This is a genomic window from Agromyces sp. Leaf222 (assembly GCF_001421565.1).
Taxonomy (GTDB): domain Bacteria; phylum Actinomycetota; class Actinomycetes; order Actinomycetales; family Microbacteriaceae; genus Agromyces.
Genome location: NZ_LMKQ01000004.1, coordinates 115,344 through 171,529, shown reverse-complemented (window position 1 = coordinate 171,529; position 56,186 = coordinate 115,344). Strand labels below are relative to the sequence as shown.

Genomic DNA, 56,186 nt, shown 5'->3' with positions numbered 1-56,186 from the left:
ACGACGCGGAGCTCGACGCGGCCGAGAAGTTCCTCGTCGACGAGCTCGCCCCGCACATCTCGGCGTTCGACCCGTACCCGGGCGGCGGCGCGATCCCGCAGGCGACGCAGATGCTCATGCAGTCCTACAACGGCGATGCGCGCCTCGGGATCCTCGAGAGCCCCGACCCCGACCGTTGGAGGTTCGTGCTCGGCTCGCCGGCCACCGAGCTCTGGATGGACAACTGGGCGATCCCCTCCGGCGCCCCGCACCCCGAAGCCGCGCACGCGTTCATCAACTACGTGCTCACCCCCGAGAACGCCCTCGACGAACTCGACTACATCGGCTACCACACGGGTGCGAAGGACGCCGAGCAGGCCGCGGCGGAAGCCGGGCTGCCGATGCTCGACCTCGTGTTCTTCACGCGCGAGCAGCTCGCCACGATGCACGAGGGCGAGCTCACCGAGGCGCAGGAACGGATCGTGCAGATCTGGAACAAGATGAAGGCGGCCGCCGGTGCGTAGACGATCCCCCGGATTCCTGCTGGCCCTGCCCGCGTGGGCGTGGCTGCTGGTCTTCTTCATCGCCCCCGTGGGCATGGTCGTGTGGTTCAGCTTCGGGTACAAGCCGAGCATCTTCGCGACGCAGGCCACCGACCGGCTCTCGTTCGACCGGTACGCCGAGGTGCTCGACCCGGCCTTCTTCGCCACGTTCCTGAACACGCTCTGGGTCGGCGTGGCGGGCACCGTGCTGTGCTTCCTCATCGGCCTGCCGGTCGCCTACTGGATGGCGGTCAAGGCGCCGCCGTCGCGTCGCGGCCTGCTGGTCGCGCTCGTCATGGTGCCGTTCTGGACCAACTTCCTGGTGCGCACCATCGGCTGGCAGGTGATCCTCTCGCCCGACGGCTGGCTGTCGTCCGCACTGCAGGTGATCGGGTTCGAGCCGCTCGCGATCCTGAACACCCGCGGCGCGGTGCTGCTCGGCGTGGTCTACAACTACCTGCCGCTCATGATCCTGCCGCTGTTCGTGGCATTCGACCGGGTCAACGGCCCGCTTCGCGAGGCATCGAAGGACCTGGGTGCCGGCAAGTGGGCGACCTTCTTCCGCGTCACGCTGCCGCTCGCGCAACCCGGCGTGATCGCAGGCGTCCTGCTCGTGTTCATCCCGCTCATGGGCGACTACATCACGGCGACCGTGTTGGGCGGCGCCAAGGGCAACATGGTCGGGCAGCTGGTCGCGAGCCAGTTCCAGACCGCGCAGAACTGGGCGCTCGGCTCGGCGATGGCGGTCGTGCTGATCTTCGTGATCCTGCTGAGCGCGGCGGTCGGCGCCGGCATCGTGTGGCTCGTCTCGTGGCCGTTCCGGGCCCGAAACCGCTTGGTGATCGGGCCGGCTGCGACCGCGACGACGGCGCCCGCGGCATCCGCTTCGATTCGTGAGGAGGTCGGCGCATGACCGATCGAACGGTCCAGCGGGCCCGCAAGGCGTGGTCGGATGTCGCGTTCAACGTGTGGGGCGTGCTCGTGCTCGTCTTCCTGTTCGCGCCGATCCTCGTGATCATCGTCTCGTCGTTCAACGTGGGGCGCCTGCTCGTCTCGTGGGACCACTTCGGGTTCGACTCGTTCGTCGCACTGCTCGCGAAGCCCGCGATCCGCGACGCCGTGTGGATCTCGGTGCAGACGGGCTTCATCGCCGCCCTCGTGGCCACGCTGCTCGGCACGCTCGCGGGCATCGCGATGGCGCGGCATCCGGGCAAGTGGGTGTGGTGGTTCCTGGGCCTGCTGCTGCTCGTCTCGGTGACGCCCGAGATCGTCGACGCGGTGGCCCTGCTGCCGTGGATGGTGTTCCTCGGCCAGGACCTCGGGATGTCGATCTTCAACGACGGCATCGTGCGGCTCGTGATCGGCCATTCGCTGTTCTCGGTCGCGGTCGTGTCGTACCTGGTGCGGGCGCGGCTGGTGGGCCAGGAGGCGAATCTCGAGGAGGCGTCGGCCGACCTGTACGCGACGCCGGTGCGCACGTTCGCCAAGGTCACGCTGCCGCTCGCCATGCCGGCCGTGCTGTCGGGCTTCCTGCTGTCGTTCACGCTCAGCCTCGACAACACCGTCATCGCGGCGTTCGTCTCGGTGTCCGGCTCCACGCCGTGGCCCGTGTACGTGCTGAGCGCGTTGCGCAGCGGCCTGCGCCCCGAGATCGCGGCGGTGTCGACGATCATGCTCGTGCTCACGCTGATCGCCCTCGGCCTCGTTGCCGTCGTGCTCCGGCGGGCCGGCGATTCGGCCGCCGACATCGCGCGCACGATGGGCGGCGGCTGAGGCATCCGCCGACGTACCGACCGAACACGACGCCCGCGCGCAGCGGGCTCACCACGCGGCATCCGGATGTCGCATGCGCGCGTGCTGCGCGCCGTGAAAGGAGCACCATGACCCACGCCGACCTCGTCTTCTCCGGCGGCCCCGTCTTCACCGCGACCACGCAGCGAACGCGCGCGAGCGCCGTCGCGGTGACCGGCGGACGCATCGTCGCCGTCGGGCACGACGAGGTGCGCGAGCTCATCGGGCCACGCACCGAGCACGTCGACCTCGCGGGGCGCATGCTCGTGCCCGGCTTCCAGGATGCGCACGTGCACCCGGTGTGGGGCGGGCTCGACCTCATGCGCTGCAACCTCGCCGAGCTCGAGTCGCGCGACGCGTACCTCGCGCAGATTGCCGCGTACGCGGCGGCGAACCCGGAAGCCGAGTGGATCCTCGGCGGCGGCTGGTCGATGTCGGCGTTCCCGGGCGGCACCCCCACGGCGGCCGACCTCGACCTGGTCGTGCCCGACCGCCCGGCGTTCCTGCCGAACCGCGACGGGCACGGCGCCTGGGTGAACTCGACCGCCTTGAGGCTCGCGGGCATCGACCGGGACACGCCCGACCCGAGCGATGGCCGCATCGAACGTGACGCCTCCGGCGCGCCGTCCGGAACCCTGCACGAGGGCGCGATGGGCCTCGTCAACCGGTTGCTGCCCCGCACGAGAGACGAGGAGCTCGAGCGGGCGCTGCTGCTCGGGCAGGAGTACCTGCACTCGTTCGGCATCACCGCGTGGCAGGACGCGATCGTCGGCACGTACGGCGACGCGGGCGACCCCGGCCCCGCCTACGTGCGCGCCGCGGAGTCGGGCAAGCTGACCGGACGCGTCGTGGGCGCGATCTGGTGGGACCGCCTGCGCGGCCTCGAGCAGATCGACGAGCTCGTCGAGAAGCGCGCGCAGTACCGGGCCGGCCGATTCGCCGCGACGAGCATCAAGATCATGCAGGACGGCGTGGCCGAGAACTACACCGCGGCGATGCTCGAGCCGTACTGCGACGGGCACGGCCATTTCACCGACAACTCGGGCATCTCGTTCGTCGACCCCGCCGTGCTGGGGCCGGCCGCCGCTGAGCTCGACGCCCTCGGGTTCCAGCTGCACTTCCACGCCATCGGCGACCGCGCCGTGCGCGAATGCCTCGACGCCGTCGAGCAGGCGATCGCCGCGAACGGCCGCAACGACCACCGGCACCACATCGCGCACATCCAGGTGGTGCACCCCGACGACATCCGCCGGTTCCGCGAGCTCGGCGTCGTGGCGAACATGCAGTCGCTCTGGGCCGCGCTCGAGCCGCAGATGGTCGAACTCACGCTGCCGTTCCTCGGCTCACCGCGCGACGCCTGGCAGTACCCGTTCGGCGACCTCCAGCGCTCCGGCGCGGTGCTCGCGGCCGGCAGCGACTGGTCGGTCTCGACGCCGAACCCGCTCGCGGCGATCCACGTGGCCGTGAACCGGGTCGCCGCGCCCGGGTACGAGGAGGGAGCGTTCGACGTGTTCCTGCCCGAGCAGGCGATCGACCTCGCCACCTCGCTCACCGCCTACACGGCGGGATCGGCGTACGTGAACCACCTCGACGACGTGACCGGCACGATCGAGGTCGGCAAGTACGCCGACCTCGTCGTGCTCGACCGCGACCCGTTCGCCGGGCCGGCGTCGCAGATCGGGGCCACGCGGGTGCTGGCGACCTTCGTCGAGGGCGAGCGCGTGTACGCGGCATCCGACGAGTGATGCAGGGCCAGCGCGTCGATCCTCGCGAGCGCCTGAGCGGAGTCGGGCGGGGACGCTAGGCGGTCGCGGGCACGACCTCGTCGAGCACGCTCGCGCGCGCCGGGATCCAGCCCAGCGAGCGGGCCTTCGCCCCGTCGGCCGACTGGTCGAGCAGCAGCGCGTCGGCGAACGCGGCGCCGAGCCGTTCGCGCGTCGCGTCGGCGGTTTCGGCCGCCACTCCGGAGGCCCCGGATGCCGCGGCCGCCGCCTCGGCGAGCGCGCGCACCCGCTGCGGCGCACCGTCGGAGGCGATCACGCGACCCGCCGCGTCGGCGTGCGTGAGCGCCACGACGTAGAGCTGCGCGAGGTCGTCGACGTGCACGAACGACCAGTGCTGCTCGCCGTCGCCGAGCAGCACGAGCTCGCCCGACGTGGTCACGGGGGCATCGGTCACGAGGCTCAGGAGGCCCTTGCCGTGGCCGTAGACGATGCCGGGCGCCACGATCACCCCGTCGATGCCCGACGCGAGCAGCCGCTCCTCGATCGGCACCCGCCACGCGACGAGCGCGGGCGGCGCGAGGGCGTCGTCGTCGGCGAGCACGCCGTCGCCGTACTCCCACACCCCGCTCGTGAGCACGAAGCGCTTGCCGGTTCCGGCGTACGCCTGCACGGCGGCGTCGACGACGGCCTCGTTGAATGCGGCGGCGTCGGCATCGGGCGCCGCAGCATGGATCGCGCCGTCGGTGTCGGCGAGCACGCGCGCGAACCACGCGACATCCGTCACGTCGCCGATGAGCGGGGTCGCCCCGCGCTCGGCGACGCGTTCGGCCGCCGAGTCGCTGCGGACGAGGGCGAGCACGTCGTGCCCGTCGGCGAGGAGGGCGTCGAGGACGGCGGATCCGATGTAACCGGTCGCACCGGTGAGGAGAATGGTCATGCCGATCACGCTACGGATCGACGTCCGGTATCTTCAACGGAACTTCCCCCGACGAAACCAGGAGTCACACGATGCGCATCTCCGTCACATCCGAAGGTGGATCGCAGGGGCCGGCCACGAGTGCCGGCGCGACCGGCGCGGGGCCGACCGTCGCGGCGGAGATCGGCGCGGCGGAGATCGGCGCGGCGGAGATCGGCGCCGACGAGTGGAGCGTGCTCGCCCCCGACTGCCCGAGCCGCGTCGTGTTCGGCCGCATCGGCGAGCGCTGGACCATGCTCGTGATCCTGGCGCTCGCGCGTGCGGGAACGCTCAGGTTCACGGAGCTGAAGTCTCAGGTCGGGCGCGTGACGCCCAAGGTGCTCACCGAGACCCTGCGGGCGCTCGAGGACGATGGGCTCATCGACCGTCGCGCCTTCCAGGACTCGCCGCCGCGCGTCGAGTACTCCCTCACCCCGCTCGGGGTCTCGCTGCTCGAGCCCATCCAGGCCATGCGGGAGTGGGCCGAGCAGCACGTGCCCGAGGTGCTCGCCTCGCGGGAGCGTGCCGCTTCGGCCTGATCCGTCGGACGCCTCAGCCAGGCGCCTCAGCCAGGCGCCTCAGCCGGCCCGAGCCGCTCGTGGAGGAACGCGAACACGTGCTCGCGCTCCTCGAACGCGCGGTTCGGCGGGTCTTCGCGCACGCCGCGCGTGAGCACGGAATGCGCGCTCCCGGGCGTGCCGTCGGTGCTGTCGCGTCCCGACGGGATGCGCACGATCCGCGCGGCGCGTCCGAGGTGGCGCTCGAGGGCGACGAGTCTCGCGTCGCCCGACGTGCGGTCGCGCGAGAAGCGCAGCCCGAGCACGCACGCCGGCTGGTCGATGCGGGATGCCGCATACTGCTCGAGCTCGCCGGCGGGCACGCCGATGCTCCTCGCCCGCGAGGGGCTCACCGGGAACGGGGCTGCGGGTTGGCTCACGACGGTGGCCGCGATGTCGTCGGTCGTCACCGCCGTCGCGATCGCGAACCCCCCGGTGAAGCACATGCCGACCATGCCGACGCCGCGACCGGGGGTGCGCGCGGCGAGCTCGGCGGCCACGAGGCGGAGGAAGTCGGTCACCGGTCCTCTGAGGTCGAGCGAGAACGCGCGGAACTCCGCCATGACGCAGAGCTTCGCCACGGCCGCGGCCTGGCCGAGCTTGCCCGGCCGTCGCCCCGGAACGCCGAAGAGCGACGGCATCACGACGGTGAACCCCTGTTCGACGAGCAGGTCGCCGAGCGCGATCGTGCCCGGCATGATGCCCGGGATCTCGGGCAGCAGGATGACGCCCGGGCCGTCGCCGCGTTCGAGGCACTCGACCGCCAGCGTGCCGTCGGAGACCATCGTGCGTCGCCACCGGCTGAGCTCGGGCACCGTGTCGACCTCGGTCACTGGCGGCCTCCGCTCGGTCGGGATGCGGCCAGCCTAGGGCGGGCGCCATCCCCCTGACGGACGCCGCTCCGACGGTGCCGCGCCGGCCGCCGTTGGGCTAGCGTGACTCGCGTGACTCGCACCCTGCTCATCATCGACATCCAGAACGACTACTTCCCTGGCGGCGCGCATCCGCTCGTCGGCCCCGAGGCCGCCGCCGCGGCCGCAGCCCGCCTGCTCGCGTCGCACCGCGAGGCGGGCCAGCCGGTCGTGCACGTGCAGCACGTGTGGGATGCCCCGGATGCCGCGTTCTTCGCGCCCGGCACCGCCGGCGTCGAGATCCATCCGCTCGTCGCACCCGCCGAGGGCGAGCCCGTCGTCGTCAAGGCGCACCCGAACTCGTTCCTCGAGACGGACCTCGACGAGCGCCTGCGCGCGGCCGGCGCCGACACCGACGGCGTCGTGATCGTCGGCATGATGTCGAGCATGTGCATCGACGCGACCGTTCGCGCCGCGGCCGACCGCGGCTACTCGGTGACCGTCGCGCACGACGCGTGCGCGGCCCCCGACCTGACGTTCGGCGACGAGGTCGTGCCCGCCGCCCAGGTGCATGCGGCGTTCATGGCCGCCCTCGGCGACAGCTACGCCGAGGTCGTGAGCGTCGACGAGCTGCTCGGCTCGGACACCTCGGCCTGAGGCCGCGTCAGCCGGCCGTGACCGACGGGCCGTAGGCCTCGACGAGGCGGGCGCCGAACGCGGCGAGCCGCCGGCGCACGCCATCGGGCTCGACGACCTCGGCGCCCTCGATCCACGCGCAGAGCCGCCTGGCCAGCGCCTCCTCGCTCGGCGCCGTGACGCGCACGAGCACCCGCCCGGTCGGGTCGGGCGCGACGCCGTCGACGAGCTCGGTTCCCCCGACCCATCCACGGAACTCGTCGAGCACCGCCGCGTCGACCAGCACCGTCGCGGTCGCGCGCGTGCGGGCCCGCCCGACGTCGGCGCTGAGCTCCGCCCACGCCGCATCGAGGTCGAAGCCGACCGGCGGGTCGAACCGCTCGTCGAGCGCCTCGGCGTCCGTCAGGCGATCCACGCGGTAACTGCGCAACGCGGTTGCGGATGTCTCGGGCGCGCGCCCGTGGTCGTCACGGCCGCCCGCGGCTTCCGTCGCCCGCGCCCCTGCACGGCCGCCCGCGGCATCCGGCACCGGCTCGGCGATGAGGTACCACGTGCCGCCCTTGTCGATCAGCCCGAGCGGATGCGCGGTGCGCGAGCGCGCGGGCTTGCCCCAGGCGGCGTAGTCGAACCGCACCGCGCGCCGCTCGAGCACGGCCGCCTGGAGCACGGCGACCGCGGCCGGGCGCACGGCGGACGCGCCCCAGCCGCCGGCCTCGACGATGACGGACTCCGCCGCCGCCTCGGCCTCGGCCCGGAAGGTCTCGGGCAGGGCGCGCATCACCTTGCGGAGCGCCGATCGCGACGCCTCGCTCTCGCCGGCACGCGGGCCGAGGGTCAGGAACAGCGCACGTGCCTCGGATGCCGTGAAACCGCTGAGGTCGGTGCGGCCCTCGCCGAGCAACTGCCAACCGCCGCCGCGACCGGCCTGGGGGTACACGGGGATGCCCGCCGCCGAGAGCGCCTCGAGGTCGCGCCGTGCCGTGGCGACCGAGATCTCGAGCTCTTCGGCGAGCTCGGCCGCAGTGACGCGACCGCGCGCCTGCATGAGGAGGAGGGTGGCCACGAGGCGGTCTGCGCGCATGTCTCCATTCTCCTCAGAAAAGTAGTCAGAAGGTGAGCACTTATCGGGAGCAGTATGGATTCATCAGGGCGGCACCGGGTCGCTCCACACCGAAGGAGTCATCATGCTGCGAGGCATCGCCACCGTCAACTGCTACGTCGAGGACCCCGCCGCCGCGGCCGCCTGGTATGCCGAGGTGCTCGGCATCGAGCCGTACTTCACCCGCTCCGGCCCCGACGGCACGGCCGCCTACGTCGAGTTCCGCATCGGCGACCACCAGCAGGAGCTCGGCTTCATCGACCGTCGCTACAGCCCGGCCGGCCTCACCTCCGGAACCGGCGGCACGATCATCCACTGGCACACCGACGACCTCGAAGGCGCGCTCGCCCGGCTCCTCGAGCTCGGCGCGACCCCGCTGCTGCCGATCACCGAGCACGGCCCCGGCTTCGTCACCGCCTCGGTCATCGACCCGTTCGGCACGGTGCTCGGCGTGATGACGAACACGCACTACCTCGAGATGCTCGGCGCCGAGGCCGCGCCGGCCACGGCCTGAGGCCGTCGTCGCCGTGCCGAACAGCAGAGCGGATGCCGCGTGCCGGCGCCTCGCCCGCGGCATCTCCTGCACTGCGACGGAATCTCCGAACTTCTTCCCGTTCCGAATCCACCGGTCGGCGCGGATCAGCGCGGGTTTCCGCCATCGCGGCAGAAATTCGGCAAGAGTTCTGTTTGCGGCATCCGCTCGCCCGTGTGACCATCGAAAGATGATCACCGCCGATCGCAGCACCCGCCCCGTCGTCGCCGCCTCCCGCGCTGGAGGCCAGGCGGTCGTGGTCGAGCGCACCGGGCGCCCCGAGATCGGCCTCGAGTCCGGCGCCGAGCCGACCACCGAGGTCGACGCGCTCACGCTCGGCCGCCGCATCCGCGAGCGTCGCACCGCACGAGGCATGACGCTCGGCGAGCTCGCCGCCGCCATCGAGCGGGCGCCGTCGCAGGTCAGCGCGATCGAGAACGGCAAGCGCGAGCCGCGCCTGTCGATGCTCCGCACGATCGCCCTCGCCCTCGGCACCACCGCCGACGAGCTGCTGAAGACGGATGCCCCGTCCGAACGCGCGGCGCTCGAGATCGCCGTCGAACGCGCCCAGCGCGGGCCGGTCTTCGCGGCGCTGGGCCTTCCGTCGTTCCGGGTCGCGAAGGGCATGAGCGACCAGACGCTCACGACGATCCTCGCGCTGCACCAGGAGATCGACCGACTGCACCGCGAGCGGGCGGCGACGCCCGAGGAGGCGCGTCGCGCCAACGCCCAGCTGCGCGCCGAGATGCGCGCACGCGACAACTTCTACCCCGAGCTCGAGGCCAAGGCGGCCGAGCTGCTCGAGGCCGTCGGCCACACGGGCGGACCGGTCTCGCACCAGCTCGTCGCCGACATGGCCGGGCACCTCGGCTACTCGCTGCACTATGTGGGCGACCTGCCGCACTCGACCCGGTCGGTGACCGACAAGCGCAACGGGCGCGTCTACCTGCCGACGGCGCAGTCGCCGTCGCGGGACTCCCGCTCGCCGATCCTGCAGGCGCTCGCCTCGCACCTGCTCGGGCACCACGAGCCGCGCGACTATGCCGAGTTCCTGCGGCAGCGCATCGAGACGAACTATCTCACCGCCGCGATCCTCCTGCCCGAGCAGGCGACCGTGCGCTTCCTCACCGAGGCGAAGAACCTGCGCCGCATCTCGATGGAGGACCTCCGCGACGCGTTCGCCGTGTCCTACGAGACCGCCGCGCACCGGTTCACGAACGTCGCGACGGCACGTCTCGACATCCCCGTGCACTTCACGAAGGTGCACGAGTCGGGCACCATCATCAAGGCCTACGAGAACGACCGCGTGCGGTTCCCGTCCGACGCGTTGGGCGCGATCGAGGGCACCACGATGTGCCGCAACTGGACCGCCCGCACGGTGTTCGACGTCGAGGACCGCTTCAGCCCCTGGTACCAGTACACCGACACGTCATCGGGCACGTTCTGGTGCACCTCGCGCATCGAGAAGGCGAAGGAGGGCGAGTACTCGGTCTCGGTCGGCGTGCCGTTCGAGCATGTCAAGTGGTTCCGCGGGCGCGAGACACCGCATCGTGCGGTTTCACGCTGCCCCGACCCGTCGTGCTGCCAGGCGCCGGCCGGGCTCGCAGAGCGGTGGGCGGATGCCTCGTGGCCGGCCGCGCGCACGCCCACCTCGTTGCTCGCAGCGCTGCCGACCGGCACGTTCCCCGGGGTCGACCAGACCGAGGTGTTCCAGTTCCTCGAGGCGCACGCGCCGAGCGCCTGACCTGCCGGCGACCCCCGACCGGTCCGCGCGGCCGGTCCGCGGCACAGCCTGTCCGGAGGCGAGCGGATGTCGAGACAGCGGCCACTGGCGCCGCCCGCGCACGGCGCGGGAGGATGGATCCACACAACCGCATCGGAGTGATACCCCGTGGGAACGACCGTATTCGAACGACGCCGACCCCCGGCATCCGTCGTCGAGCATGCACTGAAGCCGACCCGTCATGCCGTCTTCTGGCTCGAGGACCTGCCCGAGGGCGCCACGGGCGGGCGGCCGAAGCTCGCGGGCACCCGGGTCGCCGACCTCGTGGTCGTCGGCGGCGGCTACACGGGCCTCTGGAGCGCGGTGCTCGCCAAGCGCCGCAACCCGAACGCTCGCGTCGTGCTCATCGAGGCGAAGTCGATCGGCTGGGCCGCTTCCGGCCGCAACGGCGGGTTCTGCGAGGCGAGCCTCACGCACGGCCACGAGAACGGCATGTCGCGCTGGCCCGACGAGATGCCCACCCTCACGCGCCTCGGACTCGAGAACCTCGACGCGATCGAGGCGTCGGAGGCCGAGCTCGGCATCGACTTCCACTTCGAGCGCACGGGGCAGCTGGCTCCGGCGATCGAGGAGCACCAGGTCGAGTGGTTGCGCGAGATGCACGCCGACGCGGTCGCCGAGGGCGACGACAGTGTCGTGTTCCTCGACGAGCGCGAGGTGCAGGCCTCCGTCGCCTCGCCGACCTACCTCGCCGGCGTGTGGGAGAAGCGCACGAACGGCATGCTGCACCCCGCGAGGCTCGCGTCCGAGCTCGCCCGCGTGGCCGAGGAGCTCGGTGTCGAGGTCTTCGAGCACTCCCCCGTGCAGCGCCTCGAGACGCCGGGCTCGACGGGCGCCGTCTCCGTGATCACCGAGGGCGGCCGCGTCGACGCCACGCACGCAGTGCTGGCCACGAACGTGTTCCCGTCGCTGCTCAAGCGCAACCGGCTCATGACCGTGCCGGTCTACGACTACGTGCTCATGACCGAGCCGCTCTCGCCGCAGCAGCTGGCCGACATCGGCTGGAACGACCGCCAGGGCATCGGCGACATGGCGAACCAGTTCCACTACTACCGCCTCTCGAAGGACAACCGCATCCTGTTCGGCGGGTACGACGCGATCTACCACTACGGGCGACGGGTGCGCAGCAGCTACGAGCGACGCCCCGAGACGTGGCAGACGCTCGCGAGCCACTTCTTCACGACGTTCCCACAGCTCGAGGGGCTGCAGTTCAGCCACCAGTGGGCGGGCGCGATCGACACGAGCACGCAGTTCACGGCGTTCTTCGGCACGGCCCGCGACCACCGGGTGGCCTACGCCGCCGGGTTCACCGGGCTCGGCGTCGGGTCGACCCGCTTCGCCGCGGAGACGATGCTCGACCTGCTCGAGCGCCGCGAGAACGAGCGCACGCAGCTGGCGATGGTGCGCAAGCGGCCGCTGCCGTTCCCGCCCGAGCCCGCCGCCTCGATCGGCATCAATGCGACCCGCTGGTCGCTCGATCGGGCCGACCACGACGGCGGCCGTCGCAACCTGCTCCTGAAGACCCTCGACGCCCTCGGATTGGGGTTCGACTCATGACGCCGACCGACCGCCTCGATGCCGCGACGGTGACGGATGCCGCGACGGCCCTGCTGCCGCATGAACCCGTCTCGGCCGATCAACTCGTCGAGGGCTCCCCGGCCACCGGCCACCTGGTGCTCGACCGGTCACGTGACGATGCCCGCACGGTCGGCGTCTGGGAGATGACGCCCGGCGCGATGCGCGACATCGAGGCCGACGAGGTGTTCGTGGTGCTCGCGGGTGACGCGACGGTCGACTTCGAGTCGCCCGAGCTGCCGTCGATCGAGCTGGCGCCGGGTTCGGTCGTGCGGCTCGAGGCCGGCATGCGCACCGTGTGGACGGTGCGCGAGACGCTGCGCAAGGTCTACGTCGCGCCGTAACCTTGCTGCGCAAGGTCTACGTCGCGCCGTAACCTCCTCAGGAGGCCGACAGCAACCGCCTCGACCGGTTTCGTCGAACATCAGCTCGCATCGACGCGACGCGCACGGCTGCCCGCCTACGCAGCGACGGCGCCCTCGGCATCCGTCGTCGGCGTCGCCGGTTCGATGCGGAACGTGGTGCCGAACCGCTCGAGCAACTCGTCGCCGCCCGCGACGACCGTCAGCCCGCGCTCACCCTCGGGCGCGCCCGACAGCAGGCCGGGCAGGGCGCCCGGCTCCACGAGGAGTTCGAGCACGCCCGACGGCACGGGCTCCAGCGCTGAGCGGCGGCGGGGCTGCGGCAGCGCTCCGGCACCGACGGGCACGACGTCGAGTGTTCGGCCGACGACGATCGCCGACAGGGAGACGGGGCCCACGTGCAGTACGTACTCGGTCGGCGGGAGGGCGGCCGCGGCATCCGCTCGGAACGCGGCGCGCAGCGCGAAGGCGAGGGAGTCGGCGCTGACCGTCTCGTCGTCGCCGGGTGCGCCGAGCACGCTCCACCCCCAGCGCTCGAGGGCCGTGATGACGGGCTCGAGGTCGCGGCCGAGCGGGGTGAGCTCGTAGCCGCCGCGAACGGTCGGCACACGCCGGAGCACCCCGGCCTCCTGCAACTCCTTGAGCCGGTCGCTCAGGATGTTGGTGGGGATCCGGGGCAGTCCGGCCTTCAGGTCGCCGTAGCGTCGGGGGCCGACGAGCAGGTCGCGAACGATGAGCAATGCCCATCGGTCGCCGACCCGCTCGAGCGCCCTCGCCGCTCCGCCGTACTGGCCGTATCCGCGCGCGCCGCGTGTCGCCATGCGGTGGCGGCTACGCCGTCGCGGCCGACGGCTGATCAGCCCCCTGCTCGGCCAGGTAGGCGTCGGGGCCCTGCTCGGCGGCCGCCTGCTCCATGAACAGGAACGAGAGGTTGTTGCCGTCGGGGTCGTCGAGGTCGCGCGAGTACATGAAGCCGAGGTCCTGGGCGGGGCGGGGCTCGCTGCCACCGGCGGAGAGGCCCTTGGCGAGCACCTCGTCGACCTCGTCGCGCGAGTCGCGGCTCAGGGCGATCGACATCTGCGCGTGCGTCTTCGGGTCGATGATCTGCTTGTCGGTGAAGGTGGCGAGGTACTCGCGCTTCAGCACCATGAAGTAGATCGTGTCGCTGAGCACGACGCACGCGGCGTTCTCGTCGGTGAAGTCGGGATTGATGCGGAACCCGAGCGCCTCGTAGAACGCCTTCGCGCGATCGAGGTCGGTGGTGGGAAAGTTCACGAAGATGCTGGTCGCGGTCATGATCTCCTCCTCAGGAGCGTCGTCTGGGGTGTTCGTACGACCCAGCTTGCTCTTTGCAAGTGCACTTGTCAATAGCAAGTGAAGGTGGTTTCGGATGCCGCGGCCCGGCGTCACGGCATGGCATGCGGATGCCGCGGGCGGGCGGCCTAGCGCGCGGCGCTCCGCCGCACGAGCAGCGCGAGGTGCAGGGCCGTCAGCACCTCGCCGTCGTCGAGATCGACCCCGAGCAGGTCGCCGATGAGCGCGAGCCGCTGGTAGAAGACCGACCGCGACAGGTGCGACGCCCCGGCCGCGGCCGTGCGGTTGCCCGGGTGCGCGAGCATCGCGCCGAGCACGCTCAGCAGGTCGCCGTCGCGAGCCAGGTCGTACTCGATGAGCGGCGCGAGCATGCGCTCGCTGTGCTGCAGCAGTCGGTGGTCGTCGCGGAGCGAGGTGACCAGCCTGATGAGCGGGCGGTCGTCGGCGCGACGCACGACGAGCCCGCGCGCACCTCGGGCGCGGGGGCCACGCGCCAGGTCGGCGGCCTCCTGCACCGAGCCCAGCGCGCCCTCGAGACCTGCCCCGGCCGCGCCGATCGAGAGCACGAGCCGGTCGGCGGCCGACGTGTCGCCCCCGACGAGCGCCAGGCCGAACGCCTGCACCTGCGCATCGCTGACCGCCTTCGGCACCGAGAGCAGCACGATCCGTGCGCCGCCCGGAGCGCCGGCGGCGTTCGCGGCACCGTCGATCGCGCGCCCGGCGAGCGCCCGCGCCGCGACATCCGCCGCCCCGGCAGCGACCGGAGCGCCCGTGGCGACGATGCCGTACAGCACCGCGCCGTCGACCGGCAGGCCCGCCGCCTCGACCCGGGCCGAGGCACCGGCCACCCCGGCGAACCGCCCGGCGAGCAGGCCGTCGACCAGGCGCTGGCGACCGATGCGCGTCCACTCGTCGCTCGAGCCGTCGGCGAGGCGTCCGAGCGCGAGCGCGATCGCGCCCTGCTCGAGCACGCTCGTGCGACCCGCGGCGTGCGCCGGCCCCGGCAACGCGATGAGGTGCCCCCAGCGCGTGCCCCGCGCCTCGACGGGCACGATGAGCCACGCGTCGGGCGAGCCGGGCGGCGGCACCGGCACGGACGCCGGGGCGGCCCCAGCACCCGCCCGGCCTCGCTGCCGCGCCTGCTCGACGCGGCGGTGCTCGAGCCTCGAGCGCGCCTCCCAGTTGGTGAAGAGCGTCTCCTCGATCGAGGGCGGCACCTCGGCCGCGACGACCTCGTGCGCGAGGTTCTCGAGCACCACGGCCGAACCGAGCGTCTGGGCCAGCTGGTGCACGATGAAGTCCGCGGGCGAGCCCCGCAGGCTCAGCGCGGTGAACCGCTCGCGCACCTCGTCGCGAGCCCTGAGGGCGGCCGTCTGCTCGGAGATGATGCGGTTGTGCACGGCCTCGGTGAGCGCGACGAACTTCACCTCGCGGTGCAGCACCACGAGCGCGAGGCCGTGCTCGCGCGCGGACTGCTCGACGACGGCCGGCACGTACCGGTAGTGCACGCCGAGCTCGAGCACGAGACCCGACAGCCCCGCCTCGACGAGGCCCGCGATGAACGCGTCGAGGTCGGCCGGCTCGGTGGGCCAGCCCGACCCGGTCGAGAGCAGCAGCTCGCCGCCGTCGAGCAGCCGTGCGACCCCGCCGCTGTCGGAGACGTGCACCCAGCGCACCCGCGCGTCGAGCAGCTCGTCGGCCGCGAGCACCTCGGGGAGGCCGTTCGCGACAGCCTCGAGCGAGAGGATCTCGCGCACGGTCGGGAGGCCGTCACCGAGGCGCATGCCGGTCGGACGATCCGTCTGGATCGTTCGGTCTTCGCGACGTTCTGACATCGGCGCACCCTCACACCCTCTGAAAAACTTGGAGCAGTCAGCCTAACCGACGACCGGGCGGAATGTCCGGGCCGAGCGCCGCACTGCGGCCGCGGCATCCGTCACTCCACACGAAGGAACCGCCCATGAGCATCACCGAGACCGCCTCGTCGCCCGCATCGACGTCTGGAGCGCCCGTCATCGGGCACTGGGTCGACGGCGCGCACCGCGCCTCGACGTCCGGGCGCACGGCCCCGGTGTACAACCCCGCGACGGGCGCCGTGCAGGCCGAGGTCGCGCTGGCCGACCAGGCCGAGATCGACGCGGCGATCGCCTCGGCGCACGCCGGATTCCTCGAGTGGAGCGGCTTCTCGATCGCGAAGCGGCAGACCGTGCTGTTCGCGTTCCGCGAGCTCCTGAACTCGCGCAAGGGCGAGCTGGCCGCCATCATCACGGCCGAGCACGGCAAGGTCGTCTCCGACGCCATGGGCGAGATCCTCCGCGGCCAGGAGGTCGTCGAGCTCGCCACCGGCTTCCCGCACCTGATCAAGGGCGCCTACTCCGAGAACGCCTCGTCGGGCGTCGACGTCTACTCGGTGAAGCAGCCGCTCGGCGTGGTCGGCATCATCAGCCCGTTCAACTTCCCGGCGATGGTGCCGATGTGGTTCTTCCCCATCGCGATCGCCGCCGGCAACGCCGTCGTGCTGAAGCCGAGCGAGAAGGATCCGTCGGCCGCGCTCTGGCTCGCCGAGCTCTGGAAGGAGGCCGGCCTGCCCGACGGCGTCTTCACCGTGCTGCAGGGCGACAAGCTCGCCGTCGACGGCCTGCTCACGAGCCCGCTCGTGCAGTCGATCTCGTTCGTCGGCTCGACGCCGATCGCGCAGTACATCTACGAGACCGCCTCGAAGCACGGCAAGCGCGTCCAGGCGCTCGGAGGGGCCAAGAACCACATGCTGGTGCTGCCCGACGCCGACCTCGACCTCGTCGCCGACCAGGCCGTCAACGCCGGCTACGGCGCCGCGGGCGAGCGCTGCATGGCGATCTCGGTCGTGCTGGCCGTCGAGCCCGTCGCCGACGAGCTCATCGCCAAGATCGCCGAGCGCATCGCGAGGCTGAAGATCGGCAACGGCGCGGGCATCGACGCCGGTGACGGCAAGCTCCGTGAGCCCGACATGGGCCCGCTGATCACCGACGTGCACCGCGACAAGGTCGCCTCCTACGTCGACATCGCCGAGGCCGACGGCGCGACGGTCGTCGTCGACGGTCGCGGCCTCACGGTCGAGGGCCACGAGGACGGCTTCTTCTTCGGCCCGACCCTGCTCGACCGCGTGCCCACCACGTCGCGCGCGTATACCGAGGAGATCTTCGGCCCGGTGCTCTCGATCGTGCGCGTCGAGTCGTACGACGAGGGCCTCGACCTCATCAACTCCGGCCAGTTCGGCAACGGCACGGCCATCTTCACGAACGACGGCGGCGCCGCCCGCCGCTTCCAGAACGAGGTGCAGGTCGGCATGATCGGCATCAACGTGCCGATCCCCGTGCCGGTCGCCTACCACTCGTTCGGTGGATGGAAGCAGTCGCTCTTCGGCGACGCGAAGGCCTACGGCGTGCACGGCTTCGACTTCTTCACCCGTGAGAAGGCCATCACCAGCCGCTGGCTCGACCCGGCCACGCGCGGCGACTCGGCGCACACGGGCATCAACCTCGGCTTCCCCCAGAACCACTGAGCCCGAGAACCACTGAGTCCCAGATCCACGAGTCCCAGAACCTGAGCGAGGCGACCGACATGACCGACACCCTCATCCCTGAAACGCAGACCCAGACGGCGGATGCCGCGACGGCGAGCTTCGTCGACCGCGCCGGCGCGCGGCATCCGCTGCCCGACACCGCGGCCGAGGCGCAGGTTCGCGCCGACGACCGTGCCCACGTGTTCCACTCCTGGAGCGCGCAGGCGCTCATCGACCCGCTGCCGATCGCCGCGGGCGAGGCCTCGACGTTCTGGGACTACCAGGGCAACGCGTACCTCGACTTCAGCTCGCAGCTCGTGAACCTGAACCTGGGCCACCAGCACCCCGACCTCGTCGCGGCGATCCAGCAGCAGGCGGGGCGCCTCGCCACGATCCAGCCGTCGATGGCGAACGACGTGCGAGGCGAGCTGGCCCGTCGCATCGCCGAGGTGGCCCCCGGCGACCTCGACAAGGTGTTCTTCACGAACGGCGGCGCCGACGCCAACGAGTACGCGGTGCGCATGGCGCGTGCCGTGACGGGCCGCCGCAAGGTGCTCTCGATGTACCGCAGCTACCACGGCGGCACCGCGACGGCGATCTCGCTCACGGGCGACCCCCGCCGCTGGGCGAACGAGCCGTCCGACGGGTCCGTCGCCCACTTCATGGGCCCGTACGCGTACCGCTCGTCGTTCCACGCAGACAGCCCCGAGCAGGAGGCCGAGCGTGCCCTCGCCCATCTCGAGCAGGTCATCACGCTCGAGGGCGCGAACACGATCGCGGCGATCATCCTCGAGACGATCGTCGGCACGAACGGCGTGCTGGTTCCGCCGCCCGGCTACCTCGAGGGTGTGCGCGCCCTGGCCGACAAGTACGGCATCGTCTACATCGCCGACGAGGTCATGGTCGGCTTCGGCCGGGTGGGCGAGTGGTTCGCCGTGAACCACTTCGGCGTCACCCCCGACCTCATCACCTTCGCGAAGGGCGTGAACTCGGGCTACGCGCCCCTCGGTGGCGTCGTGATCTCCAAGCGCATCGCCGAGCACTTCGACACGGTCGCGTTCGCCGGCGGCCTGACGTACTCGGGCCACCCGCTCGCGTGCGCACCGGGTGTCGCCACGTTCGAGGTGTTCGAGCGCGACGGCATCCTCGAACGCGTGCGCGACCTCGGTTCGCGGGTGGTCGAGCCGCGCCTGCGCGAGATCGCCGCGAAGCACCCGAGTGTCGGCGAGGTGCGCGGGCTCGGCCTGTTCTGGGCGATCGAGCTCGTGAAGGACCCGGCCACGCGCGAGCCGCTCGTCCCCTTCAACGCCGGTGGAGCGGATGCCGCGCCGATGGGCGCCGTCGCCGCGGCCTGCAAGCAGGCCGGCCTCTGGCCGTTCGTGCACTTCAACCGCCTGCACGTGGCCCCGCCGCTCGTGATCACCGAGGAGGAGCTGCGGCGCGGACTCGACATCATCGACGAGGCGCTCACCGTCGCCGACACCTACGTCGTCTGACGCGAACGTCACTCGCTCGAGTTGCCCGATTCCGCACGGAATCGGGCAACTCGACATTCCCGGGCCACCGGGGGTTCAGGGCGGCGGCGTGTGCTGGGCGACCCCCTCGGCTAGCCTGAGTCGCATGGACGAACGGGGCGCGTCGGGCGGGATCCCCCGGCGCATGTTCCTCGCCACCGGCCTCGCCGGAGCCGCCGCGATCGTGCTCGCGAGCTGCACCTTCGACCAGCCGTCGCCTTCGCCGTCCCCCACCGCGAGCCCGACGCCCGCGACGCCGAGCCCGTCGGCCGTGCCGCGCCCGACGAACATGCGCCGCTCCGCCTGGGGAACCGACCCGTACTCCCGCGGATCGTTCAGCTTCGCCGAGTTCGGCTCGACCGAGCAGATGAGCACGCGCCTCGCGACCCCGATCGACGGGCGACTCGTGTTCGCCGGCGAGGCGACCTCCTCACTCGCGCCGGGCACGCTGCAGGGCGCGCGCCGTTCCGGCCTCCGCGCCGCGGCCGACATCGCCGAGATCGCCGAGCCGGGCGAGCGCATCGCCGTCATCGGCGCCGGACTGGCCGGCCTGACCGCCGCACGCGAACTCGCCGACCAGGGCTTCGAGGTCGTCGTCATCGAGGCACGCGACCGCATCGGCGGGCGCGTGCAGTCCATCGTCGACGACGCGTTCGGCACACCGGTCGAGCTCGGCAGCTGGCTGGTCGCCGACGACGAGGGCCTCGTCGAGGCGCTGGCCGCGGCATCCGTCGACACGACCGCGTTCCTCGGCTCGCCTGCCGTGGTGCGCTCCGACGGCACCCCGGTCGAGCCTTCGCCGGCGGGCGCCGAGGCCCTCCAGCGCGCCCACGTCTGGTCGCAGGCGATCCCCCACGACGTGTCGGTCGCGACGGCCCTGCTGCAGTCGGGCGAGGTGCCGGCATCCGAATCCCCCGGCGACGACGGCGTGAGCCCGGCCGGGTGGCTGCGGCACGCCATCGCGAGCGGACTCGAGCCGCTCACGGGCGCCGCCCCCACCGTGGTGTCGGCGCAGCGGTGGGATCCGGCGCCGCTGCTCGAGCCGTTCGAGGCGGGCCTCGATACGTCGACCACGTCGCTGCTGCCGACGGCGCCCATCTCCGACCTGCTCGACCAGCTCGCAGAGGGCCTCGACATCGTGCTCATGAGCGGGGTCACGCAGATCGCCCACGACGAGACCCGGGTGAGCCTGCGGCTCGACACGGGCGAGTCGCTCACCGTCGACCGGGTCGTCGTGACCCTGCCGCTCGGCGTGCTCAAGACCGACCAGGTGCGGTTCCAGCCCGCCCTGCCCCGCCCCTACCAGCTCGCGATCTCCCAGCTCGGCATGGGCGTCGTCGACGTCGTCTGGCTCGCCTTCGAAGAGCCGTTCTGGAGAGCGGATGTCACGGCCGACGCCGACACCGACGACGCCGACGGGGTCGGCATCCCGCCCTCGATGCTGAGCGTGGTCGGCGCGTTCCCGACGGTCGCCCGGTGGATCGACGTCGGCGCGGCCACCGCGACCGGCGAGGCCGCGCTCGTCGGCATCATCGCTGCAGCGCAGGCGACCCGGCTCGAGCAGCTGTCGGATCAGGACTTCCTGACCGCCGTGCTCGCCGATCTCGAGCCCTTCGCCACAGGCGGCGGTTGACGGCGACGAGGCTCGCCGTCAGCGCGAGGAAGATCACGAGCACGAGCGCGCACGAGACGATCACCCCGAACACGCTGCCGACCTGTGCCTCGTCGAGGAAGAAGTACGGGTACCACCCGACATCCGCACCTCTGATGAGCGTGTAGATCAGCCACCCGAACGGGAACACGAGCACCCAGCCGACCGTCGACCACGGCACGGGCGGATTCACCCCGAGCACGCTGTCGATCGACCAGGCGATCACCGCGAGCGCCGGCACGACGAAGTGCAGCAGCGTGTCCGACCATGGCACGTCGACCCGGTAGCCGTGCGACGACGACTCCGCCACGATGATCGCGAAGACGATGCCGGAGAGCACCACGTAGACCGTGACCATCGTGCGCAGGATGCCGAGCCAGGCCGGGTCGCGCGGTGCACGAAGTGCGAAGATCGCGGCGATCGTGAGCGTGATGACCGCGAGGAACGCCGACTGGATCGTGAAGTAGCTGAAGAAGTTCGCCGTCGCGAAGCTGCGGAAGCCCAGCACGTACCGGAAGTTGCCGATGATGGCGACGACCTCGAGCGCCACGATCGCGAGCCGGAACACGCCCAGTAGCATGCGCGCCCGCCGGGTCCGGGCCTCTGGCGAGGGTCCGGTCGTGACGTCGGGCATGTCTCAACGCTACGCGGCGATCCGCCTTTTCAGGATGAGAGCGGTCATGCGTGCATATTGCAGCCATGACCGATGTGGTCCTGAAAAGTGAGGGGGATCAGTCGAGGGGGCGCAGGATCCGGTCGAGGAAGCGCCGGGTTCGGGGCTCGGTGGGGTTGGTGAAGATGCGGTCGGGCGCACCGCGCTCGACCACGACGCCGCCGTCCATGAACAGCACCTCGTCGGCGACCTGCCTGGCGAAGCCGAGCTCGTGCGTGACGATGACCATGGTCCAGCCCTCGTCGGCGAGCTCCTTGATGACCTTCAGCACCTCGCCCACGAGTTCGGGGTCGAGCGCGCTCGTCGGCTCGTCGAACAGCAGCAGGTCGGGCTTCAGCGCGAGGGCGCGCACGATGCCGACGCGCTGCTGCTGCCCGCCCGACAGGGCGAACGGGTACGCGCCGCGCTTCTCGGCGAGGCCCACCCGCTCGAGGAGCGCCTCGGCCTGCGCGATCGCCTGCGCCTTCGGCACCCGCTGCACGCGCACCGGCCCCTCGACGACGTTCTCGAGCACGGTCATGTGCGGAAAGAGGTTGTGCTGCTGGAACACCATCGCCGAGCGGTCGCGCATCGCGAGCCGCCCCTGCTTCGTGACGCCGGCGCCGAAATCGAGTTCCGGCCCGCCGTCGAAGCTCAGGATGCCGGCGTCGGGCGTCTCGAGTCCGTTCAACGAGCGCAGCACGGTCGTCTTGCCCGAGCCGCTCGGCCCCATCAGCACGACGACCTCGCCGCGGCGCACCTCGAGGTCGATCGAGCGCAGCACCTCGTTGTCGCCGAACGACTTGCGGATGCCGCGTGCCGTCAGCAGCACGGCGTCGTCGGGCGTGTCACGGGGTGCGAGGGGGTCGCCGACGCCCGGCCGGCCACCGGCATCCGCCCCGCCCTGCCGGTGCTGCTCGGACGGGTTCTGCTCGGACGGCGGGTTCTGCTCAGACGGCGACATAGCGGTCGAGCCTCCTCTCGATGACGGTCTGCCCGCTCGAGAGCACGAGGCAGAACAGCCAGTACACGAGCGCGGCTTCGAGGTAGAGCAGCATGAACTCCTGGCTGAACGCCGCGATCTGCTGCGAGACGCGGAACAGCTCGGTCACGAGGATCAGCGAGGCGAGCGAGGTGTCCTTCACGAGCGAGATGAACGTGTTCGACAGCGGCGGCACCGAGACGCGCGCCGCCTGGGGCAGGATGATGCGGCGCAGCGTCGTGCCCGAGGACATGCCGATCGTGTACCCGGCCTCCCATTGGCCCTTCGGCACCGACAGGATCGCCGCCCTGATGATCTCGGCGCCGTAGCCGCCGACGTTGAGCGAGAACGCGATGATCGCGCTCGGCCACGGATCGATGACGAGACCGACCGCCGGCAGTCCGTAGAAGATCACGAACAGCTGCACGAGCAGCGGCGTGCCGCGGATCACCGAGATGAAGAACCGGGCCGCGCCCGAGAGCACCCGGTTCTTCGAGAGCCGCGCGAGCGCGACGCCGAGCGCCAGCACGAGGCCGATCGCGAACGAGGCCAGGGCGAGCGGGATGGTGCCGCTCAGCCCGCCCCACACGATCGGCCAGAAGGAGTCGAGGAACAGTTGCCAGCCCGAGGAATCCACGTCGACAGCCCCTTCCGCTCAGGCGAGTCGGCGGCGTCAGACGCGAGCGCGCCCGTCGGAACGGACGCGCTCGCGCGACGCCGATGCGCTCGCGCGCTTGTTCTGGAAGGTACTACTCCGAGACGTCGGCGCCGAAGTACTTCTCGCCGATCTCGGCGAGCGTGCCATCGGCGCGAAGCGTCTCGAGGGCCTCGTCGACGGACTTCACGAGGGCCGTCTTGTCCTTGGTGAACGCGAAGGCGCTCTTGCTGGGGTCGGTCTCGGCGACGGCCTCGAGCTTCGCGTCGGGGTTGGTCTTCAGGTAGTCGAGGAAGGTCAGCTTGTCGTTGACGGTGGCATCGACCCGGCCCTGCTCGAGGAGTGCAACGGCCTGCGCCCAGCCCTCGACGGCCTCGACGTTCGCGCCCGCGTCGACGGCGAGCTGGTAGAAGTTGCTCGTCAGCGACTGCGCGGTCGTCTTGCCCGCGAGGTCCTCGAAGCTCGAGATGGAGGTGTCGCCCTCGTTCACCACGACGACGCTCGGCGAGACCGTGTACGGCGTGCTGAAGAGGTAGGACTCCTCGCGCTCGGGGTTGATCGAGACCTGGTTGGCGATGACGTCGAACCGGCCGGCCTCGAGTCCCGCGAAGATCGCGTCCCACTGGGTCTCCTGGAACTCGATCTCGAGGCCCAGCTCATCGGCGACGGCCTCGGCGATCTCGACGTCGTAGCCCACCAGGTCGCCCGAGCCCTCGTCGTGGAAGCTGAACGGACGGTACGTGCCCTCGGTCGCGACCGTGAGCGTGCCGGCCTTCACGAGCCCGTACTCGTCGTCGGCTGCATCGTCGCTCGCTGCGGGCGTGCCGCTCGAGCAGGCCGCGAGGGCGAGGACGGCGGCGGATGCGGCGGCGAGGCCGAGGATGCTGCGGGCGCGTGACATGGGTGGTGCTCCGTTCGTGGGGATGGCAGATCGTGCCGGTGCCGTGTTCGGCCGCCCGGCGCGGTTCGAGTCCATCACGCGGGCGTCCCAGAGGGAAACCGCGTGACCCCCCGTTGCATTCCCGGCCGGCCTCGGCGCGCGGGATACACGCGTTCCATGGTGCACCGCAACCCCCAATCTCGCACCCCACGTCATCGCTACCGTTGCGAGGTCGTCGGAAACTGCCGACGGCACGGTGTCCCCGCACCGCTACCCGAAGGGAACCTCATGATCACCCTGACCTGGCTCCTGCTCATCGCGCTCATCGGCGGCGTCCTCGCCCTCATCGACGGCATCTGGCGTCTGCGCGCCCGTGGCGGTTCCACCGTCGTCGGCGTCATCGAGGTCATCGTCGCGGCGCTGTTCCTGCTCACGTTCTTCGTGCCCGGCATTCCGTGGGGCTCGCTCGTGCTCGGCGTCGCGACCCTCATCGCACTGGTCGTCGCGCTCTTCGCCGGCGGCCGCACCGGCCGCGGCGTCACGGTCGCCGCGCTCGTCGTGATCGCCGTGTGGATCGTGCTCGTCAACCAGTGGCTCATCATCCCCGGCATCAACTGACGCCGCACCGCGCATGCGAAGGGCGCCCCGGCTTCGGCCGAGGCGCCCTTCGGCGTCGACGTCGGGCTACAGGGTGTCGTGCGCGTTCGCCCAGGCGAGCGCCTCGACGGCGTCGACGCCGAGTTCCGGATGCCGCGTGCGGAACTCCGCAGAACAGCCGGTGTAGTCGGCCTCGAGGCGTCGGGCCGCCTTGACGAGTGCCGGTCCGGCCGTGGCGCCGAACCTGGCGATGACGCGGGCGTCGTCGCGGACCGGAACGGGGGCGGTGCCCCATCCGGTCCACTCGACGACGGCGCGGGTGAGTCGAGGCTCCGTTGCCTTCATGACTGCTCCTTGATGGTGGTGCGGTTGTGGTGGTGGTGAAGTCGTGCGGCGGCCTGCTGGCGCTAGAACGCCGCGATGCCCGTGAGCGCCCGGCCGAGCACGAGCTGGTGGATCTCGTCGGTGCCCTCGTAGGTGCGCACCGACTCGAGGTTCGCCGCGTGCCGCATGACGGGGAACGCGTTCGTGATGCCGTCGCCGGCGAGGATCGAGCGCGCCTGGTGCGCGATCTCGAGCGCCTCGCGCACGCTGTTGAGCTTGCCGACCGAGATCTGCGCGGGCGTCAGCGCCCCGCGCTCCTTGAGCCGGCCGAGGTGCAGGGCGAGCAGCACGCCCTTCTCGACCTCGACGAACATGTCGGCGAGCTTGGCCTGCGTGAGCTGGTTGGCGCCGATCGGCTTGCCGAACACCTCGCGCGTCATCGAGCGGTCGAGGGCGGCCTCGAGGCATGAGCGGGCGGCGCCCATGGCGCCCCAGACGATGCCGTAGCGCGCCTCGTTGAGGCATCCGAAGGGTCCGGAGAGGCCGGAGGCCCCCGGCAGCAGTGCGTCGGCCGGCACGCGGACGCCCTCGAGGTCGACGTCGCACTGCACCGAGGCGCGCATCGAGAGCTTGCCGTCGATCGGCGTCGCGGTGAACCCCGCGGTCGTGGTCGGCACGAGGAATCCGCGCACCGCGCTGCCGCCCTCGCCGAACGCACCCGACGGATCGTCGACGCGCGCCCACACGACGGCGACGTCGGCGAGCGAGGCGAGGCCGATCCAGCGCTTTGCGCCGTCGATGACCCACTCGTCGCCGTCGCGTCGCGCGACCGTGGTCATCGCCGCCGGGTCGCTGCCGCCCTGGGGCTCGGTCAGGGCGAAGCATCCGATCAGGTCGCCCGCGGCCATGCCGGGCAGCCACCGCTGCTTCTGCTCCTCGGAGCCGTACTTGTGGATCGCGCTCATCGCGAGCGACCCCTGCACCGACACGAACGTGCGCCAGCCGCTGTCGGCGGCCTCGAGCTCGAGGCACACGAGCCCGTACGCCACGGCGCCGGCGCCGGCGCATCCGTAGCCCTTCAGGTGCATGCCGAGGAACCCGGCATCGCCCATGACCTTCACGAGCTCGCGACGGAAGTGCTTGTTCTCGAAGTCCTCCTCGATGATCGGCAGGATCCGCTCCTGCGCGACCGTGCGCGCACGCTGCTGCCACTCGCGCTCCTCGTCGGTGAGGAGGGCGTCGAGGTCGAACACCGTGTCGATGCGGGGGGCGATGGCGGTCATGCGTGCGGTCCTTCCGAAGGGTGGTGCCGGTCGTCGAGGTGGTACCAGTCGGCCCCCGCGTGCTCGTCGAGCGCGGGCGGCGGCGTGCGATACGCGGCGGGCGTCGCCGTGAGGTGGATGGGGTTGACGATCGAGCGGCTGACCGCGGCGTCGCCACCGCGTCGCGTCTCGGCGACGGGCTCGAGTCCGAGCGACTCGGCGAACGCGACGGCCTCGCCGATGTCGTTCACGAGTCCGGCCGGCACGCTCGCGGAGGCCAGTTCGTCGATCCAGTGCGCAGCGGATGCCGCGACGAGCCGCTCCTCGATGATCGCGGTCAGCTCGGCGCGGTGGGCGACGCGCGAGGCGTTCGTCGCGAACCGCGGGTCGTCGGCGAGCCCGGGCCCGGCGAGCCCGGGCCCGGCGACCCCGGGCCCCGCGAGGCCGAGCACCCCGGCGAGCGCCCGGAACTGCTTGTCGTTGCCCACGGCGATGACGAGCTCGCGGTCCTCGGCCGAGAAGACGGCGTAGGGCGCGATGCTCGGGTGCGCGTTGCCGAGCCTGCGGGGCGGCGTGCCGGTCGCGAGGGTCGAGCCGGCCTGGTTCGTGAGCGCGGAGAGCAGGCTGCCGAGCAGGTCGATCTCGACGAGCTGGCCCGCTCCGGTGCGGTCGCGCTCGCGCAGGGCGAGCAGGATGCCGGCGAGCGCGTTCTGCCCGGTGAGCACGTCGACGAGCGCGACGCCGGCCTTGGCGGGTGCGCCGTCGGGGTCGCCCGTGATCGACATGAGGCCGCCGACGGCCTGCACGAGCAGGTCGTATCCGGCGAGCGCGGCGCCCTGGCCCGCACCGAACCCCGTGATCGAGCAGTAGACGACGCCGGGGTTCATCGCCCGCACGTCGTCGTAGGCGAGGCCGAACCGCGCCATGACCCCCGGGCGGAAGTTCTCGATGACGACGTCGGCGGTAGCGGCGAGGCGTCGCGCCTCAGCCAGCCCGGCGACATCCGCGAGGTCGAGGGCGACCGATCGCTTGTTGCGGTTGACGCTGCCGAAGTAGGTGGACTGCCCGTTCGCGTCGACGGGCGGGGTCCAGTGCCGGGTGTCGTCGCCCGTCGGCGGTTCGACCTTCACGACGTCGGCGCCGAAGTCGGCGAGCATCATCGTCGCGTAGGGGCCGGCGAGCACGCGGCTGAAGTCGGCCACGCGGATGCCGCGGAGCACCCCGTCGGGCGCGGCGTGCCGGGTCTCCGGGGACTCGTCGTGCATCGCTTCCGCCTCTCCACGTGTGTGCGGCCGCGACGCCGCTCCAATTCATCCTATCTTGAATGATTTCTGCGCGAGCCGCCAGCCGCGACCGCCCTGCTCGGCTAGCCTGAACGCATGGAATCGAGGGTGGGCCCCGGCGCGCGCGAGGCCGTGTTCGCCCAGCTCGCCGACACCGGCCGCGCCGAACAGGTCGCCCAGCGCCTCACCGACGGCATCGTGCTCGGCGTGCTCGGCCCAGGCGAACGCCTGCCGAGCGAGCCGGAGCTCGCCCGCCGCTTCGGCGTCGCCCTCATCACCGTGCGCGAGGGGCTCGGCATCCTCCGCGAGGCCGGGCTCGTCGAGACCCGTCGCGGCCGCGACGGCGGCAGCTTCGTCACCGCGGCCGACGACGACCACCACACGATCATCGCCGCACGGCTCCGCGCCCTCGCCCAGGTCGAGCTCAGCGACATGGCCGTCTACTTCGGGGCGATCCTCGCCGGCGCCGCCGAACGCGCCGCCGAGCGCGCGTCGACCGGCGACGCCGAGCGGCTCGCGGCCTGGCTCGCGGCCTCCGACTTCGACACCGCGGCATCCGCTCGCACGAACCAGGGCGGGTTCTTCCTCGAGGTCGCCGTGCTGAGCCAGTCGGCCAGGCTCGTGCGCGAGCAGATCCGCCTGCAGGCCGAGTTCGGCCCGCTCCTGCTGCTCGGCCTCGACGATGCGCAGCACCGAGCGGATGCCGCGGCCCACGACCGCCGCATCGTGCGTGCCGTGGCCGCCCACCGCCCGGCGAAGGCCCGAGAGGCCGCCGGCGACCTGCTGAGCGGACTCACCGTGCCGCTCCTCGCCGCGAAGGCCCGCATCGAACGGGGAGGTGTGCTCGATGCCCCGCTCACCGCATGACGTCGCGATCGCCGTCGGCGAGGTGTTCGCCGGCGTCTTCGACCAGCTCGTCGCCTGGCGGGCGCCGGTCGAGCAGGTGATCGACGCCTCCCCCGAGACCCGTCCGGCCGAGATCGACCAAGTCGTCGCCTCACTCGTGCTCCCGCGCCTCACCGAGCCCGAGCCGCTGCTCGTCGGCGCCGGGTTCATCGCCGACGGCGAGATCGTGCGCGGCCGCGACGTGCACTTCGCGTGGTGGCTGGGCCCGCTCGACGCGAACCCCGTGCTCGGCTCGACGACCGAGCCGACGCGCCTCGACCTGACGACTCGCGGCTACACCGAGTACCTGCGCGACTTCCGAGCACTCGAGTGGTACCGCATCCCCGCGACCACCAGGCACGCGCACGTCACCGGTCCGTACGTCGACCACCTCTGCACGTGCGACTACATCCTGACGCTCACCATGCCGGTGCATGCGACGGCTGCCCTCGGCACGGCCGGGCACGGCGAGGCCGGCGAGCCGCGCATGGTCGGAGTCATCGGGGCGGATGTCGCGGTGCGACGCCTCGAGCGCGCGCTCCTCGCCGCGTTCCTCGACGTCGACGTGCCGCTCGCCCTCGTGAACGACGAGGGCCGGGTCGTGCTCTCGACCGAGCCGACGCTGCAGGTCGGCCAGCTGACCCCGGCGGATGCCGCGGGCGAGCCGTGCCCCGGAACGCCGCTGCGCGTGCTCGTCGACCCCGCGGCATCCGGGTCGAACTGAATCATTCGTTGTTATATCTTTGAGGTGAGCGTAGGCACCGAGGCAGACGAAGCTCTGCGTGCGTGCACCCGAAAAGGAGAAACCCCATGAGCTATGCCGTGATCAATCCCGCCACGGGCGAGACGGTCAAGTCCTTCGACACGATCACCGACGAGGGCCTGCAGGCCGCGATCGCCAAGGCGACCGACGCGCACCGCACCTGGTCGAAGACCACCACGGTCGCCGAGCGCGCCGCCCTCATCCGCCGCGTGGCCGAGCTGCACAACGAGCGCGCGCAGGCGCTCGGCGAGATCATCGTCCGCGAGATGGGCAAGCCCATCGAGCAGGCCGTCGGCGAGGTCGAGTTCGCCGCCGCGATCTACGAGTACTACGCCGACCACGCCGAGTCGCTGCTCGCCGACGAGAAGATCGACCTGCTGGCCGGCGAGGGCTCGGCCCTCATCCGCCGGTCGTCGCTCGGCCCGCTACTCGGCATCATGCCGTGGAACTTCCCGTTCTACCAGGTGGCCCGCTTCGCCGGTCCGAACCTCATCATCGGCAACACGATCCTGCTCAAGCACGCCGAGCAGTGCCCCGAGTCGGCCGCCGCCATGGAGCAGATCTTCCTCGACGCCGGGTTCCCCGAGGGCGCGTACGTCAACATCTACGCCTCGCACGACCAGATCGAGCAGGTCATCGCCGACCCGCGCGTGCAGGGCGTCTCGCTCACCGGCTCCGAGCGCGCCGGCGCCGCGGTCGCCGAGATCGCCGGTCGCCACCTGAAGAAGGTCGTGCTCGAGCTCGGCGGCTCCGACCCCTTCATCCTGCTCTCGACCGACGACCTCGACGCGACCGTCGAGGCCGCCGTCTTCGCCCGCGTCGACAACAACGGCCAGGCCTGCAACGCGGCCAAGCGCTTCATCGTCGTCGAGGACCTCTACGAGCCGTTCCTCGAGAAGTTCACCGCCGCGATGAACGCCGTCGAGGAGGGCGACCCCTCGAAGGAGGGCACCGCCCTCGGCCCGCTCTCGTCGGCCAAGGCCGCCGACGGGCTCGCCGACCAGGTCGCACGCGCCGTCTCGCAGGGCGCGACCCTGCACGCGGGCGGCACCCGCAACGGCAACTACTACTCGGCCACGATCCTCACCGACGTCAAGCCCGGCTCCGACGCGTTCCACGAGGAGTTCTTCGGCCCCGTCGCCCAGGTGTTCAAGGTCGCCGACGAAGACGCCGCCGTCGAGCTCGCGAACGACACGCCGTTCGGCCTCGGCTCGTACGTGTTCACGACCGACGACGAGCAGGCCCTCCGCGTCGCCGACAAGATCGAGGCCGGCATGGTCTTCGTCAATGTCGTCGGGGCCGACGGCGCCGAGCTGCCCTTCGGCGGCGTCAAGCGTTCGGGTTCGGGTCGCGAGCTCGGCCGCTTCGGCGCCGACGAGTTCGTCAACAAGAAGATGATCCGCATCGGCTGATCCTCGCCGAACGGCTCGCACGAGCGAGCGGATGCCCCGGGGCCGACCGATTCACGTCGGCGGGCCCGGGGCATCCGTCGTCCGCGCCCCCCGCCTCTCTCCTCCCTCGCCCCTCGCCCCTCCTCCCTCGCCCCTCCCTCCCCGCTCGCCCCTCGCCGCCGACACTCCGTGCAACCACCGCGAGTGGTCACGATCTGCGGCCATCGGTGCCGCTGAGCCAGCAGAACGCGACCGCCCGACGAGGTAGGCCCGGCGTGTCTCTCGTGCGGCGTGGTCGCCCGTGCGGCGCGCCGAGGGCTGCACCACGCGCCTCCGGCGCGGCGGCGCACGCTATGCGCGCGGAGTAACCTCGATCGGGTGTCGACTCCCCCGCAGCGCTTCCAGGCCGTGCTCTTCGACTGCGACGGCGTGCTCGTCGACTCCGAGACGATCACGAACGGCGTGCTGCGCGTCATGCTGCACGAACTCGGCTGGCCGATCAGCGTCGAGGAGTGCGTCGACCGCTTCATCGGTCGCGCGCTCAGCGACGAGTTCGACGTCATCGAGGAGCACACCGGGATCCGCCCCGATCAGGCGTGGCTGCTCGAGTTCCGCGCGCGCCGCAATACCGCGCTGGCCGTCGACCTCCAGCCCATCGACGGCGCGGTCGCCGCGGTCGCTGCCGTCGCCGCCGCCTTCGACGGCCGCATCGCCTGCGCCTCGGGCGCCGACCGGGCGAAGATCGAACTGCAACTGGCGAAGGTCGGCCTGGCGGAGGTCTTCGGTGCACACGTCTACAGCGGCATGGAGACCGCCCGCAGCAAGCCGGCGCCCGACGTCTACCTCGCCGCGGCCGCGGGGCTCGGCGTCGACCCGAGCGCCTGCGCCGTCGTCGAGGACACCGTCGCGGGCGTGACGGCGGGCGTGGCGGCTGGGGCGACGGTCTTCGGCTTCGCCTCGGGTGGACTCGCCTCGACCGCTCCCGAGGCGCTGATCGCGGCCGGGGCATCACGCGTGTTCACGCGCATGGCGGAGCTTCCCGGACTCCTCGCCGCGAGCGAGCCGGCGGCCGGAGTCGCCCCCGCGGCCACCGCTCCGATCGCGTCGACCACCTGATTCGGCGACTCGCGACATCCGTTCGACTAAATCATCCGAACCTATAGTTTTAGGACCGGATGTATGGCTATGCTGGCGCAACCACGATGCGGTGGTCGAAGCGCGGGGGCGGCGCCGAGGGCACCTCATGACGACCCCGAAAGGCGCACATGTCCGTCGAACCAGCCAAGCCGACCGACCTCGGCGACAGCGATCACCTCGAAGTCCTCGGCTACCAGGACTCCTTCAACCGCTCGATGAGCCTCTGGGCGAACTTCGCACTGGGCTTCACCTACCTGTCGCCGCTCGTCGGCGTGTACTCGCTCTTCGCGGTCGCGTTGACCATCGGCGGCCCGCCGTCGATCTGGTGGATCGTCATCGTCGGCGCCGGACAGCTGCTCGTCTCGCTCGTGTTCGGCGAGGTCGTGTCGCAGTACCCGATCCACGGCGGCATCTACCCGTGGGCGCGTCGCCTGTGGGGTCGCCGCTACGCGTGGATGGCGGCGTGGATCTACATCTGGGCGATGATCGTCACCATCACGGCGGTCGCCGGCTACGGATCGGGCTTCGTCGCGAGCCTGTTCGGCATCGTCGCGACGCCCGAGATCACCCTCGCGTTCTCGCTCGGCCTGCTGGTGCTGGCGCTCGTCTTCAACTTCACCGGCACGAAGACCCTCGCCCGCGTCGCGCAGATCGGCCTCGCGGCCGAGCTGATCGGCGTCATCGGCGTCGGGCTGTACCTGCTCATCTTCCAGCGCAAGCAGGAGTTCAGCGTCTTCTTCGACACCATGAACGTCGAGGGCGACGGCTCGTACGCGACCGCCTTCATCGGCGCGGCGATCGCCGGCCTCTTCCTCTTCTACGGCTTCGAGGCCTGCGGCGACGTCGCCGAAGAGGTCGAGAACCCCGGCCGCCGCATCCCCAAGGCGATGATCCTCACGATCCTCGTCGGCGGCGTCTCGGCGCTGTTCTCGTTCGGCGGCTACGTGCTCGCCGCACCCGACCTCGCCTCGATCGTCGCGGGTGAGGACAAGGACCCGATCCCCGGCATCCTCGAGGCCACGCTCGGCACCGTCGGCGCGAAGGTCTTCCTCGTCGTCGCGGTGCTCGCCTTCATCTCGTGCGTGCTGAGCCTGCAGGCCGCCGCCAGCCGCCTGCTCTTCAGCTTCGCCCGCGACGGCATGATCCCGGGTCACCGCTGGCTCGCCAAGGTCAGCCCCAACACGAAGGTGCCGCGCAACGCCCTCATCGTGGCCTGCACGGTTCCGGCGATCATCACCCTGCTCATCTACGTGAACCCCGCGATCACCCTCCCGGTCACGGCGTTCGCCGTGCTGGGCATCTACATCGCGTTCCAGATGGTCGTGCTCGGCGCCCTGCGCCAGCGCCTGCGCGGCTGGAAGCCCGCCGGCACGTTCTCGCTCGGCGCCCTGGGCCTCGTCGTCAACATCGTGGCCCTCGCCTACGGCGTGTTCGCGATCTGGCTCATGGCCACCCCCGGCAGCTCGGGCGACGTCGTCGCCGACTACGCCGTGTGGATCGGCCTCGGCGTCGTGCTCGTCTCGGGGCTGGCGTACCTGTTCATCGCGCGCCCCGACCGCAAGTCCGACGCCCCCGCCGGCGACGCGATCGAGGTGGCCGAGCGCCTGCGCCAGCGCCGCGCCGACACCGCCACGATGGCGAAGGTCGACTGACCGTCCACCACGCCTGACACGGCTCGCCACCGCAGAGCGAGCGGATGCCGCCCCGAACGTCTCGGGGCGGCATCCGTCGTCTCACGCGACGTCTCGCGACGCACCCCGCACGCTGCTCGGGCGCGGCGCTAGCGCTTCTTGCGGTCGAGCTGCAGGTCGATCTCGCCGCGGCGGGCCTCGAAGATCAGGTGCAGCAGGTCGTCGGGGATCTCGTGCTGCGCGGTGAACTTCAGCGCACCCTGCGACCATTCGAACCCGGTCAGCCGATCACCGAGGGCGGGAAGCACCTTGCCGCTGAACGGGTAGAGGCCGAGGTGGGACTTCGCCTCGAGCGCGGCGACGAAGCCCTTGCCGCGATACAGCAGGGCGGGCATGCCGTAGCTCTCGCCCTCGGTGAGGTCGGGGGTCGACGCTCGTGCGACCGCGTAGACCCGAGCGAGCGCGGCGCGGTTGCCGGCGGCCGCGCGTTCGAGGTGCGCGTCGATGATGCCCATGGCGGAATCCTGCCACCGGCATCGGCCGGCGGCCAGCGCATGCCCTCGAACTGGGGACAGGAAAGGGCCCACCGGCGAACCGATGGGCCCTTCTGCCTCATGAAGCGCACTGCGCGCCTCGACGGAGGAGTCTGTGCGACTAGATGGCGTTGACGTCCAGGGGGATGCCGGGGCCGAACGTGGTCGACACGGCGCCCTTCTGGATGTAGCGGCCCTTGGCGCTGGACGGCTTGAGACGGACGACCTCGTCGAGGGCGGCCTTCACGTTCTCGTCGAGCTGCTCGGCCGTGAACGAGGCCTTGCCGACGACGAAGTGCACGTTGGCGTGCTTGTCGACGCGGAACTCGATCTTGCCGCCCTTGATGTCGGAGACGGCCTGGCCGACGTTCGGGGTCACGGTGCCGGTCTTGGGGTTCGGCATGAGACCACGCGGGCCGAGGACCCTGCCGAGACGACCGACCTGGCCCATGAGCTCGGGGGTCGAGACGGCGGAGTCGAACGAGGTGTAGCCGGCGGCGACCTTCTCGATGAGCTCGGCGCCGCCGACCTCGTCGGCGCCGGCTGCGATCGCAGCTTCGGCGGCGGGGCCGGTCGCGAACACGATGACGCGAGCGGTCTTACCGGTGCCGTGCGGCAGGATGACGGTGCCGCGCACCATCTGGTCTGCCTTGCGGGGGTCGACGCTGAGCTTGAGTGCGACCTCGATGGTCGAGTCGAACTTCGCCGAACCGGTCTCCTTCGCGAGTGCGACGGCGTCGGTCGGCGTGTAGAACTTGTCGGCCTCGATCTTTTCGGCCGCGGCCCGGTAGGCCTTGGACTTCTGTGCCATGTTGGTTCTCCTTGGAGAGAGTGTGGTCATCGCGCCTGGCGGGCGCTGCCACGAGTGAAATTCTGAAGTGACGGATGCCGCGGCATCCCGTGCCGATCCACCCCGCTGAGCGGGGCGTTGATCGGCGAGGCGATTACTCGACCGTGATGCCCATCGAGCGGGCGGTGCCGGCGATGATCTTCGACGCGGCGTCGAGGTCGTTGGCGTTGAGGTCGACCATCTTCGCCTCGGCGATCTCTCGCACCTGCGCCTGGGTCAGCTTGCCGACCTTGGTGGTGTGCGGGACGCCAGAGCCCTTTGCGACGCCGGCAGCCTTCTTGATGAGCTCGGCGGCGGGCGGGGTCTTCAGGATGAAGGTGAACGAACGGTCCTCGTAGACGGTGATCTCGACGGGGATGACGTTGCCGCGCTGCGACTCGGTCTGCGCGTTGTACGCCTTGCAGAACTCCATGATGTTGACGCCGTGCTGACCCAGCGCCGGGCCGATGGGCGGGGCGGGGTTGGCGGCGCCGGCCTTGATCTGAAGCTTGATCAGACCAGTGACCTTCTTCTTCGGTGCCATGATTTCTCTCTTTCTGTTCGAACGCCCAAGTCCTGGGCACTCTCCCGCTCGACCGGCGGTTCCGGAGGGCGGTGGATCGTGGTGCTCACGCAGCACAACCCTCCGAGTGTACCGGAGGGTCGCTGCGCAGAGCCTGTGAGGTTTGCGGTGTTAGAGCTTGGTGACCTGGTCGAAGCTGAGCTCGACCGGCGTCTCACGCTCGAAGAGCGAGACGAGGACCGTGAGCTTGCCGCTCTCGGGCTTGATCTCGCTGATCGAGCCGGGCAGGCCCGCGAACGAGCCGTCCTTGATGGTGATCGTCTCGCCGATCTCGAAGTCGACCTCGGCCGGCACGGCGCGTGCTGCGCCGGCGGACGAGCCGCCCTTCGCACCCTTGACGGGAGCGACGTCCTTGATCTCGACGAGGCTCTTCAGCATGCCGAAGGCCTCTTCGAAGCGCAGCGGAGCCGGGTTGTGGGCGTTGCCCACGAAGCCGGTGACGCCGGGAGTGTGGCGGATGACCGACCAGCTCTCTTCGTTCAGGTCCATGCGGACCAGCACGTAGCCGGGGATGCGCACGCGGGTGACCATCTTGCGCTGGCCGTTCTTGATCTCGACCACGTCTTCCATCGGAACTTCGACCTGGTAGATGTAGTCGGCCATGGCCATCGACTCGCGGCGCTGCTCGATGTTCGCCTTCACGCGGCGCTCGAAGCCCGCGTAGGAGTGGATGACGAACCACTTGCCCGGGAGGAATCGCAGTTCGTTGCGGAACTCCTCGTAGGGGTCGTGCTCGGGCTCTTCGCTCTCTTCGGTGACGGCCTCGAGTGCGGCGTCGGCCTCTTCGACCGAGTCGATGTCGAGGGCGTCGTCGACGACGGCGTCGGCCTCGGGGTCGTTCGCCTCGGCGATGGCGTCGAGAACGGCATCGAGGTCGACGTCGTTTCCTTCGTCGTCGACGACGTGGACGGCGCGGTGCTCGGCCGGCTCGACCGACTGCTCGTCGTGCTCGAGCGAGTTGCCCTCCTGGGCCTCGTCGTCTTCGGCCGACTGCTCTGCGGCCGTGGCCCAGTCGACGTCGTCGCGCTCAGTCTTTGCCAATTTCTCGATTCCTTCTCTTGCGTGCGCCCTGCGACGCGCGGTTCTTCAGGACGAGTGGCTGATCAGGCCCCTGTCGACCCGAAGACGTACAGCACTACCCATCCGAACACCGAGTCGAGTGCCCACACGAGCGCCATCATGATGACGACGAACACGAGCACGACCACGGTGAAGCTGAAGAGTTCCTTGCGGGTCGGGGTGACGACCTTCTTCAGTTCGGCGATGACCTGCCGAACGAACAACGCGATCCGCGCGAAGGGGTTTCGCCGCGATGCGCGCTCGCGCTTCGCGTTGGCGACGACATCCTCGCTGGGTTCGTCGATGATCTTTCGGGCCACCTCGTACACCTTTCGTGGGCCGGCAATCGCTGCCGGCTCGCAGGGCGGACAGGACTCGAACCTGCAACCTGCGGTTTTGGAGACCGCTGCTCTACCAATTGAGCCACCGCCCTTCGGAGACTTCGCCTCCGAAGATCGCACATTGCGACCGGCTCACCCTACTCGAATTCTGAACGGATTCGGGCACGGGAAAGCTTGGTCGTCGTGCGCAACCTCAGCAAGTTTAGGCGACGGATGCCCCACCGCCAAACCGGGCTCCGCGCCGGCCCCGCCGGGCGCCTGCGAGCACGGCTCCGAGCCCCGCGACGACCACGCCGACGAGCGCGGCCCACCATGCGGAATCCGCTGGGATGTCGAGGTAGACCGTGATGCCGAGGATCCTCGACAGGCCCCACGGGAGCAGGGCCATCTGGTCGTTCCACGCCGTCAGCGCGGCCTCGAGTCCGACGATCGCGACGAGCCCGGCGATCACGGCGATCGCGGCGCCGCACGCGGTCGTCACGACCCCGATCGCCCGACGGGCGCCGATCGACTGCGCGAGCGCCCAGCCGGCGGCCACGATCACCCAGGCGAACAGGGCGAAGGCGACGGTCGAGTAGGCCGACCGCGCGACCGGATCGGTCCAGAACCCGAACCAGTAGCCGCCGGGGCCGGTCGGCGCGAGTGCGAACGAGAGCAGGGCGACGCGCAGCATCACGGCTCCGCCGACGGATGCCGCGAGCGAGGCCATGGCGGTGCGGCCGCCGAGCCACCGCGCCAGCAGCAGCGCGACCGCGCCGAAGACGAGCCAGGCCCCGAGCGTCGCCACGAGGTGGGCGGGCGCGGCGAACCACGTGAGGATGCAGCGGCTCAGCACGAGTGCGAGTGCGGGGATCGCGACGAGGAGCACGCGCTCGGCGCGTCCGAGGGCGGCGGTGACGTCGGGCGCCCGCCATGGGCGGGTTCCGGCGACCCACATGGCCCGGGCGAGCCGGGCTCCGGGCCAGGCGCCGATCCGGCGCGAGCGGGCCGCGATGCCGTACGCGATCCAGAGCAGGGCCAGCACGAGCGTCGCACCGGCCGCCCAGCCCATGGCCTGGTCGCGGTCGGCGCGCTCGAGGCCGAGGTGGGCGGCGGTGAGGTTGTAGGCGGGGTGGTACGGGTCGCCCGCGTAGTCCCGCTCGTGCTCGGCCGACGACGCGAGGTACGCCGTGCGCGCCACCTGCCAGTCCTCGTAGGCCGCGGCATCCCCCGTGTCGTGCCACTGCGCCTTGTGCAGCACCATGGCGCGGTAGTCGGCGAGCATCGCGAGGGTGCTCCGCTCGTAGGCGAGCGACTCCCGGAACGCGTCGCGGAGCGCGGCATCCTTCCACGTGGCGGCGTCGGTTCCGTCGATGAGGGCCTGCATGCGCTCGACGGCCTCGACGGCGCGCGGTCCTCCGGCGATCGCCTCGTCGAGGTCGTCGCGCGCGATCGCGTAGATCACGTCGAGCGCGGCGCTGTCGCCCGTGGGGATGTCCCACTCGAAGATCCACATCATGGGCGGCGGCTCGAGGCCGATCGCCTTCACGCGGTGCTCGGCGTACGGGCCGATGTAGAGCCCGTCGGCGATCGCCTCACGCGAGTCGGTCATCGCAGTCGTGATGGCCTGCACGGTGGCCGTGTCATCCGAGAACCACCGCCTCGCCCAGTCGGCGGTGACGGATGCCGGATCCAGCGACGGATCGCGGGCGAGCCGCACCGCGAGCTCGGTGTTCAGCTCGGCGAGCTGCCAGAAGCCCGCCTTCAGCTCGAGCGAGAGCGGACCGGCGCGCCACGGACCGCCGTCCTGCGTCCAGGTCCAGATGCCCTCGATGTTCGGGTTCGCGGCGAGCAGCCGGTCGAGCGTCTGCGCGTACAGGTCGCCGAGGTCGTTCGGCCACGCCCCGAAGTTCTCGAACTCGCGCCGGCTCTGGAACTCGATGATGCGGCGCTGGTCGCCGATCTCGAGCGTGTCGTTGATCGGCAGGTGGCTGTAGAAGTCGCCCAGCGAGTACTTCGTCGACACGATGAGCCGGTCGGAGTCGATGCCCTCGAAGACCGTGCGGTACGAGTCGGCGTTCGTGTGCAGGTCGCCGACGGCGCCGACGCCGACGGTCCAGGTGCGGAAGATGACCTCGCGGTCGGCGCGTTCGGCCTGGTCGAGCAGGGTCGTGAGCATCGCCTGCACCGCGTCGACCGTCGTCACGGCGAGCCGGGAGCTGTAGTCCCAGTCGGGCAGGTCGTAGACCTGGCCCGCCTCGCCGATGCGGATGAGCACGCCGTCGATCGCCGGCATCTCGCGGTAGAGCTCGTCGAGGCCCGCGGCGTAGACCTGCCAGAACTCGGGGTTCTCGGTGTCGAGTCCGCCGAAGCGCTCGGTGAGGTACTCCTCGAGCGGCGTCGTGACGACGAGCATGTCGGTGCGCAGGAACACCTGCAGCCCGGCGTCGCGCGCCGACTGCCACATGGGGCCGAACGCGTCGCGCATGGCGAGGGCGCGGGCCACGTGCTCGTCGTCTGGCTCGTAGACCTCGGTGCCGTCGCCCACGTCGGAGAACGTCAGGTACTCGAGCAGGCCCGGGACGGCGACGGCCGTGTACCCCTCGGCGAGGAGGTGCGCGACATAGGCGTCGAAGTCCTCGCGCGCCACGGCCAGGGCGTCCTCGTCGATGTAGGGCGCGTCGGGCAGGATGACGTCCTCGAACGCCTTGGAGTTGTGCGAGTAGTCGTCGCCGGCCGCCCAGGCCTCCTCGTCGACCGCGACGCCCACGGCGCCGAGGTCGGCCATGCGGAACCCGAGCCTCGACTCGACCCGCTCACCGAGTCGCTCGGACGTCGAACGGCCGTCGCGCACGGCCTGCGCGAGGTCGTAGACGCCGCGCGCGGCTCCCGTCGTGCTCGCCGCGACGATGCGCAGGGCGGCGGGGTCGCCCTCGAGCGAGTACGCCTCGTCGGCCGGGTCGCCGTCGCCGGCCACGACCGAGAGCGTCGCGGTTCCGGCGGTCGTCGCGGCATCCGACACCGCGGACTCGAGCTCGGCGACGGCCGCGTCGAGCCTCGGCGAGCCCGGCGCGTCGACGCTCGTGAACACCGGCGGCGGCACGCTCGCCGACGCGGGCGCCGCGACGAGCGTCTCTGCGGGGATGTCGGATGCCTCGGTGCTGATGCCGAGCGCGTCGGTCAGCACGAATGCGATGCCCGCGCCGAGCGCGAGCAGGATCAGGGCGGCCACCGCGGCGAGCAGCGGGCGCAGGGGTCGAGCGGGGCGCGTCATCGCGCCGGGGGGCTTCGTCACGCGCGGATCATACCCCGAAGTGGGTCGCGTGACCCACTTGTGATCATCGGTGCGGCTCTCCGCTGCCGATCACCGCCCGACGGGCGGTGCCGCGCACCACCCGTAGATTGGAGGCACGCCGGGGCGCGGCATCCGCCCCCTGCGCCGCGGCACACCGCACGGCCGCACCGAACGGATGGGGGCTCGATGATCGTCGAACGCGGAACCCGGCTCGTGACCGAGCCACGCACGAGCGTGCAGGTCACGGGCGAGCACTCGCAGTTCCGGCTCGACCTCGAGCGCATCCGGTTCTCGCCGTACTTCTCGCGCCTCTCGGCCGTGACGCAGGTCATCGCGCAGCCCGGCGCCGGCCCGCTGATCCACAACCGGCTGACGCACTCGATCAAGGTCACCGCGGTCGCCCGCGCCATCGCGGTCGGACTGACGGATGCCGCGTCGCCGGCGCGTGCCCTCGCGCTCGAGCACGGCTGCGACGCCGTCGCCGTGCAGGCCGCCGCGAGTGCGCACGACCTGGGGCACCCCCCGTTCGGACACCTCGGCGAGCGCGTGCTCGACCGCCTCGCCCGCGAGACCCTCGGGCTCTCCGACGGCTTCGAGGGCAACGCGCAGACCTACCGCATCATCGCGACGCTGGATGTCTCGGCGAACGCCCCGCACGGCCTCAACCTCACCGCCGCGGTGCGCGCCGCCGTCGCGAAGTACCCGTGGACGCGGTTCGTCGATGCCGCGTCGATGCCGCCGGGGCCGCTGCCGCGGGGCATGCGCCGCGTCTCGGGCGGCATCGAGGTCGCGAAGTTCTCGGCGTACGACCTCGACGCGGCCGACCTGTTCTCGGCCAGGACCGGCCTGCCGCCCATGCAGCAGTCCCTCGAGTGCTCGATCATGGACATCGCCGACGACATCGCGTACTCGATCCACGACGTCGACGACTTCTACCGCGCCGGACTGCTGAGCCAGGGCTCGGTGGCCCGCGAGTTCCGGGGCTTCATCGAGAACGGCGCCGCGCTGCGCGACCTCGACGCCGACGCGATCGCCGCCCGCTCGGCGCCGCCCGGCGCGGCACTCGAGAGCCTGCGCCGCAAGCTGCACCGCTCCGACGCGTGGATCGCCTCCGACGACGCGTTCCGCGAGGCCGTCGACGTGGTGGCCGACGACCTCGTCGACGGGCTGCTCGCGATCCCGTTCGACGGCTCGATCGCCTCGGAACGCTCGCTCTCGTCGTTCACGAACCGGTGGATCAGCCACCTGCAGACCTCGGTCGTTCCGGCGCCCGGCGACGAGATCCGCACGGGCCTCGTGACCCTCGACCGGCTCGCCTGGCACGAGGTCGAGGTGCTGAAGTTCGTGCACCGGCACTTCATCCTCGACCGCTCCGACATCGCCATGTACCAGCGCGGGCTCAGCCGGGTGCTGACGCGCGCCGTCAAGGGCCTGACCGCGTGGATCACCGACGACATCGACCGCCACCGCGTTCCCCAGCGCCTGCGCGAGCTCGTCGACCTCGCGACCGAGGGCTACGCGCTCCTCCGCGTCGCCAAGCCCGAGGGCGTTCCGGTTCCGGATGCCGACGACGTGCACCGCCTCGGCGTCGGGCGCGGCGTCGTCGACTACGTCGCCTCCCTCAGCGACGACCAGGCGCTCGCCGTGTCCGAGGCGATCGACGGGCGCCCCGACCGGCTGTGGGACATCGGGCAGAACCTCTAGAGCACGCGCCCGTCGGAGCACCAGCCTGCGCGAGCACGGGCCTTTGAGGAGCACCCGCCGCCCGCTGTCAACCCCGAGCCGCCCCCGCGCGCACGGGCTTATCGTCGTCGCTGGAACGGGGAGGGCTGCGACGATGACGACGACCACGCTCAAGACGATCTCGACGAAGATCCCGGCGCGCATGGACCGACTGCCGTGGGCCAGGTGGCACTGGCTCGTGGTGCTCGGACTCGGCACCGTGTGGATCCTCGACGGCCTCGAGGTGACGATCGTCGGCGCCCTCGGCAGCCGGCTGACCGAGCCCGAGAGCGGGCTCGGCCTCACCACCGCCGAGGTCGGCCTCGCGGCGGGCATCTACGTGGCCGGCGCGTGCATCGGAGCACTCGTCTTCGGCTACCTCACCGATCGGTTCGGTCGCAAGAAGCTGTTCATCATCACGCTCGGCCTCTACCTGGTCGCCACCGTCGCGACGGCCTTCTCGTTCACCCCGATGTGGTTCTTCGTCTGCCGGTTCCTCACCGGCGCCGGCATCGGCGGCGAGTACGCGGCGATCAACTCCGCCATCGACGAGCTGATCCCGGCCAGGCGGCGCGGAGCCGTCGACCTCGCCATCAACGGCTCGTACTGGCTCGGCACCGCGTTCGGCGCGATCCTCACCGTGTTCCTGCTGAACCCGGCGCTCTTCGCCCCCGATGTCGGCTGGCGGCTCGCCTTCGGCCTGGGCGCCGTGCTCGGGCTCGTGATCCTGCTCGTGCGGCGCAACGTCCCGGAGTCACCGCGATGGATGTTCATCCACGGCCGCGACGAGGAGGCCGAGCGGCTCGTCGGCGAGATCGAGCACACGATCGAGGAGGAGACGGGGACCGAGCTCGACCCAGTCGAGGACGACCGGGCCATCCGCATCAAGCAGCGCGCGAGCACCGGGTTCGTCGAGATCGCGAAGACCGCCGTGACGCGGTACCCGAAGCGGTTCGTGCTCGGACTCTCGCTCTTCATCGGCCAGGCGTTCCTCTACAACGCCGTGTTCTTCACCTACGCGCTCGTGCTCACGAAGCTGCTCGGGGTTCCCGACGACATCGCGCCGTGGTCGCTCGTGCCCATCGCGATCGGCAACTTCCTCGGGCCGCTGCTGCTCGGCCGCTTCTTCGACAGCGTCGGCCGCAAGGTCATGATCTCGTCGTCGTACATCGTCTCCGGCATCCTGCTCGTCGGCACCGGCATGCTCTTCGCGAGCGGCGCGCTCGACGCGTTCTGGCTGACCGCGTGCTGGGTCGTCGTGTTCTTCTTCGCCTCTGCCGGGGCGTCGAGCGCGTACCTCACCGTCAGCGAGATCTTCCCGCTCGAGACCCGCGCCATGTCGATCGCGTTCTTCTACGCGCTCGGCACCGGCATCGGCGGCATCATCGGCCCGGTGCTCTTCGGCCAGCTGATCGAGGACGGCATCCCGGCCGTCGCGATCGGCTACTACATCGGCGCCGGCCTCATGATCGCGGCGGGCCTCGTCGAGGTCTTCCTCGGCGTCTCGGCCGAGCGCAAGTCGCTCGAGGACATCGCCGAGCCGCTCTCGGCACGCGACGCCGACTGACGCGGAGCGGGCGACGGCAGCGTCGTCAGTCGGCGCCGTCGGCGGCGGCGTCGGCAGCCGTCTCGGGTCGTCGCCGTCATGCCCGCCACACGCGCCACCGCGTGGTTCCGCGCCGTTCGCCCAAGCTTCGTCCGTAGGCCACCCACACGGTGGGCCTCGGACGATTGGCTCACGGCATGAGCCGAAACTCGCGACGCGCCCTGCCGCGTCTCATCGCCCTGACCGCCGCGGTCATCGCCACCGCCGCCGTCCTCGTCCCCGTCTCCGCGGTCGCCGCCCCCGGCGACGACCGCGGGGGCGCCTCGCGCGCGCCCTTCGTGCGCGCCATCGAGCCCACCCTCGTCGCCCGTGCGACCCTCTCCGCCGATCATCTCGAGCGTGGACCCGCGTCGGGCGCGCTCGCCTCGCCCGCGAACGGACGGGTCGGGCCGTGGGCCGGGCAGGTCATCCCCGGGTTCTCCGCAGCCATCGACAACGGGGACGGCACCTTCTGGGCCCAGCCCGACAATGGCTTCGGCACGAAGGCCAACTCGGCTGACTTCCTCCTGCGCAACTACCTCGTGCGCCCGAACTGGCAGACCGCCCGCGGCGGCGACGGCTCGATCTCCGTCACCCGCTTCATCTCGTACAACGACCGCAAGCGGGTCCTCGACTTCCCGATCGTGAACGGGGACACCCGCGAACGGCTGCTCACCGGCGCGGACTTCGACATCGAATCCGTCGTGCGCGCCAAGGACGGGACGTTCTGGGTCGGCGAGGAGTTCGGGCCGTTCCTCCTGCACTTCGACGTGAAGGGCACGCTCCTCGAGAAGCCGTACTCGCTCACCGGTGCCAAGTCGCCGCAGAACCCGTACCTCCTGGCCGGAGAGACCCCGCGCGTCCGCGCGAGCCGAGGCTACGAGGCGCTCGCGGCATCCACTGACGGCCGCTACCTGTACCCGATCATCGAGGGCTCCTACGCCGACGAGACCGACCTGCGCCGCCGCGAGATCCACGAGTTCGACACGCGCCGCGGCTCGTACACGGGCCGCACCTGGAGCTACCAGACCGACCAGGAGGCGAACGTCATCGGCGACGCCTTCACCGTGCGCAACAACGTGCTGCTCGTGGTCGAGCGCGACGACTTCGAGGGCGACCAGGCGGTCACGAAACGCATCTACCAAGTCGACCTCCGCCGCGCCGACGCGCAGGGGCACCTCGAGAAGACGCTCGTGGTCGACGCGCTCCACATCGCGAACCCCGACGAGATCGGGGCCGGCGACGGGTACGGCACCGGGGCGGTCTTCTCCCTCCCCGTGCAGTCGTTCGAGACGGTCGTGCAGCTGAGGAACGGGAACCTGCTCATCGCCAACGACAACAACTACCCCGGCAACGATGCGCGCATCCCGGGCACGCCCGATGACACCGAGTTCGACGTGATCGACCTCGACAAGGTGAGGATCACGCCGTCGGACGTGACGATCGTCGGCCACCGCGGCGCGAGCGGCTACCGCCCCGAGCACACGCTGGCCTCGTACGAGACCGCGATCGTGCAGTGCGCCGACTACATCGAGCCCGACGTCGTCTCCACGAAGGACGGCGTGCTCGTCGCGCGGCACGAGAACGAGATCGGCGGCACCACGGATGTCTCGGCCCGGGCCGAGTTCGCCTCGCGCAGGACGACGAAGACGATCGACGGCGCGAGCATCACGGGCTGGTTCACCGAGGACTTCACGCTCGCCGAACTCCGGACGCTGCGCGCCAAGGAGCGCCTGCCGATCACGCGCCCGGCGAACACCGCGTTCGACGGGCTCTACCAGGTGCCGACGCTCGACGAGGTCATCGGCCTCGCCCGCCACTCGGTGAGCTGCGACGGACGCCAGGTGGGCGTCTACCCCGAGACGAAGCACCCCACGTACTTCGACTCGATCGGCCTCTCGCTCGAGGAGCCGCTGGTCGCAGCCTTGCAGGCGAACGGCGTCGACCGCGCCGATGCCCCGGTGATCGTGCAGAGCTTCGAGGTCGGCAACCTCAGGGAGCTCGACGGGCTGACGGACGTGCACCTCGCGCAGCTCGTCAACTCCGCCGGCCGGCCCTACGACTTCACGGCCTCCGGCGACCCCCGCACGTACGCCGACCTCGTCACGCCCGCGGGCCTCGCCGAGGTCGCCGGCTACGCCGATGGCGTCGGCCTCGAGAAGTCGGTCATGATCCCGCGCACCCCCGCGGGAACGCTCGGAACACCGACCAGCGTAATCGCCGACGCCCACGCGGCGGGCCTCACGGTCCACGGCTGGACCTTCCGGCTCGAGAACCAGTTCCTCCCCGCCGAGTTCCGTTCGAGCACCGATCCCAACGCGCCCGGCGACCTCGTCGGCGAGCTCCGGGTGTTCGTGAACGCCGGCATGAACGGCGCGTTCAGCGACCAGCCCGAGGTCGCGGTCACCATCTGACCCCGACGAGCCGACGAGAACGGCGACGGATGCCACGGCGCAGGCCCGTGGCATCCGTCGCCGTGTCATGCGGCCCGCGTGCCTCGTGGCGGCGCTCCCCCTCGCGCGCTACCGTGGCGCAGCACCATCTGCGTCGATGCGGATCCGCGTCGACGTCTCGATGCCAAGGGAGCCTCACATGAGTGACACCGAGAAGACCGGCTGGGTCGGCTGGGGCGTCTTCGCCGCCATCATGCTCATCGTCGCCGGCGGTTTCGACGTGCTGTACGGATTCATCGCACTCGCGATGCCCGACAGCGCCTACCTCACGACCGGCGGGGGCGCACTGTTCCTGTTCGACGTGCAGGGGTGGGGCTGGTGGCACGTGATCAGCGGCGTACTGCTCGTGCTGATCGGCGCAGCGCTCTTCTCCGGAGCGACGTGGGCACGGGTCGTCGCGGTGATCCTCGTGATCCTCAACGCGATCGGGCAGTTGTTCCTGCTGCCCGTGCAGCCGTGGTGGTCGCTCATCGTGCTCGCGATCGACATCCTCGTGATCTACGCGCTGACGGTGCACGGCCGCGAGCTCAAGATCCGCCGCTGACCCGACGACGGCGACGGATGCCGCGGCGCACGCCGGTGGCATCCGTCGCCCTGTCATGCGCGCCCCGCGCGCCGTAGGCTGGTCGTCGTGACCGAACGCACCCGCCTGTCCACCCGAATCGCCGCCATCGCCGAGTCCGCGACCCTCAAGGTCGACGCGAAGGCGAAAGCCCTGCAGGCCGAGGGCCGCCCCGTCATCTCGTATGCCGCGGGCGAGCCCGACTTCGCGACGCCCGATCACATCGTCGAGGCGGCGCTCGCAGCCGTGCACGACCCCAAGAACTACCGCTACACGCCCGCGCCCGGCCTGCCGGAGCTGCGCGAGGCGATCGCCGCGAAGACGCTGCGCGACTCCGGCCTCGAGGTCTCGCCCGGCCAGGTCGTCGTCACGAACGGCGGCAAGCAGGCCGTCTACCAGGCGTTCCAGGTGCTGCTGGACGCGGGCGACGAGGTGCTCGTGCCGACGCCCTACTGGACCACCTACCCCGAGGCGATCAAGCTCGCCGGCGGCGTGCAGGTCGACGTCTTCGCCGGCTCCGAGCAGGGCTACCTCGTGACCGTCGAGCAGCTCGAGGCCGCGCGCACCGAGCGCACCAAGGTGCTGCTCTTCGTCTCGCCGTCGAACCCGACCGGCGCCGTGTACTCCCCCGAGCAGACGCGCGCCATCGGCGAGTGGGCGCTCGAGCACGGCATCTGGGTGGTCTCCGACGAGATCTACCAGAACCTCACCTACGCGCCCATCGACGGCCCGGCCGATGCCGCCGCCCCGCGCGCGCTGTCGATCGTCGAGGCCGTGCCCGGCCTCGCGAACCAGACGATCCTCGTCAACGGCGTCGCGAAGACCTACGCCATGACCGGCTGGCGCCTCGGCTGGATGGTCGGCCCCGCCGACGTCATCAAGGGCGCCGCGAACCTGCAATCGCACCTCACGTCGAACGTGTCGAACGTGTCGCAGCGCGCCGCGATCGCCGCACTGAACGGCCCCCAAGACGCCGTCGAGGAGATGCGCCGCGCGTTCGACCGCCGTCGCCGCCTCATCGTGTCGGAGCTGTCGAAGATCGACGGGCTCACGGTTCCGGTGCCAGAGGGCGCGTTCTACGTCTATCCCGATGTCACGGGACTGCTCGGTCGCGAATGGGGCGGCGTCACGCCGACGAACTCGCTCGAGCTCGCCGACCTGATCCTCGACCAGGCCGAGGTCGCCGCCGTTCCCGGCGAGGCGTTCGGCCCCAGCGGATTCCTGCGCTTCAGCTACGCGCTGGGCGACGCGCCGCTCCTCGAGGGCGTGCAGCGCCTGCAGCGGCTGTTCGCGTAGTCGCGGGCGCCGCCGGTCGCGTCATCGCGGGCGCCCGGCACGCGACATCCGCTCGCCGTCGGTGCTTCGCCGCGCCGAGTCGTCGGACGATCGACGCCGACACGCGGTGCCGCACCGGCGAGTCGCACGTCTCATCCTGCGGCTCGGCGATGTCGAGCAGGCCCGGACGCACGAGAACGCCCGCACTCCCCGGTGTGCGGGCGTTCTCGTTCTCAAGTCCTCGGCCGCGTCGACGCCGCCGAGGGAGCGGTGGGGGTCAGTGCTTGAAGGCGTCCTTGACGTCTTCGGCGGCGTTCTTCAGATCGGCCTTGGCCTGATCCGCCTTGCCCTCGGCGACCTTCGAGTCGTCACCGGTCAGCTTGCCCTGGGCCTCTTTGGCCTTGCCCCCGAGGTCTTCGGCGGTGTTCTTGATGCGGTCATCGGTTCCCATGATGGACTCCCTTCCAGCTGCGGCGGTCTGCCGTGCTGTGGGACCAAGTCAACGCGTCGCGCGCAAGGGCGACAAGGGGTTGAGTTCACAGGTGGAATCGCCTAACGCCCTCGGCGCGGCCCGTGCCCGCCCCCTCGCGAGGCCCGCGCGCGGCGACCGCCGATGTCGCGCGAATCGCTCGCAATCACCGGCGTTCACGACGATTCGCGCGACATCACAGCGCGAGCGCGGTCGCGGCCTCGGCGGCGAGCGCATCGGCGACGGCGTCGAGCAGGGGCGAGCGCAGGTTCCACTGCTGCCAGTACAGGGGCACGTCGACGGGCGGCCCGCCGAGGGGTACCAGCGTGCCGGCCGCGAGCTCGTCGGTCGACTGGAACCCTGGCAGGAGTCCCCAGCCGAGGCCGAGCTTGATCGCCGTCGCGAAGTCGGCCGAGGCCGGCACGAAGTGGCGGGGCGGGGCGTCGGGATCGACGCCGCGGGCGGCGAGGTAGTGGCGCTGCAGGTCGTCGCGACGGTCGAACTCGACGACGGGCGCGGTCGCGAAGGCATCCGCGCGCTCGGGCAGCGTCCAGCGTGCGGCGAACGCCGGGGTGGCCACCGCCTCGTAGCGCATGGTTCCGAGCGAGCGCACGAGGCATCCGGCGACCGGATCGGCCTGCGAGGTGACGGCGCCCATGACGGTGCCCGACTCGAGCAGGCCGGCCGTGAAGTCCTGGTCGTCGCGGTGCAGGTCGAAGACCACCGGATGCCGCTCGGCGACGCGCGCGAGCGCCGGCAGGAACCACGTGGCGAGCGAGTCGGCGTTCACGGCGAGCGGGAGGGTCACGGGCCGCGCCGGGCCGCCGCCGCCGCCGCCGCCGCCGCGATCGTCGTCGCCGGCGTCGAGCCCGAACGCCGCGAGCGTGTCGTGCTCGAGCAGCGCGAGCTGACGCGCGAGCCGCACGACGGCGGCGCCGGCCTCGGTCGCCCGCGCGGGCTTGCTGCGCACGACGAGCACCCGGCCGAGCTGCTGCTCGAGCGCCTTGATGCGCTGCGACACCGCCGACGGCGTGATGCGCAGGCGCCGGGCGGCCGCGTCGAACGTGCCCTCGTCGATGACGACGGCAAGCGTGCGGGCGAGGTCGGTCGGGATCTCCATCTGAAGCAACGCTAATGCTTCTGAAGGAACCTGAGCTGGATTGATGCGAGATTCGCGCCTACCGTCGAAGCGTGCCCTTCTCCGCCATGCTCGCCGGCCTCGGCCTCGGCCTCTCGCTCATCATCGCGATCGGCGCGCAGAACCTGTTCGTGCTGCGCCAGGGCATCCGCCGCGAGCACGTCTTCGCCGTCGCGGCGATCTGCGCCCTGAGCGACCTCGCGCTCATCATGCTCGGCGTCTCCGGCGTCGGCGCGGTGCTGCAGGCCGTGCCGTGGCTCGTCGAGGCGGTGCGCTGGGCGGGTGCGGCGTTCCTCGTCGTCTACGGGCTGCTCGCCGCCAAGCGCGCGATCCGGCCGAGCGGCGAGGCCCTCGTCGCCGGCGAGCGTTCCGGCGAGGCCGGCGGCACGAGCGGTGGGGCGGATGCCGCGGGCGGCCCGGGTGCGGACGGCTCGGGTCGGGACACCTCGGCCTCCGTTCCCGGCCCGGCCGCGGCATCCGCGACCCCGACGATCGCTCGGATCAACCCGACGGCCCCGCGCACCGCGCCGACCGTCGGCCGCACGACCCTGACCGCGGCCGTGCTCACCTGCCTCGCGCTGACCTGGCTGAACCCGCATGTGTACCTCGACACGGTGTTCCTGCTCGGTTCGATCGCGAACACGCACGGCGACGCGCGCTGGGCGTTCGCCGCGGGCGCCGGCCTCGCGAGCCTGATCTGGTTCTTCGGCCTGGCCTACGGCTCCCGGCTGCTCGGCGGCGTGCTCGCGAGCCCGCGCGCGTGGCGCGTGCTCGACGGGATCATCGCCGTCGTCATGATCGCGCTCGGCGTGATGCTCGTGCTGCCGCACTGACACCGCGCCCTACAGCTCGAAGCCCTCGCTGAGCGGCCACGCCCGCCGGAGCTCGATGCGGCCGAACCTGGCCATCGGATGCTTCGCGGCCACCTCGATCGCCTCGTCGAGGTCGCGCACCTCGATGACGTCGAACCCCGCGACCCACTCCTTCGACTCGGTGAACGGGCCGTCGGTGACGATCGCCTCGTCACCGCGCACTCGCACGGTCTTCGCGAACTCGGGCGGCCGCAGGCGGTCGCCTGCGATCGAGACGCCGCGGCGCACCATCTCGGCGTCCCACTCGGCCAGGTCGTCCTCCTCGGCCACGTACGGCTCGGCCTCGGGGTCGTGCACGACGAACATCATGTACTCCATGACTCACTCCTCCCCGTGCAGGGTCCAGAAGGGCCGCAGCTCGAGGGCGCCGTGGCGGGCGAGCAGGTCGCCCTTCGCGATCTCGACGGCCGTCTCGAGGTCGGGCACCTCGAGCACGTCGTAGCCCGCGATCCACTCCTTCGACTCGGTGAACGGGCCGTCGGTCACGATCGTCTCGCCGCCCCTGACCCGAACGGTCACGGCCTCGTCGGCGGGCCGCAACCGCATGGCCCGCTTCACCACGCCCTGCTCGGCCATGGTGCGATCCCATTCGGCGACGGCCTCCTGATCGACCTCCCCGGCATCCACGTCGGGGTCCGCGACCACGAACATCATGATCTCCATCACGCTGCGCTCCTTTCTCGTCACGCTCTTTCCCCTGCGACGAACGGGGTGCGGCGGAATCGACATCCACCGGGGAATTCGCGACATCCGGGCCTGCGTCCAACTTTTTTCGGCCGGATGTCGCGAGCGTGTCGATTCATCCTGTCCTCGTTCGTCGCCTGGGCATACCGTGAAACCGAAAACCGAGGAGAGCACATGCTGTACTTCATGTTCGTCGCGACCGACACCGACCCCGACCGTTCCGGCGACGAGGGCATCCCCATCGAGCAGTGGGTCGCCGAGAATGATGAGCGCGGAACGCGGGTCGGGGGCGAGCGGTTGCAGCCCGTGCGCGACGCCACGCTCGTGCGCGTGCGCAACGGCGAGACCATCGTGACCGACGGCCCGTTCACCGAGTCGAAGGAGTGGATTGCGGGGTACGACATCCTCGACTGCCGCGACCTCGACGAGGCGATCGAGGTCGCGTCGCGGCATCCGATGTCCAGGCTCGGGCGCATCGAGCTCCGGCCCTACTGGAACGGCCTGGAGGACGAGTGATCGGCGGATGACGCGGACCGAGCCCGATTCGCCGGGGTCGCCGGATGCCGTCGTCGAGCGCGCCTACCGCGAGGAGTGGACGCGGATCGTCGCGACGTTGATCCGCTCGACCCGCGACTGGGACCTCGCCGAGGACGCCGCGGCCGACGCCTTCGTTCGGGCGGCCGAGCGCTGGCCCGTCGAGGGCGTGCCCGACAACCCGGGCGCCTGGCTCACGACCGTGGCCCGCAACCGGGCCCTCGACGTGCTGCGCCGCCGCGGCGTCGAGATCGACAAGGTCAGGGAGTGGATGGTGATGGACGAGATGCGAGGGCCGAACGCGCCGACGGATCCGGCCGACCTCGCTGCGACGACGCTCTCGGCGGCGAGCGAGATCGACGACCGGCTGCGGCTGATCTTCACGTGCGCGCACCCGGCACTGCCGCTCGAAGCGAGGGTCGCGCTGACCCTGCGCACCGTCGGCGGGCTCGAGACGCCCGAGATCGCGCGCGCGTTCCTCGTGCCGGAGGCGACGATGGCGCAGCGGCTCGTGCGGGCGAAGCGCAAGATCCGCAACGCGGGCATCCCGTACCGGGTGCCGGAGGGCGACGAGCTGCGGCGGCGCCTGAGCGGCGTGCTCGCGGTGCTCATGCTCGTGCACAACGAGGGCTACCTCGCGAGCTCGGGCGACCGGCTGCTGCGGCTCGACCTGCAGGAGGAGGCGATCCGGCTCTCGCGACTCGTCGCGGCCCTCATGCCCGACGAGCCGGAGGCCGCCGGGCTGCTCGCGCTCCTGTTGCTGCAGCACGCGCGCTCGGCAGCGCGCATCGATGCGGCGGGCGACCTCGTGCCGCTCGACGAGCAGGACCGCACGACGTGGAACGACGCCGAGATCGCCGAGGGGCTGGGCGTGCTCGCGCGGCTCGACACGGCCGAGGCTTCGTCGGCGGCGGCGTCGGCGTCGAGGGCCGCGGCCGGGCCGTACCGCCTGCAGGCCGAGATCCAGCGCGAGCACGCACGGGCCGCGCACCCCGATGACACCGACTGGGCCGCGATCGTGCGGCGGTACGACGCGCTGCTCGAGCTCACGCCGTCGCCCGTCATCGAGCTCAACCGCGCCGTGGCGGTGGGCCTCGCCGGCCACCCGCGGGCGGGGCTCGACGAACTCGACCGGCTCGCGGCATCCGGAGCCCTCGACCGGTACCACCTGCTTCCCGCAGCGCAGGGCGACCTGCTGCGCCGCATCGGGCGAACGGATGCCGCGGCCGAACGGATCCGTCAGGCCATCGCCCTGGCGCCGACCGAGCCCGAGCGGCGCTTCCTCGAGCGCAGGCTCACCGAGCTCGCCGGCAGTCCGGGCGCCGCCGGTGCCGAATCCGGTGCCGACGCCGGCTGAATTCAGCCCGTGTTCTGCACGCCGGCGGCGACACCGTTGACGGTGAGCAGCAGCAGGGCGTGGTGGTCGTCACCGGGCTCGTCGGGCTCGCCCGCCCGCACGGCCGTGAGCGCGCGCAGCTGCAGCAGCGACAACGCGTCGACGTAGGGGCTGCGCAGGCGAACCGCCTTGGCCAGCACCGGGCGGGCGACGAGCAGCTCGTCGCTCTGGGTCACGCGCCCGAGCCACTGCTTCGTCAGCCGCATCTCGTCGAGCACGAGCCCGGCGAGGTCGTCGCGATCGCCGAGGGCGAGGTAGCGGGCCGCGATGCGCTCGTCGGTCTTCGCGAGCGACATCGAGAAGTTGTCGATCATGGCCGTGAACAGGGGCCACTCGGCGTACGCCTCGCGGAGCAGCGACTCGTCGCCGACGGCCTCGAGCGCGGTGCCGAGGCCGAACCACGCGGCGAGGTTGATGCGGGCCTGGCTCCACGAGAAGACCCACGGGATGGCGCGCAGGTCGTCGAGCGACTCGACCGAGAGCCCGCGACGCGCCGGCCTGGAGCCGAGCGCGAGGTGCCCGACCTCCTCCATGGGCGTGACGTCGGCGAACCACGGGGCGAACCCTTCGGCCTTCACGAGGGAGTGGAACCGGGCCCGGCTCGTCTCGTCGAGCGTCGTGGCGAGGTCGGCGAACCGCTCGTCGGCGGCGCGGTTGCGAGCCTCGTTCGACGGGCTGCCGGCGAGCAGCGCGGCGGAGGCCATCTGCTCGAGGTGGCGCCTGGCGATCGCCGGGTCGCCGTACTGGGCGAAGATGACCTCACCCTGCTCGGTGATCTTCAGCCGGCCGTCGACCGACCCGGCGGGCTGTGCGAGCACGGCCTCGTTGGCGGGGCCGCCGCCGCGGCCGAGGGCGCCGCCTCGGCCGTGGAACAGCGTGAGCTCGATGTCGTTGCGTTCGGCCCAAGCCGCGATGCGGGCCTGCGCGCCGTGCAGCGCGAGCGTCGCCGAGACGGGGCCGACGTCCTTCGAGGAGTCGGAGTAGCCCAGCATGACCTCGACCTTGCGGCCCGAGGCGGCGAGACGGGACTGCACCTGCTCGAGCTCGAGCATGCGGTCGAGGATCTCGACGCTCGCCTCGAGGTCGGCGAAGGTCTCGAACAGGGGCACGACGTCGATTGCGACGTCGGCCGCAGCGTCGCCGAGGGCGGCCGCCGCGAGCTCGTAGACGTTCGCCAGGTCTTCGGGGCTCTGCGTGAACGACACGATGTAGCGGCGCACCGTGCGCACGCCATAGCGACGCTGCAGGTCGGCGATCACGCGGAACACCGCGAGCACCTCCTGCGTCATCTCGCCGAGCTCTGCGCCGGCGCGGATCTCGGCGAGCGCCTGCCGGTGCACCTTCGAGTGCTGGCGCACCTCGAGCTCGGCGAGGTGGAAGCCGAACGTCTCGGCCTGCCAGATGAGGTGCTGCAGCTCGCCGTTCGCGCTGCGCAGGGCGCCGCCGTGGCTGAGCGAGTCCTGCAGCACGTGCAGGTCGGCGAGCAGCGCCTCGGGCCCGGCGTACGCGAGCTGGTCGTCGCCTCGACGCGTCGCCGCGATGCGCTCCGCGATCACGAGCAGCACCCGGCGGTGCGGTTCGTGCGGGGCACGCGTGCCGATCGTCGCGGTCACCTTCGGCGCGAGTTCCTGCTGGGCCGCGAGCAGCTCCGCGAGGGCGTCCGAGGGCGGCGTGTCCCTGGCGTCGAGCGTGAGCGTGCGGCCGATGCGGGTCGCGGCACGCTCGAGGCCGAGCAGCACGTGCTCGGCCGCGATGCCGGCCGCCTCGCGCGTGATCTCGGAGGTCACGTAGGGGTTGCCGTCGCGGTCGCCGCCGATCCAGCTGCCGACCCGGAGGAAGGCGGGGGCGATGGCACGGCCCCGGCCCGCGGCATCGGGCTGGAGTCGGTCGTCGATGCTGCGGTACACCTGCGGCACGACCTCGAAGAGCGTCTGGTCGAAGATGCCCATGGCGGTGCGCACCTCGTCGAGCGGGGTGGGCCGCGTGGTGCGGATGGGCGCCGTGCGCCAGAGGATCTCGATCTCCTCGAGGAGGCGGCGATCGATCTCGGCGACGGTGCGGTCGCCGGGGGCGAGGTCGTCGCGCTCGTCGATGAGCTCGCCGATGCGGCGGATGGCCGACGCGATCGCCCGGCGGCGCGCCTCGGTCGGATGTGCCGTGAGCACGGGATGGAACCGCAGGCCGGCCACGCGGGCCCTCGCCTCGTCGACCCCCACCTCGTCGACCAGCAGGCGGATGGCGGCCGACAGGGAGCCGTCGGTGCCGTCGGCTCCGTCGCGCTGGGCACCGGACTCCGAAGCCGATGCCTCGAGCGCGCCGCCGGCGTCTCGCGAGTCGCGCTCGCGCTGCTCGGACCGCGCCCGCAGGATGCGCACGCGCTGGTGCTCCTCGGCGAGGTTCACGAGGTGGAAGTACACGGTGAACGCGCGCGCCACCTGCTCGGCGCGAGCGGGATCGAACTCGGCCGCGATGCGCTCCGCCTCGGCGAGCGCGCCGCCGTCGCGGGTCTCGTAGGCCTCGATCGCCGCGTGCCGGAGCCGCTCGACGTCGTCGAAGAGGTCCTGCCCGCCCGCTTCGGTGAGGATCGTGCCGAGGAGCCCGCCGAGCAGGCTCACGTCGGCGCGGAACTGCGCGTCGATGTCGCTGACGACGAGTTCGCGGTCGCGGTCGTATGCGGATTCCGTGGGGCTGGGCATTCCTCGAAACTACTGCCGGCGCCCGGCACCCCGAAATCCTGTAACACGCTGTTTCCGTGAATCCCTCGTCAGGGGGTTGTCGCTCGGCGCCGTCACCAGACAGGCTCGACGCATGCACTCCTCACGCACCGACGACGCGGTCCGCATCCGCGGCCTCCGCAAGGTCTACGGCGGGGTCGCCGCGGTCGACGGCATCGACCTGGACATCCACCACGGCGAGACGTTCGCGCTGCTCGGCCCCAACGGCGCCGGCAAGTCCACGACGGTCGAGATCCTCGAGGGCTACCGCTCACGCACGGCCGGAGAGGTCGACGTGCTCGGGGTCGATCCGGCCCATGGCAGCCTCGCCTGGAAGTCGCGCATCGGCATCGTGCTGCAGACGGGCGGCGACACCGGCCTCCTGACCGTGCGCGAGGTGCTGCACCACTTCGCCGGGCTCTACCCGGATCCGCGCCCGATCGACGAGGTGATCGCGGCCGTCGGCCTCGAGGCGAAGGCGAGCACGCGGGTCGCGAAGCTCTCGGGCGGGCAGCAGCGCCGGGTCGATGTCGCCCTCGGCATCGTCGGGCGGCCCGAGCTCCTGTTCCTCGACGAGCCGACCACGGGCTTCGACCCCGAAGCGCGCCAGCAGTTCTGGGAGCTCATCCGATCGCTGAAGGCCGAGGGCACGACCATCCTGCTCACCACGCACTACCTCGACGAGGCCGCGCAACTCGCCGACCGCGCAGGCGTCATCGCCGCCGGGCGCCTGCTCGACGTGGGGGGCATCACCGAGATCGGCGGTGCAGAGGCCCGGGTGCCGGTCGTGCGCTGGAACGACGCGGAGGGCCGGCCGCACGAGGTGCGCACCCACGAACCGGGTCGGGTCGTGGCATCCATCGTCGGCGCGCTGGGCGGCGAGCCGCGGGCGCTCGAGGTGATCCGCCCGACGCTCGAGGACGTCTACCTCGGGCTCGTGCGCAGCGCCGAGCGCGAGGCGGGCGAACCCGCCGAGCCCGGCGAACCACGCGACGCCTCCCCCACCAGCCCCGCGGCCGCGCCGGTCGCCGACGCCGAGGAGCCGGCCGCATGAGCACCAACGTGATGACCCAGGGCACCTCGCGCATCGGCGTCGAGACGCGCATGTACTTCCGTGCGCCCGACACGCTGTTCTTCACGTTCCTGTTCCCGTTCGTGATGCTCGCGATCTTCTCGGCCGCGTTCAGCGCCGCGGGCGAGGCAGGCCCGCCCGGCGCGGAGATCACGGTGGCGGCGCTCTACCTGCCCGCGATGCTCGCCTCGGGCATCTTCCTCTCGGGCGTGCAGAACCTCGCGATCGACATCGCGCTCGAGA

Annotated in this window: 53 protein-coding genes and 1 tRNA gene (2 of these 54 cut by a window edge); 29 read left to right on the top strand and 25 right to left on the bottom strand. The window is 71.4% G+C overall.

Annotation, left to right across the window (positions count from 1 at the left end):
• From ASE68_RS19355 to ASE68_RS19340, 4 genes are all read left to right on the top strand, one after another.
• On the top strand, positions 1-503 hold the 3' end of the coding sequence (locus ASE68_RS19355) for a spermidine/putrescine ABC transporter substrate-binding protein (RefSeq protein ID WP_055863291.1). 676 nt of this gene lie to the left of the window's left edge; the window shows 503 of its 1,179 coding nt (coding positions 677-1,179); its start codon lies off the left edge, out of view; the stop codon is at positions 501-503.
• On the top strand, positions 496-1,434 hold the full coding sequence (locus tag ASE68_RS19350; protein WP_055863289.1) for an ABC transporter permease: 939 nt from the start codon (positions 496-498) through the stop codon (positions 1,432-1,434). The genes ASE68_RS19355 and ASE68_RS19350 overlap by 8 nt, the downstream gene beginning before the upstream one ends.
• Entirely contained in the window at positions 1,431-2,294 is an 864-nt protein-coding gene (locus tag ASE68_RS19345; protein WP_055863287.1) for an ABC transporter permease, read from the top strand. Before ASE68_RS19350 ends, ASE68_RS19345 begins: the two co-directional genes overlap by 4 nt.
• 107 nt (positions 2,295-2,401) lie before the next feature.
• Positions 2,402-4,057, top strand: a complete 1,656-nt coding sequence (locus ASE68_RS19340; protein ID WP_055863285.1) for an amidohydrolase — start codon at positions 2,402-2,404, stop codon at positions 4,055-4,057.
• Between the two features lie 55 nt (positions 4,058-4,112).
• On the opposite strand, the gene ASE68_RS19335 is transcribed toward ASE68_RS19340, so the two are convergent.
• The gene (locus tag ASE68_RS19335; protein ID WP_055863454.1) at positions 4,113-4,973 is read right to left on the bottom strand and encodes an NAD-dependent epimerase/dehydratase family protein; all 861 of its coding nucleotides are present in this window, start codon (positions 4,971-4,973) and stop codon (positions 4,113-4,115) included.
• Between the two features lie 71 nt (positions 4,974-5,044).
• Here ASE68_RS19335 and ASE68_RS19330 point away from each other — a divergent pair, with 71 nt between their 5' ends.
• Positions 5,045-5,530 (top strand): helix-turn-helix domain-containing protein, encoded by a 486-nt coding sequence (locus tag ASE68_RS19330; protein WP_082462538.1) that lies wholly within the window; start codon positions 5,045-5,047, stop codon positions 5,528-5,530.
• A 26-nt stretch (positions 5,531-5,556) separates the two neighbouring features.
• Here the strand turns inward: ASE68_RS19330 and ASE68_RS19325 are convergent, their stop codons facing one another.
• A complete protein-coding gene (locus tag ASE68_RS19325) occupies positions 5,557-6,381 on the bottom strand; it encodes a dienelactone hydrolase family protein (RefSeq protein WP_200921799.1) in 825 nt (274 codons plus the stop codon).
• Positions 6,382-6,492: 111 nt separating this feature from the next.
• On the opposite strand from ASE68_RS19325, the gene ASE68_RS19320 reads away from it, so the two are divergent.
• On the top strand, positions 6,493-7,056 hold the full coding sequence (locus ASE68_RS19320; protein ID WP_055863448.1) for a cysteine hydrolase family protein: 564 nt from the start codon (positions 6,493-6,495) through the stop codon (positions 7,054-7,056).
• A gap of 7 nt (positions 7,057-7,063) precedes the next feature.
• Here ASE68_RS19320 and ASE68_RS19315 read toward each other — a convergent pair whose 3' ends face one another.
• Complete coding sequence (locus ASE68_RS19315) at positions 7,064-8,116, bottom strand: YafY family protein (RefSeq protein ID WP_055863283.1); 1,053 nt, start codon at positions 8,114-8,116, stop codon at positions 7,064-7,066.
• 103 nt (positions 8,117-8,219) lie between these two features.
• Here ASE68_RS19315 and ASE68_RS19310 point away from each other — a divergent pair, with 103 nt between their 5' ends.
• From ASE68_RS19310 to ASE68_RS19295, 4 genes are all read left to right on the top strand, one after another.
• Positions 8,220-8,648: a VOC family protein gene (locus ASE68_RS19310; protein ID WP_055863281.1), complete on the top strand. Its 429-nt coding sequence runs from the start codon at positions 8,220-8,222 to the stop codon at positions 8,646-8,648.
• Between the two features lie 208 nt (positions 8,649-8,856).
• Positions 8,857-10,410 (top strand): helix-turn-helix transcriptional regulator, encoded by a 1,554-nt coding sequence (locus tag ASE68_RS19305; protein ID WP_082462537.1) that lies wholly within the window; start codon positions 8,857-8,859, stop codon positions 10,408-10,410.
• Between the two features lie 147 nt (positions 10,411-10,557).
• Positions 10,558-12,006, top strand: a complete 1,449-nt coding sequence (locus ASE68_RS19300; protein ID WP_055863279.1) for an FAD-binding oxidoreductase — start codon at positions 10,558-10,560, stop codon at positions 12,004-12,006.
• Positions 12,003-12,368, top strand: a complete 366-nt coding sequence (locus ASE68_RS19295) for a cupin domain-containing protein (RefSeq protein WP_055863277.1) — start codon at positions 12,003-12,005, stop codon at positions 12,366-12,368. Before ASE68_RS19300 ends, ASE68_RS19295 begins: the two co-directional genes overlap by 4 nt.
• Positions 12,369-12,484: 116 nt before the next feature.
• Here ASE68_RS19295 and ASE68_RS19290 read toward each other — a convergent pair whose 3' ends face one another.
• The 3 genes from ASE68_RS19290 to ASE68_RS19280 all read right to left on the bottom strand — a co-directional run bounded on the left by ASE68_RS19290 (position 12,485) and on the right by ASE68_RS19280 (position 15,535).
• Positions 12,485-13,207 (bottom strand): helix-turn-helix domain-containing protein, encoded by a 723-nt coding sequence (locus tag ASE68_RS19290; RefSeq protein ID WP_055863274.1) that lies wholly within the window; start codon positions 13,205-13,207, stop codon positions 12,485-12,487.
• Positions 13,208-13,217: 10 nt separating this feature from the next.
• Positions 13,218-13,682 (bottom strand): VOC family protein, encoded by a 465-nt coding sequence (locus ASE68_RS19285; RefSeq protein ID WP_055863272.1) that lies wholly within the window; start codon positions 13,680-13,682, stop codon positions 13,218-13,220.
• Positions 13,683-13,828: 146 nt separating this feature from the next.
• The gene (locus ASE68_RS19280; protein ID WP_235481305.1) at positions 13,829-15,535 is read right to left on the bottom strand and encodes a PucR family transcriptional regulator; all 1,707 of its coding nucleotides are present in this window, start codon (positions 15,533-15,535) and stop codon (positions 13,829-13,831) included.
• 125 nt (positions 15,536-15,660) lie between these two features.
• Here ASE68_RS19280 and ASE68_RS19275 point away from each other — a divergent pair, with 125 nt between their 5' ends.
• The 3 genes from ASE68_RS19275 to ASE68_RS20865 all read left to right on the top strand — a co-directional run bounded on the left by ASE68_RS19275 (position 15,661) and on the right by ASE68_RS20865 (position 20,388).
• Positions 15,661-17,241, top strand: coding sequence for a CoA-acylating methylmalonate-semialdehyde dehydrogenase (locus tag ASE68_RS19275; RefSeq protein WP_055863271.1), 1,581 nt, complete (start codon positions 15,661-15,663; stop codon positions 17,239-17,241).
• A gap of 59 nt (positions 17,242-17,300) precedes the next feature.
• Entirely contained in the window at positions 17,301-18,737 is a 1,437-nt protein-coding gene (locus tag ASE68_RS19270; protein WP_157421774.1) for an aspartate aminotransferase family protein, read from the top strand.
• Positions 18,738-18,861: 124 nt separating this feature from the next.
• Positions 18,862-20,388, top strand: a complete 1,527-nt coding sequence (locus tag ASE68_RS20865; RefSeq protein WP_082462536.1) for a flavin monoamine oxidase family protein — start codon at positions 18,862-18,864, stop codon at positions 20,386-20,388.
• On the opposite strand, the gene ASE68_RS19260 is transcribed toward ASE68_RS20865, so the two are convergent.
• The 4 genes from ASE68_RS19260 to ASE68_RS19245 form a co-directional block, all read right to left on the bottom strand.
• Positions 20,285-21,040: a Pr6Pr family membrane protein gene (locus ASE68_RS19260; protein ID WP_055863265.1), complete on the bottom strand. Its 756-nt coding sequence runs from the start codon at positions 21,038-21,040 to the stop codon at positions 20,285-20,287. The genes ASE68_RS20865 and ASE68_RS19260 overlap by 104 nt on opposite strands.
• Positions 21,041-21,137: 97 nt before the next feature.
• On the bottom strand, positions 21,138-22,022 hold the full coding sequence (locus ASE68_RS19255) for an amino acid ABC transporter ATP-binding protein (protein WP_082462535.1): 885 nt from the start codon (positions 22,020-22,022) through the stop codon (positions 21,138-21,140).
• A complete protein-coding gene (locus ASE68_RS19250; RefSeq protein ID WP_200921798.1) occupies positions 22,009-22,677 on the bottom strand; it encodes an amino acid ABC transporter permease in 669 nt (222 codons plus the stop codon). The genes ASE68_RS19255 and ASE68_RS19250 overlap by 14 nt, the downstream gene beginning before the upstream one ends.
• Before the next feature lie 112 nt (positions 22,678-22,789).
• Positions 22,790-23,596: an amino acid ABC transporter substrate-binding protein gene (locus ASE68_RS19245; protein WP_055863263.1), complete on the bottom strand. Its 807-nt coding sequence runs from the start codon at positions 23,594-23,596 to the stop codon at positions 22,790-22,792.
• Between the two features lie 267 nt (positions 23,597-23,863).
• On the opposite strand from ASE68_RS19245, the gene ASE68_RS19240 reads away from it, so the two are divergent.
• Positions 23,864-24,193, top strand: a complete 330-nt coding sequence (locus ASE68_RS19240; protein ID WP_055863261.1) for a hypothetical protein — start codon at positions 23,864-23,866, stop codon at positions 24,191-24,193.
• A gap of 66 nt (positions 24,194-24,259) precedes the next feature.
• Here ASE68_RS19240 and ASE68_RS19235 read toward each other — a convergent pair whose 3' ends face one another.
• From ASE68_RS19235 to ASE68_RS19225, 3 genes are all read right to left on the bottom strand, one after another.
• Positions 24,260-24,517: a hypothetical protein gene (locus ASE68_RS19235; protein ID WP_055863258.1), complete on the bottom strand. Its 258-nt coding sequence runs from the start codon at positions 24,515-24,517 to the stop codon at positions 24,260-24,262.
• A 62-nt stretch (positions 24,518-24,579) separates the two neighbouring features.
• Positions 24,580-25,779, bottom strand: a complete 1,200-nt coding sequence (locus tag ASE68_RS19230; protein WP_055863256.1) for an acyl-CoA dehydrogenase family protein — start codon at positions 25,777-25,779, stop codon at positions 24,580-24,582.
• Positions 25,776-27,023, bottom strand: coding sequence for a CaiB/BaiF CoA-transferase family protein (locus ASE68_RS19225; RefSeq protein WP_200921797.1), 1,248 nt, complete (start codon positions 27,021-27,023; stop codon positions 25,776-25,778). Before ASE68_RS19225 ends, ASE68_RS19230 begins: the two co-directional genes overlap by 4 nt.
• Before the next feature lie 114 nt (positions 27,024-27,137).
• On the opposite strand from ASE68_RS19225, the gene ASE68_RS19220 reads away from it, so the two are divergent.
• From ASE68_RS19220 to ASE68_RS19200, 5 genes are all read left to right on the top strand, one after another.
• The gene (locus tag ASE68_RS19220) at positions 27,138-27,908 is read left to right on the top strand and encodes a FadR/GntR family transcriptional regulator (protein ID WP_055863254.1); all 771 of its coding nucleotides are present in this window, start codon (positions 27,138-27,140) and stop codon (positions 27,906-27,908) included.
• Positions 27,889-28,650: a hypothetical protein gene (locus ASE68_RS19215; protein ID WP_055863252.1), complete on the top strand. Its 762-nt coding sequence runs from the start codon at positions 27,889-27,891 to the stop codon at positions 28,648-28,650. Before ASE68_RS19220 ends, ASE68_RS19215 begins: the two co-directional genes overlap by 20 nt.
• An 86-nt stretch (positions 28,651-28,736) precedes the next feature.
• Positions 28,737-30,101: an NAD-dependent succinate-semialdehyde dehydrogenase gene (locus tag ASE68_RS19210; protein ID WP_055863250.1), complete on the top strand. Its 1,365-nt coding sequence runs from the start codon at positions 28,737-28,739 to the stop codon at positions 30,099-30,101.
• A gap of 357 nt (positions 30,102-30,458) precedes the next feature.
• Positions 30,459-31,196, top strand: a complete 738-nt coding sequence (locus tag ASE68_RS19205) for an HAD family phosphatase (protein WP_055863248.1) — start codon at positions 30,459-30,461, stop codon at positions 31,194-31,196.
• 149 nt (positions 31,197-31,345) lie between these two features.
• Positions 31,346-32,869 carry an APC family permease gene (locus ASE68_RS19200; RefSeq protein WP_055863246.1) on the top strand — a complete coding sequence of 508 codons (1,524 nt, stop codon included), beginning with the start codon at positions 31,346-31,348 and terminating at the stop codon, positions 32,867-32,869.
• Positions 32,870-32,997: 128 nt separating this feature from the next.
• On the opposite strand, the gene ASE68_RS19195 is transcribed toward ASE68_RS19200, so the two are convergent.
• The 7 genes from ASE68_RS19195 to ASE68_RS19165 form a co-directional block, all read right to left on the bottom strand.
• The gene (locus ASE68_RS19195; protein WP_055863244.1) at positions 32,998-33,363 is read right to left on the bottom strand and encodes an iron chaperone; all 366 of its coding nucleotides are present in this window, start codon (positions 33,361-33,363) and stop codon (positions 32,998-33,000) included.
• 139 nt (positions 33,364-33,502) lie between these two features.
• Positions 33,503-34,192 carry a 50S ribosomal protein L1 gene (gene rplA, locus ASE68_RS19190; protein WP_055863242.1) on the bottom strand — a complete coding sequence of 230 codons (690 nt, stop codon included), beginning with the start codon at positions 34,190-34,192 and terminating at the stop codon, positions 33,503-33,505.
• Between the two features lie 133 nt (positions 34,193-34,325).
• Positions 34,326-34,754, bottom strand: coding sequence for a 50S ribosomal protein L11 (gene rplK / locus ASE68_RS19185; RefSeq protein ID WP_055863240.1), 429 nt, complete (start codon positions 34,752-34,754; stop codon positions 34,326-34,328).
• A 150-nt stretch (positions 34,755-34,904) separates the two neighbouring features.
• Entirely contained in the window at positions 34,905-35,834 is a 930-nt protein-coding gene (nusG, locus tag ASE68_RS19180; protein WP_055863237.1) for a transcription termination/antitermination protein NusG, read from the bottom strand.
• 62 nt (positions 35,835-35,896) lie between these two features.
• Positions 35,897-36,172, bottom strand: coding sequence for a preprotein translocase subunit SecE (secE, locus tag ASE68_RS19175; RefSeq protein WP_055863436.1), 276 nt, complete (start codon positions 36,170-36,172; stop codon positions 35,897-35,899).
• A gap of 40 nt (positions 36,173-36,212) precedes the next feature.
• Positions 36,213-36,285, bottom strand: a tRNA-Trp gene (locus ASE68_RS19170).
• A 110-nt stretch (positions 36,286-36,395) separates the two neighbouring features.
• A complete protein-coding gene (locus ASE68_RS19165; RefSeq protein WP_157421773.1) occupies positions 36,396-39,467 on the bottom strand; it encodes a hypothetical protein in 3,072 nt (1,023 codons plus the stop codon).
• Between the two features lie 186 nt (positions 39,468-39,653).
• Between ASE68_RS19165 and ASE68_RS19160 the strand changes: the two genes are divergently transcribed.
• The 5 genes from ASE68_RS19160 to ASE68_RS19140 all read left to right on the top strand — a co-directional run bounded on the left by ASE68_RS19160 (position 39,654) and on the right by ASE68_RS19140 (position 47,085).
• On the top strand, positions 39,654-41,171 hold the full coding sequence (locus ASE68_RS19160) for a deoxyguanosinetriphosphate triphosphohydrolase family protein (protein WP_055863233.1): 1,518 nt from the start codon (positions 39,654-39,656) through the stop codon (positions 41,169-41,171).
• Between the two features lie 181 nt (positions 41,172-41,352).
• Positions 41,353-42,756 carry an MFS transporter gene (locus ASE68_RS19155; protein ID WP_055863433.1) on the top strand — a complete coding sequence of 468 codons (1,404 nt, stop codon included), beginning with the start codon at positions 41,353-41,355 and terminating at the stop codon, positions 42,754-42,756.
• A 176-nt stretch (positions 42,757-42,932) separates the two neighbouring features.
• A complete protein-coding gene (locus tag ASE68_RS19150; RefSeq protein ID WP_055863231.1) occupies positions 42,933-45,188 on the top strand; it encodes an esterase-like activity of phytase family protein in 2,256 nt (751 codons plus the stop codon).
• 178 nt (positions 45,189-45,366) lie between these two features.
• Positions 45,367-45,771 carry a hypothetical protein gene (locus ASE68_RS19145; RefSeq protein WP_055863229.1) on the top strand — a complete coding sequence of 135 codons (405 nt, stop codon included), beginning with the start codon at positions 45,367-45,369 and terminating at the stop codon, positions 45,769-45,771.
• A gap of 87 nt (positions 45,772-45,858) precedes the next feature.
• The gene (locus ASE68_RS19140) at positions 45,859-47,085 is read left to right on the top strand and encodes a pyridoxal phosphate-dependent aminotransferase (RefSeq protein WP_055863227.1); all 1,227 of its coding nucleotides are present in this window, start codon (positions 45,859-45,861) and stop codon (positions 47,083-47,085) included.
• A 256-nt stretch (positions 47,086-47,341) separates the two neighbouring features.
• On the opposite strand, the gene ASE68_RS20000 is transcribed toward ASE68_RS19140, so the two are convergent.
• Together ASE68_RS20000 and ASE68_RS19135 are read right to left on the bottom strand one after the other, a co-directional pair.
• Positions 47,342-47,515 (bottom strand): CsbD family protein, encoded by a 174-nt coding sequence (locus ASE68_RS20000; RefSeq protein WP_082462533.1) that lies wholly within the window; start codon positions 47,513-47,515, stop codon positions 47,342-47,344.
• A gap of 214 nt (positions 47,516-47,729) precedes the next feature.
• Positions 47,730-48,653, bottom strand: coding sequence for a LysR family transcriptional regulator ArgP (locus ASE68_RS19135; RefSeq protein WP_055863225.1), 924 nt, complete (start codon positions 48,651-48,653; stop codon positions 47,730-47,732).
• Between the two features lie 86 nt (positions 48,654-48,739).
• Between ASE68_RS19135 and ASE68_RS19130 the strand changes: the two genes are divergently transcribed.
• Positions 48,740-49,504 carry a LysE/ArgO family amino acid transporter gene (locus tag ASE68_RS19130; RefSeq protein ID WP_055863431.1) on the top strand — a complete coding sequence of 255 codons (765 nt, stop codon included), beginning with the start codon at positions 48,740-48,742 and terminating at the stop codon, positions 49,502-49,504.
• Positions 49,505-49,513: 9 nt separating this feature from the next.
• On the opposite strand, the gene ASE68_RS19125 is transcribed toward ASE68_RS19130, so the two are convergent.
• Positions 49,514-49,861, bottom strand: a complete 348-nt coding sequence (locus tag ASE68_RS19125; RefSeq protein WP_055863224.1) for a YciI family protein — start codon at positions 49,859-49,861, stop codon at positions 49,514-49,516.
• Positions 49,862-49,864: 3 nt separating this feature from the next.
• Positions 49,865-50,206 carry a YciI family protein gene (locus tag ASE68_RS19120; protein WP_055863222.1) on the bottom strand — a complete coding sequence of 114 codons (342 nt, stop codon included), beginning with the start codon at positions 50,204-50,206 and terminating at the stop codon, positions 49,865-49,867.
• Between the two features lie 195 nt (positions 50,207-50,401).
• Between ASE68_RS19120 and ASE68_RS19115 the strand changes: the two genes are divergently transcribed.
• The gene (locus ASE68_RS19115; RefSeq protein ID WP_055863220.1) at positions 50,402-50,743 is read left to right on the top strand and encodes a YciI family protein; all 342 of its coding nucleotides are present in this window, start codon (positions 50,402-50,404) and stop codon (positions 50,741-50,743) included.
• Positions 50,744-50,750: 7 nt separating this feature from the next.
• On the top strand, positions 50,751-52,118 hold the full coding sequence (locus tag ASE68_RS19110) for an RNA polymerase sigma factor (protein WP_055863218.1): 1,368 nt from the start codon (positions 50,751-50,753) through the stop codon (positions 52,116-52,118).
• Between the two features lie 2 nt (positions 52,119-52,120).
• Here ASE68_RS19110 and ASE68_RS19105 read toward each other — a convergent pair whose 3' ends face one another.
• Entirely contained in the window at positions 52,121-54,853 is a 2,733-nt protein-coding gene (locus ASE68_RS19105) for a phosphoenolpyruvate carboxylase (RefSeq protein WP_055863216.1), read from the bottom strand.
• A 112-nt stretch (positions 54,854-54,965) separates the two neighbouring features.
• Between ASE68_RS19105 and ASE68_RS19100 the strand changes: the two genes are divergently transcribed.
• Positions 54,966-55,925 (top strand): ABC transporter ATP-binding protein, encoded by a 960-nt coding sequence (locus ASE68_RS19100; RefSeq protein ID WP_055863214.1) that lies wholly within the window; start codon positions 54,966-54,968, stop codon positions 55,923-55,925.
• Positions 55,922-56,186, top strand: partial view of an ABC transporter permease gene (locus tag ASE68_RS19095; protein ID WP_055863213.1) — the 5' portion only. Its footprint extends 545 nt past the window's final position; only the first 265 of its 810 coding nucleotides appear in the window; the start codon lies at positions 55,922-55,924; its stop codon lies beyond the right edge, outside the window. Before ASE68_RS19100 ends, ASE68_RS19095 begins: the two co-directional genes overlap by 4 nt.

Bases quoted from the DNA above. Each gene is read 5' to 3' on its own strand.
- ASE68_RS19305 (WP_082462537.1), top strand. From the start codon at position 8,857: ATGATCACCGCCGATCGCAGCACCCGCCCCGTCGTCGCCGCCTCCCGC.
- ASE68_RS19215 (WP_055863252.1), top strand. From the start codon at position 27,889: ATGCCCCGCTCACCGCATGACGTCGCGATCGCCGTCGGCGAGGTGTTC.
- ASE68_RS19340 (WP_055863285.1), top strand. From the start codon at position 2,402: ATGACCCACGCCGACCTCGTCTTCTCCGGCGGCCCCGTCTTCACCGCG.
- ASE68_RS19150 (WP_055863231.1), top strand. From the start codon at position 42,933: ATGAGCCGAAACTCGCGACGCGCCCTGCCGCGTCTCATCGCCCTGACC.
- ASE68_RS19135 (WP_055863225.1), bottom strand. From the start codon at position 48,653: ATGGAGATCCCGACCGACCTCGCCCGCACGCTTGCCGTCGTCATCGAC.
- rplA (WP_055863242.1), bottom strand. From the start codon at position 34,192: ATGGCACAGAAGTCCAAGGCCTACCGGGCCGCGGCCGAAAAGATCGAG.
- ASE68_RS19285 (WP_055863272.1), bottom strand. From the start codon at position 13,682: ATGACCGCGACCAGCATCTTCGTGAACTTTCCCACCACCGACCTCGAT.
- ASE68_RS20865 (WP_082462536.1), top strand. From the start codon at position 18,862: ATGGACGAACGGGGCGCGTCGGGCGGGATCCCCCGGCGCATGTTCCTC.
- ASE68_RS19210 (WP_055863250.1), top strand. From the start codon at position 28,737: ATGAGCTATGCCGTGATCAATCCCGCCACGGGCGAGACGGTCAAGTCC.
- ASE68_RS19120 (WP_055863222.1), bottom strand. From the start codon at position 50,206: ATGGAGATCATGATGTTCGTGGTCGCGGACCCCGACGTGGATGCCGGG.
- ASE68_RS19345 (WP_055863287.1), top strand. From the start codon at position 1,431: ATGACCGATCGAACGGTCCAGCGGGCCCGCAAGGCGTGGTCGGATGTC.
- ASE68_RS19260 (WP_055863265.1), bottom strand. From the start codon at position 21,040: ATGCCCGACGTCACGACCGGACCCTCGCCAGAGGCCCGGACCCGGCGG.
- ASE68_RS19110 (WP_055863218.1), top strand. From the start codon at position 50,751: ATGACGCGGACCGAGCCCGATTCGCCGGGGTCGCCGGATGCCGTCGTC.
- ASE68_RS20000 (WP_082462533.1), bottom strand. From the start codon at position 47,515: ATGGGAACCGATGACCGCATCAAGAACACCGCCGAAGACCTCGGGGGC.
- ASE68_RS19160 (WP_055863233.1), top strand. From the start codon at position 39,654: ATGATCGTCGAACGCGGAACCCGGCTCGTGACCGAGCCACGCACGAGC.
- ASE68_RS19310 (WP_055863281.1), top strand. From the start codon at position 8,220: ATGCTGCGAGGCATCGCCACCGTCAACTGCTACGTCGAGGACCCCGCC.
- ASE68_RS19145 (WP_055863229.1), top strand. From the start codon at position 45,367: ATGAGTGACACCGAGAAGACCGGCTGGGTCGGCTGGGGCGTCTTCGCC.
- ASE68_RS19100 (WP_055863214.1), top strand. From the start codon at position 54,966: ATGCACTCCTCACGCACCGACGACGCGGTCCGCATCCGCGGCCTCCGC.
- ASE68_RS19105 (WP_055863216.1), bottom strand. From the start codon at position 54,853: ATGCCCAGCCCCACGGAATCCGCATACGACCGCGACCGCGAACTCGTC.
- ASE68_RS19270 (WP_157421774.1), top strand. From the start codon at position 17,301: ATGACCGACACCCTCATCCCTGAAACGCAGACCCAGACGGCGGATGCC.
- ASE68_RS19245 (WP_055863263.1), bottom strand. From the start codon at position 23,596: ATGTCACGCGCCCGCAGCATCCTCGGCCTCGCCGCCGCATCCGCCGCC.
- ASE68_RS19200 (WP_055863246.1), top strand. From the start codon at position 31,346: ATGTCCGTCGAACCAGCCAAGCCGACCGACCTCGGCGACAGCGATCAC.
- ASE68_RS19115 (WP_055863220.1), top strand. From the start codon at position 50,402: ATGCTGTACTTCATGTTCGTCGCGACCGACACCGACCCCGACCGTTCC.
- ASE68_RS19330 (WP_082462538.1), top strand. From the start codon at position 5,045: ATGCGCATCTCCGTCACATCCGAAGGTGGATCGCAGGGGCCGGCCACG.
- ASE68_RS19255 (WP_082462535.1), bottom strand. From the start codon at position 22,022: ATGTCGCCGTCTGAGCAGAACCCGCCGTCCGAGCAGAACCCGTCCGAG.
- ASE68_RS19125 (WP_055863224.1), bottom strand. From the start codon at position 49,861: ATGGAGTACATGATGTTCGTCGTGCACGACCCCGAGGCCGAGCCGTAC.
- ASE68_RS19155 (WP_055863433.1), top strand. From the start codon at position 41,353: ATGGACCGACTGCCGTGGGCCAGGTGGCACTGGCTCGTGGTGCTCGGA.
- ASE68_RS19195 (WP_055863244.1), bottom strand. From the start codon at position 33,363: ATGGGCATCATCGACGCGCACCTCGAACGCGCGGCCGCCGGCAACCGC.
- ASE68_RS19220 (WP_055863254.1), top strand. From the start codon at position 27,138: ATGGAATCGAGGGTGGGCCCCGGCGCGCGCGAGGCCGTGTTCGCCCAG.
- ASE68_RS19295 (WP_055863277.1), top strand. From the start codon at position 12,003: ATGACGCCGACCGACCGCCTCGATGCCGCGACGGTGACGGATGCCGCG.
- ASE68_RS19315 (WP_055863283.1), bottom strand. From the start codon at position 8,116: ATGCGCGCAGACCGCCTCGTGGCCACCCTCCTCCTCATGCAGGCGCGC.
- rplK (WP_055863240.1), bottom strand. From the start codon at position 34,754: ATGGCACCGAAGAAGAAGGTCACTGGTCTGATCAAGCTTCAGATCAAG.
- ASE68_RS19230 (WP_055863256.1), bottom strand. From the start codon at position 25,779: ATGACCGCCATCGCCCCCCGCATCGACACGGTGTTCGACCTCGACGCC.
- ASE68_RS19225 (WP_200921797.1), bottom strand. From the start codon at position 27,023: ATGCACGACGAGTCCCCGGAGACCCGGCACGCCGCGCCCGACGGGGTG.
- ASE68_RS19130 (WP_055863431.1), top strand. From the start codon at position 48,740: ATGCTCGCCGGCCTCGGCCTCGGCCTCTCGCTCATCATCGCGATCGGC.
- ASE68_RS19235 (WP_055863258.1), bottom strand. From the start codon at position 24,517: ATGAAGGCAACGGAGCCTCGACTCACCCGCGCCGTCGTCGAGTGGACC.
- ASE68_RS19335 (WP_055863454.1), bottom strand. From the start codon at position 4,973: ATGACCATTCTCCTCACCGGTGCGACCGGTTACATCGGATCCGCCGTC.
- ASE68_RS19240 (WP_055863261.1), top strand. From the start codon at position 23,864: ATGATCACCCTGACCTGGCTCCTGCTCATCGCGCTCATCGGCGGCGTC.
- ASE68_RS19275 (WP_055863271.1), top strand. From the start codon at position 15,661: ATGAGCATCACCGAGACCGCCTCGTCGCCCGCATCGACGTCTGGAGCG.
- ASE68_RS19290 (WP_055863274.1), bottom strand. From the start codon at position 13,207: ATGGCGACACGCGGCGCGCGCGGATACGGCCAGTACGGCGGAGCGGCG.
- ASE68_RS19280 (WP_235481305.1), bottom strand. From the start codon at position 15,535: ATGTCAGAACGTCGCGAAGACCGAACGATCCAGACGGATCGTCCGACC.